This is a genomic window from Faecalibacillus sp. H12 (genome assembly GCF_013361255.1).
Classification (GTDB): Bacteria; Bacillota_I; Bacilli_A; order Erysipelotrichales; family Coprobacillaceae; genus Faecalibacillus; species Faecalibacillus intestinalis.
Window position 1 is genome coordinate 225948 of sequence record NZ_JABWDK010000001.1, and the last position, 44687, is coordinate 270634.

Annotated in this window: 47 protein-coding genes and 1 other annotated feature (1 of these 48 only partly in view); of the genes, 33 read left to right on the top strand and 14 right to left on the bottom strand. The window is 29.7% G+C overall.

The features are described from left to right. From HUU89_RS01420 to HUU89_RS01455, 9 genes are all read left to right on the top strand, one after another. Positions 1-405, top strand: the 3' portion of a protein-coding gene (locus HUU89_RS01420) for a Panacea domain-containing protein (protein ID WP_175300797.1). The gene continues 51 nt to the left of window position 1, outside the view; the window shows 405 of its 456 coding nt (coding positions 52-456); its start codon lies beyond the left edge, outside the window; the stop codon is at positions 403-405. Next, a complete protein-coding gene (locus HUU89_RS01425; RefSeq protein ID WP_175300798.1) occupies positions 405-875 on the top strand; it encodes a hypothetical protein in 471 nt (156 codons plus the stop codon). Before HUU89_RS01420 ends, HUU89_RS01425 begins: the two co-directional genes overlap by 1 nt. Before the next feature lie 434 nt (positions 876-1309). Beyond that, complete coding sequence (locus HUU89_RS01430) at positions 1310-2239, top strand: Rpn family recombination-promoting nuclease/putative transposase (RefSeq protein WP_175300799.1); 930 nt, start codon at positions 1310-1312, stop codon at positions 2237-2239. A 380-nt stretch (positions 2240-2619) separates the two neighbouring features. After that, positions 2620-3129 (top strand): nitroreductase family protein, encoded by a 510-nt coding sequence (locus tag HUU89_RS01435; RefSeq protein WP_175300800.1) that lies wholly within the window; start codon positions 2620-2622, stop codon positions 3127-3129. Positions 3130-3288: 159 nt separating this feature from the next. Beyond that, positions 3289-3411 (top strand): hypothetical protein, encoded by a 123-nt coding sequence (locus tag HUU89_RS15245; protein WP_317992314.1) that lies wholly within the window; start codon positions 3289-3291, stop codon positions 3409-3411. 273 nt (positions 3412-3684) lie between these two features. Beyond that, positions 3685-4158, top strand: a complete 474-nt coding sequence (locus HUU89_RS01440) for an LURP-one-related/scramblase family protein (RefSeq protein WP_032091335.1) — start codon at positions 3685-3687, stop codon at positions 4156-4158. Positions 4159-4277: 119 nt separating this feature from the next. Continuing rightward, a complete protein-coding gene (htpG, locus tag HUU89_RS01445) occupies positions 4278-6167 on the top strand; it encodes a molecular chaperone HtpG (protein WP_022001736.1) in 1890 nt (629 codons plus the stop codon). 53 nt (positions 6168-6220) lie between these two features. Beyond that, complete coding sequence (locus HUU89_RS01450) at positions 6221-6757, top strand: nitroreductase family protein (RefSeq protein WP_175300801.1); 537 nt, start codon at positions 6221-6223, stop codon at positions 6755-6757. Then, a complete protein-coding gene (locus HUU89_RS01455) occupies positions 6757-7023 on the top strand; it encodes a hypothetical protein (protein ID WP_032091332.1) in 267 nt (88 codons plus the stop codon). The genes HUU89_RS01450 and HUU89_RS01455 overlap by 1 nt, the downstream gene beginning before the upstream one ends. Before the next feature lie 28 nt (positions 7024-7051). On the opposite strand, the gene HUU89_RS01460 is transcribed toward HUU89_RS01455, so the two are convergent. The 3 genes from HUU89_RS01460 to HUU89_RS01470 form a co-directional block, all read right to left on the bottom strand. Beyond that, positions 7052-8056, bottom strand: coding sequence for a DUF2812 domain-containing protein (locus HUU89_RS01460; protein ID WP_175300802.1), 1005 nt, complete (start codon positions 8054-8056; stop codon positions 7052-7054). Between the two features lie 54 nt (positions 8057-8110). Beyond that, complete coding sequence (locus HUU89_RS01465) at positions 8111-9784, bottom strand: Na/Pi cotransporter family protein (RefSeq protein WP_119363229.1); 1674 nt, start codon at positions 9782-9784, stop codon at positions 8111-8113. A gap of 79 nt (positions 9785-9863) precedes the next feature. Next, entirely contained in the window at positions 9864-10811 is a 948-nt protein-coding gene (locus tag HUU89_RS01470) for a Na/Pi cotransporter family protein (RefSeq protein WP_175300803.1), read from the bottom strand. A 94-nt stretch (positions 10812-10905) separates the two neighbouring features. Here HUU89_RS01470 and HUU89_RS01475 point away from each other — a divergent pair, with 94 nt between their 5' ends. From HUU89_RS01475 to HUU89_RS01505, 7 genes are all read left to right on the top strand, one after another. Then, positions 10906-12645, top strand: a complete 1740-nt coding sequence (locus HUU89_RS01475; protein ID WP_032091329.1) for an ABC transporter ATP-binding protein — start codon at positions 10906-10908, stop codon at positions 12643-12645. A gap of 1 nt (position 12646) precedes the next feature. Then, the gene (locus HUU89_RS01480; protein ID WP_175300804.1) at positions 12647-13411 is read left to right on the top strand and encodes an HAD-IIB family hydrolase; all 765 of its coding nucleotides are present in this window, start codon (positions 12647-12649) and stop codon (positions 13409-13411) included. Positions 13412-13444: 33 nt separating this feature from the next. Further along, entirely contained in the window at positions 13445-13699 is a 255-nt protein-coding gene (locus HUU89_RS01485; protein WP_032091327.1) for a hypothetical protein, read from the top strand. Between the two features lie 50 nt (positions 13700-13749). Beyond that, positions 13750-13954 (top strand) — a binding site (T-box leader). Between the two features lie 47 nt (positions 13955-14001). Further along, on the top strand, positions 14002-14766 hold the full coding sequence (locus tag HUU89_RS01490) for a transporter substrate-binding domain-containing protein (RefSeq protein WP_119364331.1): 765 nt from the start codon (positions 14002-14004) through the stop codon (positions 14764-14766). 25 nt (positions 14767-14791) lie between these two features. Then, complete coding sequence (locus HUU89_RS01495) at positions 14792-15475, top strand: amino acid ABC transporter permease (protein WP_032091326.1); 684 nt, start codon at positions 14792-14794, stop codon at positions 15473-15475. Continuing rightward, positions 15468-16193: an amino acid ABC transporter ATP-binding protein gene (locus HUU89_RS01500; protein ID WP_022001747.1), complete on the top strand. Its 726-nt coding sequence runs from the start codon at positions 15468-15470 to the stop codon at positions 16191-16193. The genes HUU89_RS01495 and HUU89_RS01500 overlap by 8 nt, the downstream gene beginning before the upstream one ends. Then, positions 16193-17305: an aminotransferase class I/II-fold pyridoxal phosphate-dependent enzyme gene (locus tag HUU89_RS01505; protein ID WP_175300805.1), complete on the top strand. Its 1113-nt coding sequence runs from the start codon at positions 16193-16195 to the stop codon at positions 17303-17305. The genes HUU89_RS01500 and HUU89_RS01505 overlap by 1 nt, the downstream gene beginning before the upstream one ends. Here HUU89_RS01505 and HUU89_RS01510 read toward each other — a convergent pair. After that, on the bottom strand, positions 17297-18598 hold the full coding sequence (locus HUU89_RS01510; RefSeq protein WP_175300806.1) for an oligosaccharide flippase family protein: 1302 nt from the start codon (positions 18596-18598) through the stop codon (positions 17297-17299). The two genes, HUU89_RS01505 and HUU89_RS01510, sit on opposite strands and share 9 nt — an antisense overlap. Before the next feature lie 60 nt (positions 18599-18658). Here HUU89_RS01510 and HUU89_RS01515 point away from each other — a divergent pair, with 60 nt between their 5' ends. From HUU89_RS01515 to HUU89_RS01530, 4 genes are read left to right on the top strand one after another with little or no spacing between them, the layout of a single operon-like run. After that, positions 18659-18949, top strand: coding sequence for a post-transcriptional regulator (locus HUU89_RS01515; protein WP_117347017.1), 291 nt, complete (start codon positions 18659-18661; stop codon positions 18947-18949). Positions 18950-18983: 34 nt separating this feature from the next. Next, complete coding sequence (gene recJ / locus HUU89_RS01520) at positions 18984-20612, top strand: single-stranded-DNA-specific exonuclease RecJ (RefSeq protein WP_175300807.1); 1629 nt, start codon at positions 18984-18986, stop codon at positions 20610-20612. 51 nt (positions 20613-20663) lie between these two features. Then, a complete protein-coding gene (locus HUU89_RS01525; RefSeq protein ID WP_022001752.1) occupies positions 20664-21182 on the top strand; it encodes an adenine phosphoribosyltransferase in 519 nt (172 codons plus the stop codon). Between the two features lie 45 nt (positions 21183-21227). After that, on the top strand, positions 21228-23456 hold the full coding sequence (locus HUU89_RS01530) for a RelA/SpoT family protein (protein WP_032091321.1): 2229 nt from the start codon (positions 21228-21230) through the stop codon (positions 23454-23456). Between the two features lie 330 nt (positions 23457-23786). Here HUU89_RS01530 and asnA read toward each other — a convergent pair whose 3' ends face one another. Beyond that, the gene (gene asnA / locus HUU89_RS01535; RefSeq protein WP_117812241.1) at positions 23787-24794 is read right to left on the bottom strand and encodes an aspartate--ammonia ligase; all 1008 of its coding nucleotides are present in this window, start codon (positions 24792-24794) and stop codon (positions 23787-23789) included. Positions 24795-24961: 167 nt separating this feature from the next. Between asnA and proB the strand changes: the two genes are divergently transcribed. The 8 genes from proB to HUU89_RS01575 all read left to right on the top strand — a co-directional run bounded on the left by proB (position 24962) and on the right by HUU89_RS01575 (position 34333). Beyond that, entirely contained in the window at positions 24962-26083 is a 1122-nt protein-coding gene (proB, locus tag HUU89_RS01540; protein WP_032091319.1) for a glutamate 5-kinase, read from the top strand. A 4-nt stretch (positions 26084-26087) separates the two neighbouring features. Further along, complete coding sequence (locus tag HUU89_RS01545) at positions 26088-27317, top strand: glutamate-5-semialdehyde dehydrogenase (protein WP_175300808.1); 1230 nt, start codon at positions 26088-26090, stop codon at positions 27315-27317. A 107-nt stretch (positions 27318-27424) separates the two neighbouring features. Then, a complete protein-coding gene (locus HUU89_RS01550; protein ID WP_032091317.1) occupies positions 27425-27889 on the top strand; it encodes a MarR family winged helix-turn-helix transcriptional regulator in 465 nt (154 codons plus the stop codon). Next, complete coding sequence (locus HUU89_RS01555; RefSeq protein WP_175300809.1) at positions 27876-30098, top strand: ABC transporter ATP-binding protein; 2223 nt, start codon at positions 27876-27878, stop codon at positions 30096-30098. Before HUU89_RS01550 ends, HUU89_RS01555 begins: the two co-directional genes overlap by 14 nt. Continuing rightward, entirely contained in the window at positions 30091-31941 is a 1851-nt protein-coding gene (locus HUU89_RS01560; RefSeq protein ID WP_175300810.1) for an ABC transporter ATP-binding protein, read from the top strand. The genes HUU89_RS01555 and HUU89_RS01560 overlap by 8 nt, the downstream gene beginning before the upstream one ends. 76 nt (positions 31942-32017) lie before the next feature. Then, complete coding sequence (locus HUU89_RS01565; protein ID WP_022001760.1) at positions 32018-32734, top strand: GntR family transcriptional regulator; 717 nt, start codon at positions 32018-32020, stop codon at positions 32732-32734. A 60-nt stretch (positions 32735-32794) separates the two neighbouring features. After that, positions 32795-33253, top strand: a complete 459-nt coding sequence (locus tag HUU89_RS01570) for a COG2426 family protein (protein WP_022001761.1) — start codon at positions 32795-32797, stop codon at positions 33251-33253. Between the two features lie 39 nt (positions 33254-33292). After that, on the top strand, positions 33293-34333 hold the full coding sequence (locus HUU89_RS01575; RefSeq protein ID WP_175300811.1) for a molybdopterin-binding protein: 1041 nt from the start codon (positions 33293-33295) through the stop codon (positions 34331-34333). On the opposite strand, the gene HUU89_RS01580 is transcribed toward HUU89_RS01575, so the two are convergent. After that, complete coding sequence (locus HUU89_RS01580) at positions 34296-35177, bottom strand: LysR family transcriptional regulator (protein WP_175300812.1); 882 nt, start codon at positions 35175-35177, stop codon at positions 34296-34298. The two genes, HUU89_RS01575 and HUU89_RS01580, sit on opposite strands and share 38 nt — an antisense overlap. Positions 35178-35287: 110 nt before the next feature. On the opposite strand from HUU89_RS01580, the gene HUU89_RS01585 reads away from it, so the two are divergent. Both HUU89_RS01585 and guaA read left to right on the top strand, forming a co-directional pair. After that, positions 35288-36565 carry an adenylosuccinate synthase gene (locus HUU89_RS01585; protein WP_175300813.1) on the top strand — a complete coding sequence of 426 codons (1278 nt, stop codon included), beginning with the start codon at positions 35288-35290 and terminating at the stop codon, positions 36563-36565. Positions 36566-36580: 15 nt separating this feature from the next. Then, positions 36581-38128 carry a glutamine-hydrolyzing GMP synthase gene (gene guaA, locus HUU89_RS01590; protein WP_117813351.1) on the top strand — a complete coding sequence of 516 codons (1548 nt, stop codon included), beginning with the start codon at positions 36581-36583 and terminating at the stop codon, positions 38126-38128. Between the two features lie 296 nt (positions 38129-38424). Here guaA and HUU89_RS01595 read toward each other — a convergent pair whose 3' ends face one another. From HUU89_RS01595 to HUU89_RS01630, 8 genes are all read right to left on the bottom strand, one after another. Continuing rightward, positions 38425-38760 carry a plasmid mobilization protein gene (locus HUU89_RS01595; RefSeq protein WP_175300814.1) on the bottom strand — a complete coding sequence of 112 codons (336 nt, stop codon included), beginning with the start codon at positions 38758-38760 and terminating at the stop codon, positions 38425-38427. A 63-nt stretch (positions 38761-38823) separates the two neighbouring features. Then, positions 38824-39261 (bottom strand): tyrosine-type recombinase/integrase, encoded by a 438-nt coding sequence (locus HUU89_RS01600; RefSeq protein ID WP_175300815.1) that lies wholly within the window; start codon positions 39259-39261, stop codon positions 38824-38826. 4 nt (positions 39262-39265) lie between these two features. Further along, on the bottom strand, positions 39266-40336 hold the full coding sequence (locus HUU89_RS01605; RefSeq protein WP_175300816.1) for a site-specific integrase: 1071 nt from the start codon (positions 40334-40336) through the stop codon (positions 39266-39268). Then, entirely contained in the window at positions 40317-40526 is a 210-nt protein-coding gene (locus tag HUU89_RS01610) for a DNA-binding protein (RefSeq protein WP_175300817.1), read from the bottom strand. The genes HUU89_RS01605 and HUU89_RS01610 overlap by 20 nt, the downstream gene beginning before the upstream one ends. A 133-nt stretch (positions 40527-40659) precedes the next feature. Next, on the bottom strand, positions 40660-41043 hold the full coding sequence (locus tag HUU89_RS01615; protein ID WP_175300818.1) for a type II toxin-antitoxin system PemK/MazF family toxin: 384 nt from the start codon (positions 41041-41043) through the stop codon (positions 40660-40662). 418 nt (positions 41044-41461) lie between these two features. Next, positions 41462-41878, bottom strand: a complete 417-nt coding sequence (locus HUU89_RS01620; protein WP_175300819.1) for a sigma-70 family RNA polymerase sigma factor — start codon at positions 41876-41878, stop codon at positions 41462-41464. A 19-nt stretch (positions 41879-41897) separates the two neighbouring features. Further along, positions 41898-42233 carry a hypothetical protein gene (locus HUU89_RS01625; RefSeq protein ID WP_175300820.1) on the bottom strand — a complete coding sequence of 112 codons (336 nt, stop codon included), beginning with the start codon at positions 42231-42233 and terminating at the stop codon, positions 41898-41900. A 46-nt stretch (positions 42234-42279) separates the two neighbouring features. Beyond that, complete coding sequence (locus HUU89_RS01630; protein ID WP_175300821.1) at positions 42280-42684, bottom strand: RNA polymerase sigma factor; 405 nt, start codon at positions 42682-42684, stop codon at positions 42280-42282. Positions 42685-43165: 481 nt separating this feature from the next. On the opposite strand from HUU89_RS01630, the gene HUU89_RS01635 reads away from it, so the two are divergent. The 3 genes from HUU89_RS01635 to HUU89_RS01645 form a co-directional block, all read left to right on the top strand. After that, positions 43166-43672: a 4Fe-4S binding protein gene (locus HUU89_RS01635; RefSeq protein ID WP_217498391.1), complete on the top strand. Its 507-nt coding sequence runs from the start codon at positions 43166-43168 to the stop codon at positions 43670-43672. Positions 43673-43883: 211 nt separating this feature from the next. Further along, positions 43884-44243, top strand: coding sequence for an ArsR/SmtB family transcription factor (locus HUU89_RS01640; RefSeq protein ID WP_015512809.1), 360 nt, complete (start codon positions 43884-43886; stop codon positions 44241-44243). A gap of 59 nt (positions 44244-44302) precedes the next feature. Then, a partial coding sequence (locus HUU89_RS01645; RefSeq protein WP_175300822.1) for a cation transporter occupies positions 44303-44687 on the top strand: 385 nt, incomplete at its 3' end.

Below are 44687 nucleotides of genomic sequence, written 5' to 3' on the forward strand. Positions count from 1 at the left end.
AATGACAAAATCCTAGAAGAGGAAGATGCTGATTTGATATCTAATTTAAAATTGCAAAAATTATTGTATTATGCTCAAGGATGTTATTTAGCATTAAAAAACGAACCATTATTTAATGAACAAATTGTAAATTGGGCACATGGTCCTGTTGTAGAAGAAATCTACCATAAATATAAAAATAACGGATCAAATGGAATAGAATATCAAGGAGATTATGATAGTTCTATTGACAAGGATACAACCGCAATTTTAGAAGAAGTGTATGATATTTTTGGAAAGTATTCTGCATGGGGATTAAGAAACATGACACATCAAGAAGACCCTTGGTTAAAAACACAAAGAAACGAAGTAATTCCTTTACATTTAATAAAAGAATATTTTGAAGAAACATATATTACTGATTGATGGCTAAATTAAAACGAAAGCAAGAAAATAATAAATTATCTAAATTAGACGTGAAAATGAAATGTTTATTCATGAATGAACATGATACGATATTATTTTCTTTTAAGTATCTTACAAATCAAGATAATTATAATTTAAAAGGATTTAAAGGAAGCAGGAATTTTAGAGACGATATAGATGTTTTAAATGCGTTTCATGATTGTTTAAATAGAATGAGTATTGATGGGTGGGAATCCTTGAGAAGTAAGAATAAATTTCAAGGTGGAAGAGAATTGCTAGATTACTCACAAATCAATTTTAATGCACTAGATCCTCAAAATGAATTAAACCTTACTAGAGATACTAAAGTATGGGTTATTAGATTTGGAGGAAATAAATATCGCTTGATTGGATATAGAAGTAAGAAATGTAAGGCTATATTTCATATTTTTGGTATAGATCATGACTTTTCTGCTTACAAACACGGTTAATATTAATGTACATAAAACCTACTCAATTTTGAGTAGGTTCTTTTTTGTTTTTGTGGACGACAAATGGACGAATGAAGCTAAAAAACAGTAAAAAATCAATAGAAATTATATAGAATTGTATATAAATAAATGAGTATTTATAAGGGTTTATAGAAAACTATAGTATAGGGGATAATTGGTGCTGATTTAGACTAGTAATATGTATTTTAGCCTGTTGACAAAATCATTTGTTGACAGGCTTTTATTGTATAAGAAACAATTATTTTTTGGATAATCCGTCCATTAAAAGAAGAAAAAAGGAAAGATAAAATAATAAAAAAGGGAATATTTTTGAATTAAATTTGAGACAAAATAGAGAAGGATATATGATACAATTTATTTGTAACAAATCTAGATAAGTTACCTCAAATCAAAAAGAAAGCAGGTAATAATAATTGATCCTAACAAATAACTTAACACCTGATAGTGCCTGTCGTACCTTCTTAAGTAATGATATCAGTTTTGTTTCTTTTTCCAATGCCATCTTGTTTGATGGCAAACAAGTCATTCATCCTGAAAGACTTGTACGTTATGAAAATGATATGTCACTTATTATTGATGATACAAAAAGTGCAGAAGATAAAAAAAGAAGAAGGGACATTGACGTAAAAACGGATATCAATGGTGTCTATTGTCTTCTTAGTATTGAACATCAAAGTACGATTGATAAGAACATGGTGATACGATGTGGCAACTATGAAATGATGGAGTATTTAAAACAGTTAAAAAACAAAAAGATTAAAGGATTAGTTCCTCAAGTTATGATCGTTTTTTATACGGGAGATAAGAAATGGAATGCCCCAGTAAAACTAAGTAATTATTTTGATATACCAGAAGAATTAAAAGCATATATAAATGAATGGAAATTTATATTTGTTGATGTCAAAGAAATAGATACCAGTAAGATCAAAGATGAACAAACAAGATATTTTATAGAAGCCATCCAAGAGATGTATAAAGGAAACTATGAGGGATTACATCGAAGAATAAAGATGAATAGAGATAACTTTATTTATGCAGCCATCATTACAGGAAGTTTAGATTTAATTAGAGACTTACCAGAAGGAGATGAAATCGATATGTGTGAGGGAATGGAAAGAATGGCAGAAGGATTTAGAAATGAAAGATGTCTTGTTGGAAGAAGTGAAGGAAAACTCGAAGAAAAAAGAAGTACACTAAAAAAGCAATTAGAAATCAAACTAGGAACTATTTCAAATAATCTAGAATTAAAACTAACAAGTGCAACATTAGAAAAACTAAATATATTAACACGTAATATATTTAATATTACAAATGAAGAGGACGTTTTAAGAATTATTAATTAATAAGTTAATATTTAAGCAAGAAAAAGCAAGTCAAATAAAATGGCTTGCTTTGACTGTTGAAAAAATAAAAATCAACAGTTTTTTCTTTTGTTAAGTTGAAATATATACTATTATATATGTCGTGGATGACTTCGTTCCAATTACGTAAAATTTGAAGCTCCACGGCTTTTTATATAGAAATTAAATCAATAAAAAGTAAGAACATGATTAAGAAGATAAAGAAGAGAGTTTGAAAGCAAAAAAATTCTTAAAGTTATTTAATAACCTTTTTTCTATAGAAAACATCAAGTATTTGAGAATTTTTTTTACAACATTATGCTCAAATATTTAATATATTTATTAGAAAATAAAAAAATCATAAAAAAGATAGGAGATATATTATGGAATTTAAAGATGTTATTCAAAACAGATATTCATGTAAAGATTTTTCTACACAACAAATAGAAAAAGAAAAATTAATGGGAATATTGAAAGCAGGAAGAGTTGCTCCAACGGCTAAAAACTTGCAAGAACAAAAAATCTATGTTGTTCAATCAAAAGAATATTTAGATAAAATAGATGCATGTACACCTTGTCGTTATCATGCACCTACTGTTTTAGTTGTAGCTTATGATAAAAACAACGTTTTTGATTATCCAGGTAATGAAAGAAATTCAGGAATTGAAGATGCTACCATTGTAGCCACCCATTTAATGTTAGCTGCTTATAATGCAGAAATTGATAGTTGTTGGATCAATTTCTTTAATCCTCAAGAAATGAAAAAAACTTTAGATTTACCTGAAAATGAAGAAGTTGTTATGATGTTGGATTTAGGATATGGAAATCAAAAAGAACCACTTCCTAATCATCATTTAAAAAAAGAATTGGCTGAAACAGTTAAATACTTATAATTTTTATAACAAAATAATCTTTGCTTGTTTTGTTATTTTTTTGTTACAATTAGGGTAAGAGGTGAGCTAGATGAAGCTGTTATTTAAACAACAACCATCTTTTATTTTTCGCTTTTATGTAACAAATCAAAATAATGAATGGTTATATATTATAAAAAAATGGCAATTATGTATCAACTTTATATATATGATGCTCATGAAAATATTGTTGCTAAGATTGAAGAAGATCCTAAATCAGCTGTTTTTTTATTTATAAAAATGAGGAATATATTTGTGCTGTAGAAAAAGGGTTTTCTTATTTTATTCCTTATTTTTTAGTGGATTATCGAAAATGGAATGTTGGTGGAGAATATGTTGAATATAATTATGAAATAAAAGATGAAAATGATTATCTTATTGGAAGAATTGAAAAAAGATCATAAAATATTTTAGATACATATGATATTTCAGTTGATTTAAAGGAAGATATTTTAGATTTCGTCATTTTAACAACCGTAATAGATATTGAAAAAGCAAGAAGAAATAGACATTATTAAAATAATTGGAGGGAATCTTATGAAACTATTATTTAAACAGCGTATTTTTTCATGGCTAGACAGTTATGATATATATGATGAAAAGGGGGAAACTGTCTATACAGTGAAAGGACAACTCAGTTTTGGACATAAACTTTTTATTTATAATAAGTATGGTGAACATATTGGTACGATCAAAGAAGAAATATTAACGTTTTTACCACGTTTTGCTTTATATGAAAATGATGAATATATTGGTAAAATTACCAAAGAGTTTACTTTCTTTAAACCTAAATTTATTTTAGATTATAAAGATTGGCAAATAGAAGGAAATTTTTGGGAATGGGATTATCAGATCGTGGATTATTCAGGAAATATTATTGGTTTAATTAATAAAGAAATCTTTCATATGAGTGATACATATTCTTTAACAATAGAACATGACGAAGATGCCTTTTATGTTTTGATGATTGTTCTTGCGATAGATGCTCAAAAATGTAGTCAAAATAAATGATTGTAAGTCAATCATTTTATTTTCTCAAAAAATTAGCACTCTGTGCTTGACTATGCTAAAACAAAGTAATATACTATCTTTAGCATTTAAATAGCAGGAGTGCTAAAGGAGGATATATTATGGCAGAAAAAAAACAATTTAAAGCAGAATCGAAAAGATTATTAGACTTAATGATTAATTCTATATATACACATAAGGAAATCTTTTTAAGAGAATTGATTTCTAATGCAAGTGATGCAACAGATAAACTTTATTATAAAGCATTAACAGAAAATATTTCTGAAATCAATAAAAGTGATCTTACAATTGATTTAGCTTTTGATAAAGAAAATAGAACATTGACTGTTACTGATCATGGTATTGGAATGAATAAAGAAGAACTAGAAGAACATTTAGGTACGATTGCTAATAGTGGTTCTTTCAAATTTAAAAATGAAACTGAAAGTGATGATATTGATATCATCGGGCAATTTGGAGTTGGTTTCTATTCAGCATTTATGGTTGCTAAAAAAGTAGAAGTTTCTTCAAGAGCTTATGGTAGTGATCAAGGATATACATGGGTATCTGAAGCAAGTGATGGTTATGAAATCTTTGAAACAGATAACTTACCAACAGGAACAACAATTAAACTTTATTTAAAAGATAATACAGAAGAAGAAAATTATGATGATTATTTAGATCAATATCATATCGAATCTTTAGTTAAAAAATATTCTGATTATGTACATTATCCAATTAAAATGGATGTGACAACATCTAAGAAAAAAGAAGATAGTGATGAATATGAAGATGTTGTTGAAAATAAAACATTAAATTCAATGGTTCCTTTATGGAAAAGAAATAAAAAAGATATTAAAGATGAAGAATATAATGAATTCTATAAAGATAAATTCAATGATTTCTCTGATCCAATGAAAGTTATTCATACATCTGTAGAAGGAAATGTTTCTTATGATGCATTATTGTTTATTCCAAGTCAACCACCAATGAATTTCTATTCAAATGATTATGAAAAAGGATTACAACTTTATAGTCGAGGTGTCTTTATCATGGATAAAGCAAGTGATTTAATTCCAGAACACTTTAGATTTGTTAAAGGGTTAGTTGATTCACAAGATTTATCATTAAATATTTCAAGAGAAATGTTACAACATGACCGTCAATTAAAAGTCATCGCTGATCGTATTGAAAAGAAAATCCAAAGTGAACTTACAAATATGTTGAAAAAAGATCGTGAAACATATGAAAAATTCTTTAAAAACTTTGGTTTACAATTAAAATTTGGTATTTATCAAAGCTATGGAATGTTAAAAGATAAATTACAAGATTTACTTTTATTCTACTCTGGTAAAGAAGAAAAAATGATTACTTTAAAAGAATATGTTGAAAACATGAAAGAAGGACAAACAGAAATTTACTTTGCAAGTGGTGAAACAAAAGAAAAGATTTCTCATTTACCACAAGTAGAAGCTGTTAGAGATCGTGACTTTGATGTTTTATACATGATGGATAATGTTGATGAATTCATGATTCAAATGATGAGAGATTATGATTCTAAAGCTTTCAAAAACGTTGCTCAAGGTGATTTAAACTTAGATAGTGAAGAAGAAAAGAAAGAATTAGAAAAAATCAATGAAGATAATAAATCATTATTAGAATCATTAAAAGAAGCTTTAAAAGATAAAGTAGTGGATGTTAAAGTATCAAATAGATTAAAATCTCATCCAGTATGTTTAGTATCTGATCAAGGTGTATCTTTTGAAATGGAAAAAGTATTAAATGCAATGCCTGATGGTCAAGATGTTAAAGCAGGTAGAATTCTTGAAATCAATCCAAATCATGATATTTTCAAGGCAATTCAAAATGTTTATCAAAATAATGCAGATAAGATCAATGATTATGCTTCATTGTTATTCGATCAAGCATTATTGATTGAAGGATTATCTATTGAAGATCCAGTGGCTTTTTCAAATAAGATTTGTGAGCTTATGATTGAATTAAATAAGTAAGGCTATCATTCGATAGTCTTTTCTTTTATAATAAAAGCAGGAGAGTGAAAATTATGGAGTTACAAAATGTTTTACAACAAAGAAGAAGTATTCGTAAATATAAACAACAACCTGTAGAAAAAGAAAAAATTGAAGAAATGATTCAAGCAGCTATCTATTCAGAAAGTTGGAAAAATAGTCAAACCTCACGATATCATGTTATTCAATCAAAAGAAATGTTGGAACAATTTAAGAAAAAATGTTTACCTGAATTTAATCAAAAAAATATAGCTGATGCACCTGTTTTAATTGTGACAACATTTGTTAAAGATCGTGCAGGTTTTCAAAGAAACGGAAGTCCTGACAACGAATTACAAAATGGTTGGGGTGTTTATGATTGTGGACTAGCTAATCAAAACTTAATTCTTAAAGCAACTGAACTTGGTTTAGGAACACTTGTTATGGGAATTAGAGATGAAAGAGCGATTCGTGAACTTTTAGAAATACCTGTACAAGAAACGATTGTTTCTGTCATAGGTGTGGGTTATCCAAATATTGAACCAAGTATGCCAAAAAGAAAAACAATAGAAGAAGTGAGTTCGTTTTATTAATGAAGAAATTACTGTATAAAATTTGCAAACCACATCATAAATATAAAATCAATTTGGTTGATGTTTTATTGCTTATTGAACCGGTGGTGATGAATACGTCTTATTTTATGGTTGGAAGAATCTTTTTGCTTATGGCGTTAGTTCTTAACTATTTAGCACACTATCTTTGTCATGATGATTATAGCGAATTTGAAAGACGTGTCCTTGTTTCAACAATGATTATTATTGCTTTACTTCTTATCTATCTTATTATTACAGGTAAATAAAAAATCCACTTTGGGGTGGATTTTTTGTTTATTTATAAAACTCAATAATATTTTGATAATCATTTTTTAAACTAAAGTTTGCAGAAACAAAATAGAAATGATTTTCTTTTTTATACAGTAAAGTATCATACGATGTATCAAGTTTAAAGAGATAAGTGTTTTTATCGATTTTAATAACAGGAACATCATCATACGTTTTTAAATAACGTTCAAAGAAAGTGTTTGTTTTGTCAGTTGATTTAAAACAATAATCTTTACTATACATGAGATCACCTTGGTTGTTTTCTTCAAAATAAGAAGTAGATTCAACAATAAAACTTTTAGTATATTTGTAGTTTGGATATTTTTTTAAATTTGTTTCTTTATCAAATGTTTGCAAGGTTAAAATATTTTGATTTAAAGGAATATCTTTTCTATCAGTAATATCTAAAATACATCCAAGTATAGCCACTACACAAGTAACTATAGTCATAGCGTAGAAGATATGTTTAATAATCTTTCCAAAGCTTTTTTGACAGGCTAAAACAATTTTATAAAGGCAACGAATAAGAATTGTCGCAAATAGAAGAAGAGGTAAGTAATGAATTAAAATACTTCCATTTGTAAGAAATTCTTGAATCTGATTTTTTTGTAAAACAAGCTGTGCGACAAAAAAAGAAAAGAAAATCCATAAAACAAAATAAGTGGTTGCAGAGATTTTACGAGTACTTAAGTATTCATCAATTGCTTTTTGTCTTTCTTTAGGTAAAGCACGTTTATTATCTGTTGTAAAAATAATAAATTTTCCTATTTTACCATAATAATCAAACATTTGTTTTTCATATTCATTAATAAAATCATGTAATGCTTTTCTTTTAGGGGTTGCCGGTTTTTTGATTAGTAAATCTACATGGAAGTAATAGTGTTTCTCATTTTTTTCAAAACGGCTGATTTTACCTAAAGAAGTAGGATTGTAACCTTGTTTAGATAACTCATTCAAGGTGTTTTCTAATTGTTTATATTCAGTTATATCATAATCTAATAATTTATACATATGTGACTCCTTTGACTGTTACATCATAACAAAAATAGTCATGGAAATCCATGACTATTGATTAAATGCAGAATCAACTTCATAATCAGGTTTGAAGTTTTCTTCTTCTAACATATAAGATTCAGCTATGTTTTGGCAATGATCACCAATACGCTCTAAGTTGGATAAGATATCAACGTATGTAGAATTGACAATAACTGATTTTTCAGTTTTATTAGTAACACGTTGAATATGTCTTTGTTTTGCTTTTTTATTATAATAATCTAAATTACTTTCATGATCATCAACATAAATAATATCATCTAAATCATGTTTATCAAAAGCCACCATTGCATGATTCAACATTTCAATATCCATATTGATCATGGCGATAATGTCATCTTTAGCTTCTGATGAAAAATCATCTTTTTCATCATAAACAGCTTCAAAGAATTGAGTTAAGTTAATACATAAATCACCGACACGTTCTAAATCTTTAATTGATTTCATATCAGCAAAATATTCTTTTGAATCATGATCGTTTAATTGTTCATGTGAAATAAGTAATAAATATTCAGCAATCTTTTTATCTAATAAGTTGATTGCATTTTCTAATTCTTCGACTGCTTCTTTAGCAGTAGAACTTTTAGAAATAAAATATTCTCTAACATTTTCACAAGCTTCAACAGTAATAGCTCCCATTTCTAAAATCTTGTTTTTAGCGATAGCTAAAGCATGAGAAGGGAACAATTGAACCACATGAGGATCTAATTCTGATAAATCCATTTGTAATTCTTTTGAATGATTTGGAATAATTTTTTTAATAATAACAACAATCTTATTAATAAATGGAAAGAACAAGATGGTTGTTACTATGTTAAAGATACCATGAGCTACTGCAAGTTGTAATTCAGGAGACATTGTACTTACTGAATTAATATATTGAATCAACATGGTAAATGGTGATAAAACAATCATAAATAGAACAGAACCAATGACGTTAAATAAAACGTGGAAGAATGCTGCTCTTTTAGCGGGAATAGATCCACCAATAGAGGCAAGAACAGCTGTAATTGTCGTTCCAATATTTGATCCAAATAAAAATGGTAAAGCAATATTTAAACCAATAGCACCGGCACCATACATTTGTTGAACAATTGCAATCGTTGCAGCTGATGATTGAATCGCACATGTAAGAATTGTTCCACCAAGTAAACCAAGCCAAGGGCTCTTCATTAAAAATTCGGTAATTTGTGTAAATTCTGGAACTTCAGAAATCATTGATAAATTGTTTCCCATTAAATCAAGTCCATAGAATAAACAACCAAATCCAAAAATAATTTGTGATAAATATTTTGTTTTTTTGTTTTTAGAAAACATTGAAACAAACGCACCAATAATAATGAAATAAACCGCATATTTAGAAATCTTTAAACCAACTAAAACAGAAGTAATAACTGTTCCAATATTGGCCCCCATAATAATTCCTACTGCTTGATTTAAATTCATTAAACCAGAACGAATCAATCCAATTGTAAGGGCTGTTGTTCCTGAACTTGATTGAATTAAACACGTAACTAAAGCCCCAATTAAAATTCCTTTTACAGGACTTGAGGTGTATTTATCAATAATGTCCTTTAATTTATCTCCGGCATAACTTTTTAAACCATCACCCATATAATCGATACCAAATAAAAATAAACCAAGCCCTGCCAGAATTAAAGGCCAGTTGATATCTGCTAATGTCATAAAATCACACTCCTATACATCTCATTTTAAAGGAATGTTAATTTTGTGTAAAGATTATGTTAAGTTTCTTTACAAAACCTTAACAATTCTTTTTGAAACAACTTTCAATCAATGCAATTATATGCTTATAAAAAGGAAAAATAAGGAGTGTAGTAACAATATTGAAGAAGCCATGAATAAAAGCGAGTTGCAGACGAGGTGAAATAGGAATATAAAAGTGAAATGTTAAAAAAAGATGATAAAAAGGAGTCAGGAAAATCATGAAAAAAGTTGTTCCAATTACATTAAATAAAAAATGAAAGAAGGCAGCTTTTTTGGCAGAAGAATTGGTTTTAAGGGCAGAAAGAAAAGCGGTAATGGTTGTACCGATATTACAACCAAAGATATAAGGAATAGAAACATAAAGGGAAATGGCTTTTAAATGATACATTTGTTGGACAATAGCAATTATCGCACTTGATGATTGAATAAGAGCAGTGGTGATGGCTCCACCAAGCATGGCTAAAATAGGATGATTTGTAAAAAGTGTTACTAATTTCATAAATTCAGGAAGTTTAGTAATAGCTTCAAGATGCATTGACATAAGTTCTAATCCATAAAATAAACAGCCAAGCCCAAAAAGAATTTGTGCAAGGCCTTTTATTTTAGGATGATTAGAAAATAATAAACAAAAAGCACCAATAATTAAAAAGAAAGAAGCATATTGAAAAAGATCAAAACCTACAATAAAAGCGGTTATGGTTGTGCCAATATTGGCTCCCATAATAATCCCAATACTTTGTGAAAAGGTCATGAGATTTGCATTAATTAAACTGACGGTTAAAGCAGTTGTGGCAGAACTTGATTGAATAATACAAGTTATAAAACAACCAATTAGAATAGCCTTAAAAGTAGAAGAAGTACATTTAGCAAGAAGATTTTTTAAACGGGTTGGTGAAAGTTCTTGTAAAGAAAGAGAAAGATAGTCGATACCAAATAAAAAAAGTGCCAGACCGATTAGAATAGAAGTCCAAGAAACGTGGTTCATGAAAAAGCCTCCTTTTTCATATTTTAAAAATAATCATTTTTAACTAGAAAAAATAATCATTCTTTGTAAAAATATATGAAGGAGGTGTTTTAATATGAAAGGAAGATGGAAGAAATTTTTATCTTATTATACAAACTATAAGGTTTTGTTTTTTAAAGATATGTTTTGTGCGATGATTTCAGCAGCCATTACGCTCGTTTATCCTATGCTAACACGCTATATTACAGGGACGATTTTAAATCAACCAAAGATTGATTATTCTAAGATTTATTTATTAGGACTTTTTATGCTTTGTTTGATTGTTGTTGAATATTTTTGTAATTATTTTATAGGTTATCTAGGACATGTCATGGGTGTCTATATGGAAAGAGATTTACGTAATGAGTTATTTAGTCATTATCAAAAATTATCTTTTCGCTTTTATGATGAACAAAACACAGGACAATTGATGTCACGTCTAACGAATGATTTATTTTCTTTAACTGAACTTTATCATCATGGACCAGAAGATATTGTCATTTCAATTATTAAGTTTATAGGGGCCTTTATTTTACTTTCCTATATTAATGTCAAACTGACTTTAATTTTATTTGCAATCTTACCATTTATGTTTTTATTTGCTTGGTATTATAATAAAAAGATGAAAAAAGCTTTTAAAAGAAATAAAGAGAGAATTGGTGATATCAATGAACGTATTGAAGACAATTTATCTGGAATTCGTGTTGTTAAAAGTTTTGCGAATGAAGATCAAGAGTTAGAACGTTTTGATAAACAAAATGGACATTATGTAAGTGCTAAGAAAAATAGTTATTATTATATGGGAAGATACAATGCAGGACTTACTTCTTTTACAAGTTTAATTACAGTATCGGTTATCTTTTTTGGAACCTTATTTATTTCTTATGGAAGTATTAATGTTGCAGATTTAATTGCCTTTTTACTTTATGTCACGAACTTAATAGATCCTGTAAAAAAACTTTTAAACTTTACTGAACAATTTCAAGAAGGTGTTACTGGTTTTGAACGTTTTATGGAAATATTAGAAATTGAACCAGATATTCAAGATACAAAAAATGCAGTTGTATTACAACATGTTGAAGGGAATGTCATGTTTGATCATGTTTCATTTCGCTATAATGAACAAACACCTTATGTGTTAAATAATATTAACTTGGATGTAAAACCAGGAGAGTATATTGCTTTTGTTGGTTCATCAGGAGTTGGTAAAACAACGATTTGTTCTTTGATTCCTCGTTTTTACGAAGCAACGAAAGGAAATGTCTTGATTGATGGAATTAATGTCAAAGAGATAAAACAACAATCTTTAAGAGAAAATATTGGCATTGTTCAACAAGATGTTTATTTATTTACTGGAACGATTATGGATAATATTCGTTATGGAAATTTAGAAGCGAGTGATGAAGAAGTCATTGAAGCCGCTAAAAAAGCTAATGCTCATGATTTTATTATGGAATTAGAAGAAGGTTACGATACGGATTGTGGACAACGTGGGGTCAAACTTTCAGGTGGACAAAAACAACGTATCTCGATTGCACGTGTTTTCTTAAAGAATCCACCAATTCTTATTTTTGATGAAGCAACAAGTGCATTAGATAATGAAAGTGAAAGTATTGTACAAGAATCTTTAGAAAAATTATCTCAAGATCGTACAACTTTTGTTATTGCGCATCGTTTATCAACGATTAAAAATGCTAAACATATTTGTGTTTTAACGGAAAATGGCATCGAAGAACAAGGAAACCATGAAGAGTTGATGAAATTAAATGGAAATTATGCAAGATTGTATAATATGCAATTTAAAGGAGAAAAGTAACATGGAAAGAAAATATATTTTTTTTGATATTGATGGAACACTTTTAGATGATAATCCGGGAGGAAAGATTTTAGAAAGCACATATCGTACGTTAGATAAGTTAAAAGAAAATGGGCATTTTGTTGCTATTGCGACAGGAAGAGCACAATATATGGCGATGGATGCTGCTAAAGAAGCCCATATTGATTGTTTAGTAACAGATGGGGGAAATGGTATTACTTTACATAATGAACTTCAATATATTAAACCGATAGATTTTGTTCAAGCCAATCGTGTCATTGATCAATGTATTGAACATCATTTACCATTTGCAGTTGCTTTAGGAAATGAAGCTGTTTTGTATACGAATCAAAGTGATCAAAAAGATCAAAAACTTCCGGTAAAATTAGTTGTTGATGAAAGTATAGACTTTCATCAAGTAAAGGAAATTTATAAAGTATTTATTGAATGTGGTGAACAAGAAGAAAAATTATTAGATTTAGGAACTTTGGAATATATGCGTTATTTTAAAGGACAAATCATCATCGAACCAGCAGATAAATATAAAGGTATTTTAGAAATGGTTCATTTATTAAAGGGAAATGAAAAGGATATTGTGGTCTTTGGGGATGGCTTAAATGATATTTCTATGATTGACCAAGCTCCTTTAGGTATTGCTATGGGTAACGCAATCGATGAAGTCAAAGCAGTTGCAAATTTTATAACCAAAAGAAATGATGATGACGGTATTGAATATGCTTGTCGTCATTTTGGCTGGATTGATTAAACAAAATAGGCTATACTAAAGATGGGTGAGATTATGGAACTAATTAAAGATTTTTTAATCATTATTGGTATTTTTGTATGTATGTCTTTAGGTATTTTCTTTTTACTTCATAGTGGTGATGCCAAAAAGAAAACCAAACAAACAATTCAAGATACAAGAGACAGTATTCAAGAAGCAAATCAACAACTCGATGATGTTTTAGAACAATTACAAGAAATGAATGCTCCCTTAGAAAAAGCGATGAAGGCAGTACGTTCTTTCAATGATAAAGTTTTATCAAAAAAATAATCGAGGAATGTTGACAAAGCTTAAATATTATCTATAATACAGATATATAAATAAACTCAATGAAAAAGAGAGTAGTTTTATTGGATATGTTAGAGAGTCTATGTTGGTGGAAATTAGATATTGAAAATAAAATGAAGCGCACTTTGGAGAGGGTTATCTGAATACATAGGATAACAAGCTAACCAGCTTTAACGGTGAGGTGGATATGTTTATCATATCAACAAGAGTGGTACCGCGGAATCTTTCGTCTCTTAGCAATCGCTAGGAGACGTTTTTTATTGGGTAGAAAAGGGGAAAAGAATATGAAAAAAGTATTAAAATTAATGTTAGCACTTGTGATGACTTGTGCTATTGCTGGATGTTCATCAAGCAGTAAAAATGATGCCGATGTGACAATTACAATTGGGACATCACCTGATTATGCACCTTATGAATCATTAAATAAAAAAGGTGAAATCGTTGGTTTTGACGTAGATATGGCCAAATTATTTGAAGGTTATTTATCTGATATGGAAGGTAAAACTTATTCTTTAGAATTCAAACAAATGGATTTTGATAACATTGTTACTCAAATTCAAGGGGATCAAATTGATTTAGGTATTTCTGGTTTTACTTATAGTGAAGATAGAGTTGTTGAATGGTCTGATCCATATTTAGGAACTCAACAAGTTGCTGTTGTACCAAATGGTTCTTCAATTACTTCAAATGATCAATTAGTTGGTAAAAAATTAGCTGCTCAAACTGGAGCTACTGGTGAACAAGCTGCCAAAGAAGTTGAAAATGCTGATGTTGTTTCAATGAAAAACGTACAAGATATTTTCAATGGTTTAGCAAGCAATCAATATGATGCAGCAATCGTTGACTTAGGTGTTGCTAAACAATATGTATCTAGTGGAAACTTTACACAATTAAATGGTTCATTAATGGATGAAAAGAACTATGTTATCGCTAAAAAAGGTAATACAAAAATGATCAAATTAATGAATAAATGTATTAAAAAATTCGTAGCTTCAAAAGATTACGATAAATTATGTAAAAAATATGATTTATCACCATTAGAAAAATAAAAAATTATAGAAAAGGGGTATAGAAATGTTTGTAGCTTTTTCAAAAGTGTTTACTCCTGAAAACTTACTTTACTTTGCTAAGGGTGCAGTAGTATCACTTTTACTCGCTGCTGTATCCCTTTTATTTGGTATTGTTTTTGGGATTTTAGGATCTTCAGCAAAAAGATCTAAATATAAAATTTTTAGAATTATTGGAAATGTGTATGTTGAAGTCATTCGTGGAACACCAATGTTACTTCAAATCTTGATTTTATTCTCAGTTATTCCATCTATTTATACAGCGATTACAGGAAATGTTTTAAGAATTAATGTCTTTTTAATTGGTGCTGTTGCTATGTCTATTAACAGTGGGGCTTATTCGACAGAACTTATTCGTAGTGGAATCAACGGGGTTGATAAAGGACAATGGGAAGCTTGTGAAACTTTAGGGCTTTCTTATAAACAAACAATGAGACTTGTTATTTTACCACAAGCCTTCAAAAGAATTATTCCACCAATGATCAGTGAATTTATTACATTGATTAAAGATTCTTCATTGATCAGTTGTATTGGTGCCGTTGAATTATTAAAATCAGCTCAAGTAGTGGGGGCACAATATTATGATGTTATGTCACCTTATTGTATTGTTGCAGTTTATTATTTAATTATGACAATTAGTATTTCTTATTTAGGTAGATATGTAGAAAAGAGGTTAGCTGAAAGTGATTAAAGTTGAACATATATCAAAACAATTTAAAAAAGTAAAAGCAGTTGATGATGTTTCTCTTGAAGTAAAAAAAGGAGAAATTGTGTGTTTAATTGGACCTTCTGGTTCAGGTAAGAGTACAGTTTTAAGATGTATTCATGGTTTAGAAGTACCAGAAACAGGACATGTATACCTTAATGGGGAAGTTTTAGATCCAAAGAAATCTAATTATCAAGAATTAAGAAATAAAATGGGATTTGTTTTCCAACATTTCAATTTATTTCCACATATGACAGTCTTAGAAAACTTAACACTTTCACTTACAAAAGTACGTCACATGGAGGAAGAAAAAGCCAATGAAATAGCTTGTAACTATCTTACAAGAGTTGGCTTATTAGATAAAAAAGACGAATATCCAAATAAACTTTCAGGTGGACAAAAACAAAGGGTAGCGATTGCGAGAAGCTTATGTACAAGCCCTGAAATCATGCTTTTTGATGAACCAACAAGTGCCTTAGATCCAGAAATGGTTATTGAAGTATTAGAAGTTATGCAACAACTTGCTAAAGAAGGAATGACAATGATTGTTGTTACTCATGAAATGGGCTTTGCTAAAACAGTTGCTGATCGTGTTATTTTCTTAGAAAATGGTAAAATCGTTGAAGAAAATGATGCAAAAGCTTTCTATGAAAATCCTAAAACTGAACGTGCTCAAGATTTCTTAAAGAAGGTTATGCACTAGTGAAACTACAACGTTTTGAAGTAGAGTCTTATATGACTTTGCATGAAAATAACTGTCGCTATAACTTGGCAGATACAGTTGCTAAATCTTTAACTTTAAAGGAATTATTAGCGTATGATAAAAAAGATTCATTAGAAGATTTAATGAATCTTTCTTTAGATTATGGTGCTATTGAAGGTTCTCATGAATTAAAAAAAGGTATTTTAAGTTTATATCAAAGTGGTGATGATGAAGAAATTGCTATTTGCCATGGTGGTGTCAATGCCAATGAACTTGTTTTAATGACATTACTTTCAACAAATGATCATATTTTATCATTTTTACCAACGTATCAACAACTTTATAGTTTTCCTGAATCTTTAGGGGTAGAAGTTGATTTTATTCATTTAAAAGAAGAAAATGAATGGAAAATTGATTTTGAAGAATTAGAAAAAAATATTAGAGAAAACACAAAAATGATTTGTTTGAATTTACCAAACAATCCTACAGGAACAACTTTAGATCATGAAGAAATGCATCAACTGATTCAAATATGTAAAAAACATGATCTCTATGTTCTTGTTGATGAAATCTATCGAGGACTTTATCAAGAAGAATCCATTAGTGATCTTTATGAAAAAGGAATAGCAACCTCAGGACTTTCTAAAGTTTTATCAACTCCTGGACTTCGTATTGGTTGGATCAAAACAAAAGATAAAGAACTTATTCGTTTAATCAATGAAAGACGTGATTATTCAATTATTAGTAGTGGACCAATCAATGATTATTTAGGGGCACTTACTTTAAAATATAGTAAAGAGATTTTAAAAAGAAATCGTGAGATTTTAGAAGAAAATAAGTGTTACTTGAAAGAATGGTTAAAAGCTCATCCTCATCTTTCTTGTGTTATTCCAAAATATGGAACAGTTTGTTTCCTAAAATATGATTACAAAATAGATTCAAATACTTTCTGTGAAAAGTTACAAGAAGAAACAGGGGTCTTCTTTGTACCGGGATGTTGTTTTGATGTGGAAAATCATCTACGTTTTGGACTTGCAAATGATTCACAAATTGTCAAAGAAGGATTAGAAGTATTTTCAAATTGGTTAAAAAAATTAGACACTTCAAGATAAAGAAGTGTCTTTTATTATTTTAAAACAATAAATTGCACTTAAAGTTAAGGTTGTAATCAATCCTGTAAATAAACTAATCAAAATAGCATTAACATAAAGATAATGAGATAAAGTATAAGTTAAGATAATTTCTAAAGTACATTCAATCATAGAGATGATAAACATCACTTTATTTTTATTTTTAGCTTGTAAAATTGTAGAAAGGGGTGTTTGTAAATAAAATAGTAAAAAAGGAAAAGACATGTATTTTAATTGTTGATAGCCACTTGTTGTATTGTAAAGAATCATAAGGGATCGTTTTGGAAAAAAATAGAAAATTAAAGTAAAAGGAAGACCAATAAGAAAACAAATAAGTAAAGCATAAAGAAGATGTAAAAAAGTATTACTTTTATGATAATAAAGATCATCTGTAGCAATAGGCAAATAGAGGCGATAGATGATCGTACAAAAAAAGGTAGGCGTGACAAGCATCGAGACGACATAGCCAGAAAGGATGGCATATTGGTCTTGGATAAAGTTTTGAGTTAAACCAAGTCGAGTTAAAACATGAATTAAAAGAATGGGCTCTAAAAAATTCATAAAACAATGGTAAAGTCGTGAACCTGTTAAAGGCAAAGAAATGTTTAAAAGATCTTTCATAATCAAGTTTTGCTTATTTATGTTTTTTAAAGGAGTAAAAGAATATCTTTTACGACTTAAAAGAAGTAGATAGATAATTGACATCAATTCACCAAAACTCATTGATAAATAAGCGATTGTTACTAAAAAAGGTAAGGATGAACTTAAAGGAGTTTTTAAAAATAAATAGGTAAATAATAAACGTGAAGTTTCTTCGACAATTTGGCTTTTAGCAATGACATAGACATGCCCTTTGGCTAAATAATAGTTTTTAATAATACCACTGATAGCAATCAATGGGATAAAAATTAAAAAGGATAAAATGGGATAAAGAGTATAATCGTTTTTTAATAAAGAATGAGCAATGAAAGGACTTAAAATAAAAAGGGTTCCACAAATAACAATGACAGAAAAAAAGGATAGAATAATTGCAGTAATAATGACTTTGTAGTTTTTATATTTTGGATGTAATACAAGCCGAAAAACAGCAGAAGGAATCCCAACCTGTCCAAGTGTTAAACACAAAGAAAGTGTTGGCATAATGACAAGATATAATGACATGGCTTCTAAAGGAAGAAGCCTGGAAAGCAACATTCTATTTAAAATACTAAATATTTTAGAGATAGTTGAACTAGCAGAAAGAATAATGAATGAATTGATAAGTTTTCTTTTCATAAAAGACTTCCTTTATGTCGAATTTTCATCTATAATAGACGAAGTGGGAGTTGGTTTATCGTGAATGAAAAACTGGATTATAAATTTGGTAAATATGATTTAGATTTTCTAATCAAATTAAAAGCTCATGAGTTTCGTAAGCAAAAAATAGATAATATATCCGAAAAAGAAATAAGAAATTATTTATTCAATATTAAATGGAAATCTCAAAAGAGTCTACCAATGTGTGATATTATTGATGATGTAATGAATTTACAATTTTCGGAAATTTTTGATTATTTAAGTATACAAGCAGTTAAAGAAGCAAGTACACTTGATTTAGCAGCATTTCAAGAATTCATTTCAAAATAGTTGGTAACAACTATTTTTTATTTAAGGAGATTTTATGAACTGGGATATAAAAGAAATACATAACTATAATGAATATATGCAAAAGTATTCAATACATTCTTTACTTGCAAAGATTTTTGCACAAAGAAAATATAATGAACAAGATATTCAAGGACATACTTCAAAAAGATTGATTTATCATGATTTTTCATTGTTTTTAGATGCGGATTTAGTTTTAGATCGTATACAAGAAGCTTTGGAAAATGATGAAAAAATATGTATTTATGGAGATTATGATTGTGATGGAATCTTGTCAACAGCCATTCTTGTTCAAGCTTTTTTAGAATTAGGGAAAAAAGTAGGGTATCATATTCCTAATCGTTTTGAAGATGGTTATGGACTAAATAAAGAAAGAGTTCAACAAATGTATGAAAAAGGGTATTCTTTGTTAATTACAGTAGATAATGGTATTAAAGCGTATGAAGCTATTGATTTAGCTAATGAACTTGGTATTGATGTTATTGTTATTGATCATCATGATTATGACGAATTGCCGGATGCATGTGCAATCATTCATACAAAAATGTCACCGGATTATCCATTTAAAGAAATATGTGGAGGTTTTTTAGCGTATAAACTTGCCAGTAGTTTGCTTGGAAAACATGATAAATATTTATTTTCTTTAGCAGCTATTACGACGATTTCAGATATGATGCCTTTAGTTGATGAAAATAAATCGCTTGTTTCGCGAGGTCTGCAATTTATGAATGAAGGAAAGTATCTTCAATTAGAACTTTTAATTGGTGAAAATCAAAAATATAATACAACAACTTTAGGTTTTAATATTGCACCTAAAATCAATTCCTTTGGAAGACTACCAGAACTTGTTAATCCAAATCATTTAGTACGTTATTTTTTAAAGGATGTCGATCAAAAATTTGCAATCCAAATTTCTCAATACGCTAAAAAAATCAATAGTAAAAGACAATCTCTTACAAATGAACAATATAAAAATATTTTAGAAAATAGTCAAAAAGATGAATTTTTATATAGCTATAATCAAGAAGTTCATGAAGGAATTGTAGGCTTAATTGCTGGTAAGTATACTCATGAATTTCAAAAGCCAAGTTTTGTTATGAAATATGATGAAAAAAATGAAGTGTATCGAGGAAGTGCCAGAAGTATTGAAAGTATTCCTTTAAATCAAATCTTTGATGATTTAAAAGATTATTTTGTACAATATGGTGGACATGCTTTAGCGGGTGGTTTTCAAGTAGCAAAAGATGAAGTGTTAACTTTAAAAGAAGCATTGCATACCTACTTAACAACACATACTTTTTCTAATGAAAAAGTTCTTGAAGGAATTCAAATTGAATTAAATGAGCTTACTTTACCAGCTGTTAAAGAATTAGAATTGTTAGAGCCGTATGGTCAATATAATGAAGAAATGAAATTTGTTTTAAAAGATATTACGAATTTTACCAGTCGTGTATTATCTGATGGGAAACATTTACGTTTCGATATTCCTTTAAATAAAGGGAATTTACAAGCACTTTATTTTAATTGTTCGAAAGAAATTGAGCAATTACAACAAAAAAAGACAATTTCTTTAATAGGGACTTTAAAAATTAATAAATATTTAAATACAGAATCAATAAATATGATTATAGAGGATATGAAATAGTTTCCTTGATAATAAAAGTTTGTTATAATAGAAATAGGAGGAGTACATAAAATGGACTTTAAAAAATATATTGAAGATATTAAAGATTTTCCTGAAGAAGGAATTATCTTTAGAGATGTAACACCTTTATTAAAAGATAAAGAAGCTTATAAAGAATCAATTGATACATTCGCTAAATGGATCGATGGACTTGGAGTTCAAGTAGATGTTGTTGCTGGTCCTGAAGCAAGAGGCTTTTTATTTGGATGTCCTGTTGCTTACAAAGTAAATGCAGGTTTTGTACCTGTTAGAAAACCAGGAAAATTACCAAGAGAAACAGTTTCAGCAAGTTATGATTTAGAATATGGAAAAAATGAAGTTCATATTCATGCTGATAGTATCAAACCTGGTGAAAATGTTGTTATTATTGATGATTTACTTGCTACAGGTGGAACAGTTGAAGCAACTATTCAACTTGTTGAACAACTTGGTGGTAAAGTTGTAGGAATTGCCTTTTTAATTGAACTTGAAGCTCTAAAAGGTAGAGAAAAATTAAAAGACTATAATGTCTATTCAGTATTAACTTATTAAATAAAAGAGAGGAAACTCTCTTTTATCATATGAGGGGGTCATAATATGAAAGAGTTTAAAAAAGCTGGAGATAAAGTCACTATAGAAGATGTCTATGAATCATGTAGACGCTATATTACCAATGAAGATGATATGAAGCTTATTAAAAAAGCTTATGATTATATCATGGTTAAACACGAAGGACAAAAACGTAAAAGTGGAGAACCTTATACAATTCATTTGATTTGGGTTGCTTATATTTTATCAACATTACAAACAGGACCACTTACCATTACAGCGGGTCTTTTACACGATGTCATGGAAGATTGTGATGTATCACGTGAAGAAATGGTGAAAGAATTTGGAGAAGAAGTAACGACCCTTGTTGAAGGTGTTACGAAGATTTCTAAAATGCCATTTAAAGATGAAGCAGATGTATATGCTGAAAATCATCGTAAAATCTATATTGCGATGGCTAAAGATATACGTGTTATCTTGATCAAATTTGCCGATCGTTTACACAATATGCGTACATTACAATTCATGCCCCCAGAAAAACAAAAACGTATTTCTCGAGAAACTTTAGAAGTCTATACACCGATTGCTCATCGTTTAGGGTTGAGCGATATTAAAACAGAATTGGAAGATCTTTCTTTATCTTATTTAGATCCAATTGCTTATCATGATATTGCGCGACTTCTTCAAACAAAACAAGATGAGCGAAAAGAATCTGTGGCGAAGATGATGGAAGAAGTTGAAAACTTATTAAAGGAAAATCATTATCAATATCGTATTTTAGGTCGTGCGAAATCTATCTATAGTATTTATAAGAAGATGTTTAAAAAACATAAACGTTTTGATGAACTTTATGATCTTTATGCACTCCGTATTATTTTACAAAATAAACTTGATTGTTATAGTGTTTTAGGATTGATTCATGATCATTATCGTCCAATTCCAGGACGTTTTAAAGATTATATTGCTATGCCTAAACCAAATATGTATCAATCACTTCATACTTCTGTTATTGGCGAAGATGGTAATACTTTTGAAATCCAAATTCGTACTGAAGAAATGGATGAGCTTGCTGAACTTGGGGTTGCTGCTCATTGGCGTTATAAAGAAGGCAAAGGTTATTCTGCCAAAGCAGAACAAAAAGAAATTGGAGAAAAACTTCAATGGTTACGAGAATTTATTTCTTTGTCAGATGATATCAAAGATGGCGATGCCAAAGAATATTATGACTCCATTTCTCGTGATATTTTTGAAGCCAATGTTTATGTTTTAACGCCACAAGGAAAAATTGTTGAACTTCCTAACGGTTCAACACCAGTTGATTTTGCTTATCGTATTCATACAGAAGTAGGACATCATACAGTTGGTGCGATTGTCAATAATGTCATGGTGCCTATTGATACAAAATTAAATACAGGAGATGTTTGTGAAATCAAAACCAACAAACAATCCGCTGGACCAAGTGAAGATTGGTTGAAATTTGTAAGAACCGCAGGAGCTCGTAATAAAATTCGTACTTTCCTCGCTAAAAAAGAAGCTGAAACTAAGAAAGATACGATTGAAGATGGTAAGAAAATCTTAAAAGATGAAATCAAAAAACGTGGACTTGATGAAAAGAAATTCTTGGATCCAGAAACTTATAAAACATATTTAGGTGCTTTTGGAGCAAGAAGTTTAGATGATATTTTCTATTTTATTGGAAAGAAAAATCTTTCAGTAGCAACACTTTTAGAAAAAGTAAATCCAAAGAAAACAGGTTTCTTTGATAACTTATCTAAAATCTTACAAAGAAATAATGAACAAAGAGAAAAATTAGAAAAAACGACATCTAATAATGGAGTTGTTGTTAAAGGTGTTTCAGGATTAAAGATTCAACTTTCTAAATGTTGTAATCCAATTCCTGGAGATCAAATTACTGGTTATGTTTCTCAAGGACAAGGAATCAAAGTTCATCGTGTGGATTGTCCAAATATTAAACAAAAAGAAATTCAAAGCCGTTTAATTGATGTTTATTGGGATTTTGCATCACTTTCTAATTTGAAATTTGATGCTGATTTACAAATTGATGGCTTAGATCGTACAAATTTATTAAATGATATTATTACGGTTTTAGGACAAATGAAAATCAATATTTTAAATATTCATGCGGATGCATCAGATGATGGTAGAGCTTTAATTAAATTAAAGATTGGTGTTGATGATGCTGAACATTTAAATCGTGCAATTGCTAATCTAGAACGTATTCAAGGAATCTATGAAATTAAAAGAGTTATTCATTAGAATTATAGTTTCAAACTATAATTCTTTTTTTGAAGAAAAACTACGAAAGACGAAAAAAATTTAAGAATCCATAATACAATAAACAAGTTGTTGATGGTTTTAAACAAGAAATAAAAGAAGAAACAAAGAGTATATTTTCTAAAGAAAATGGTAAGAAATTTAAAAAATATTTCTTTTGGTTTATACTGTTACTGTTTTGTTGCTGACATTATTACTAAAATAGTTATTTGCTTTCTTTGTTTTAGGGTTGCTTATTTTTGTAGAAACCCTTTATTATGTATCAATTATCTATTTATACATTAAAAAAATCTATCTAAGCGATAGATTTTTTTATAATAAATGAATATTATTTTTTTCACATTCATCAATCATTTCTTGTGGCCAAATACTTGCTTGAACTTCACCGATATGAGCACGGTTTAAAAGTAACATACAAAGTCTTGATTGACCAATACCGCCACCAATTGTGTAAGGTAATTCTTTATTGATGATAGCTCGATGATATGGAAGATTTAAACGATCTTCACAGTTTTCTTTCTTTAATTGTTCTACTAAAGAATCTTCATCCACACGGATACCCATTGATGAGATTTCTAAGGCACATTGTAATGGTTCGTACCAGAATAACAAGTCACCATTTAGTTTCCAATCATCATAGTCTGGTGCACGTCCATCATGTTTTTGCCCGCTTTGTAAAACATTACCGATTTGCATAACAAAGACACATCCGAATTCTTTACAAATTTTATTTTCTCTTTCTTTAGCTGTTAAATCAGGATATTGATTTTCTAATTCTTGTGCAGTAATGAAATGGACACGATCTGGCAAACGATTAACAACATGAGGGTATTTATACCAAACTTCATGTTCCATATGTTTAATGACTTTAAAAATCTTTTTAACATGATTTTTTAATGTTGTAATATTGCGATCTTCTTTTTCGATGACACGTTCCCAATCCCATTGATCAACATAGTAAGAATGTAGGTTATCAACTTCCTCATCTTTTCTAATAGCGTTCATATTTGTATAAAGTCCTTCACGAACACCAAAACCATATTTTTTAAGTGCCATTCTTTTCCATTTAGCAAGAGAATGAACGACTTCGATATCATCATTTTCAAAACAATTAATTTGAAAAGAAACAGGTTTTTCAACACCGTTTAAGTTGTCATTTAAACCACTGCTTTTTTGCACAAAAAGAGGTGCTGAAATTCTTTCTAACATTAAAGCTCTTCCAAATTCTTTTTGAAATGTATCTCTTATGTATTTAATTGCTTCTTGTGTTTGTCTTAAAGATAACACAGGATCATAGTTTTCTGGAATAATGAGATTCATTTTAATTTTCCCCCTTAATAATATGTTCTATTTTATCATTTATCTAGATATATGAAAGATAATAATAAAAAATTATTATAGCTATAAAAGTGTTTCAAATGTATTCACTTGTTGTCAATTGCCTTTCTTTTCTGTATAATAAGAAAAAATGAAAAGTAGGTGTAAACATGAGAAATTTAGAACATGTCAAACATGTTATTATAAAAATTGGTTCGACTTCTTTGTGTAATGAAGATGGACAACTAGATAAAGAAAGAATTTTAAAACTCATCCAACAAATAGCTATTTTAAAACGTAAAGGGTTAAAAGTAACACTTGTTTCATCAGGAGCAATTTCTTCAGGAATGGGTGTTTTAAATTTAAGTGAAAAACCTAAAGAAATTTCTAAAAAACAAGCACTTGCGGCTATTGGACAAGCACATTTGATGCAAATTTATGAAGATTTATTTTCATTGTTCCATTTAAAATGTGCACAGATTTTATTAAATCATGATGATTTTGATCATCGTAAACGTTTGATGAATTTGAGCTATGCTTTATCTTCTATTTTAGATTATGATGTGATTCCTATTATTAATGAAAATGATACATTAGCGGTAGATGAAATCAAAGTAGGAGATAATGATACATTATCTGCCTTACTATTACCTATTGTGGATGCACAATTACTTGTTTTAGTTTCAGATATTGATGGACTTTATAATGATAATCCTCATACCAATTCCAATGCAAAATTATTAAGTGATATTGAACTTGTGGATGATAAAATTATGAACTTTGCGAAAGATTCAAGTAGTCAATTTGGTACAGGTGGGATGGTGACAAAATTGCGTGCTGCAAAAATCGTTAATGATTATGGAGGAGATATGGCCATCGTTAATGGCAACAATGAAACAGCTCTTATTGATTTATTAGAAGGAAAACAAATTGGCACATATTTTAGTGGAAAAGCGGGGCGTACTTTAAGTGCTAGAGATCATTGGATCATGTATCGTAGTTCTCCTAAGGGAAAAGTCATTGTTGATGATGGTGCATGTGAGGCTTTAAAAACACATACAAGTTTACTACCTAAAGGAATCAAAGAAGTTGAAGGTTCATTTATGCAAGGTAGTGTCATTGATGTTCTTTCTTTTAAAGGACACTTAATAGCAAGAGGTATTACGAATTATTCAAGTGATGAGTTAAAATTGATTAAAGATCATCATAGTAATGAAATAGAAAGTATTTTACATTATAAAGATTATGATGAAGTGATTCATGCGGATAATCTAGTCATTAATAAGGGGTGAAATTATGATTAGGGAACAACTTAAAGAAGCTAAAAAAGCATGTCGTTTTATGCAAAATGTTAAACCAGAAGTAAAAAATAAAGCTTTAAAAAATATTTCTGAGGCATTAATTCAAAAAAGTGAATTGATTATTCAAGAAAATCAAAAAGATATTGCAGAAGCTAAAAATAATGGTATTAAAGAATCAATAGTTGATCGTTTATTATTAAATAAAGAACGTATTGAAGCGATGGCAAAAGATATTTTAAAAGTAATTGATTTACAAGATCCTATTGGAACTCTTGTAAGAGAAATTAAAAGACCCAATGGTTTAGTGATTCAACAAATCAAAATTCCTTTAGGAGTGATTGGGGTAATTTATGAATCAAGACCTAATGTAACAGTAGATATTGCCAGTTTATGTATTAAAACAAACAATGTTTGTGTTTTAAAAGGTGGTAAAGAAGCCATTCATTCAAATCGCATCTTAGTTCAAATTATAAATGAGGCTATTCAAGATGTTTTACCAGCACATACGGTTACTCTTATTGAAACAAAAAAACGTGAAGAAACTTTAGATTTAATTCAAGCCCATGATTATGTAGATGTCATTATTCCTCGTGGAAGTGCAGGGCTTATTCAATATGTTGTTAAAAATGCAACTGTTCCAGTAATTGAAACAGGAGCAGGAATTTGTCATCTTTATGTTGATCAAGAAGCCAATCTTGATATGGCTTTAGAAATTGCAAAAAATGCAAAGATCCAAAGACCATCTGTATGTAATGCAATTGAAACGATTCTTGTTCATCAAAAAGTAGTACCAGAATTCTTACCAAAACTTCAAGAAATATTTAAAAATGTACAAATCTATGGTGATGAAAAAACAAGAAAAATCATAGATTGTCTAGAAGCTACTGAAAAAAATTATGCTACAGAATATGATGATTATATTTGTAATATAAAAGTTGTAGATGATATTGAAGAAGCGATTGAACATATTTATAACTATTCAACAAAACATTCAGAATCGATTATTACCGAAAATAAAGAAACAGCAAAATATTTCATGGAGTCTTTAGATTCGGCTTGTGTTTATCATAATGCTTCTACACGTTTTAGTGATGGGGGAGAGTTTGGTTTTGGGGCAGAAGTTGGTATTTCTACACAAAAACTTCATGCTAGAGGCCCACTTGGTTTACAGGAAATTACTTCTACAAAATATATGATTTATGGAAATGGTCAAGTAAGGAGCTAAGCTCCTTCTTTTTTTATAGAAAATTAATTAGTGTACTAATTATATTGACATTAGTTAGTGCACTAATTATAATATTTAGTATACTAACTAATAAAAGGAGGCGTCTTATGGATCCATTGGAATTTGAGGATATTAAAGAGATCTTTCTACAATTTAAATCTCTCCATAAAAATATTCATGAGTTCACAAGTAAAAAAAGTAATATACAAAGCTTATCAGCTGATCAATGTTATTTGTTAGGTCTGATTGATCATTTTGGTCATCCTAATCAAAAAATTCTTGCAGAACGTTTAAAAATTACACCAGCTACATTATCAGTAAGATTACAACGTTTAGAAAAGGCGGGTTTTATTGAAAAAATTGTAAGTAAGCAAGATAAAAGAAATATTACTTTGCATATTACAGAAAAAGGAAATAAAGAAATTGAAAGTTGTAAAGATGGTATTAAAATGTTTACAACACGTTTGTTTGATGGAATAAATAAAGAAGATTTAGATAGAATGAAAACGTATTGTCAAATCTTTGAAAAGAATATTCGTTTAATGAAGGAGGAGTTAGATGTTCAAGATTAAAGGATATTTAAAGAAATTCTGGTATTTAATTCTTGCTTGTATTTGTTTATTGTTTGTACAAGCACAAACAGAATTAACTTTACCAGATTATATGAGTGATATTGTTTCAGTGGGAATTCAAGCAGGGGGATTTGCTTCACCTGTTTCAGATGTTTTAACGGAAGAAACTTATCAACATTTATTATTGTTTGTTGATCAAAAGGATCAAAAAACAGTAAAAAAAGATTATAAAAAAGTTAGTAAAGTCAATCAAGATATCATTGATACATTTCCTAAGGCTAAAGGAAAAACAGTTTATCAATTGAAAGATTTATCAAGTGATGAAAAAAGTGAATTAGAAGATATTTTAATGAAACCGATGTTAATTATTACTTCGCTTGATAGTATGGATACTTCTAGTAAAGAGTATCAAGAAAAATTTGGACAATTACCTCCAAATATGAGTGTTTATGATGCGATTTCTTTTATGGATGAAAGTCAAAAATCAAAGATGTTTGAAGACATGGATACAAGAATAGATACAATGGGTGAAAGTACTTTAAAAATTGCAGCCGGTAATGGTGTTAAAGCTGAATATAAAAAATTAGGTGCTGACGTTGACAAAGTACAAACCGATTATATTTTTAAAACAGGTTTAAAGATGTTAGGAATTGCTTTACTTGGAACAGTGGCTGCAATTTCAGTTGCTTTCTTTGCGACAAAAGTTGGTGCTGGTGTAGCACGTGCTTTAAGAAAAGATGTTTTTGAAAAAGTAGAAAGCTTTTCTAACGAAGAATTTAATCATTTTTCAACAGCGTCACTTATTACACGTACAACAAATGATATTACTCAAGTACAAATGGTGACAATGATGCTTTTACGTATTGTATGTTTTGCACCAATTATTGGTATTGGGGCTTTAATTAAAGTTTTAAAAGAATCACCATCAATGACATGGATCATTGCAGTTGTTATTCTTGTTATTTTTGGTGTGATGGCGGTTGCGTTTGCAGTTGTTATGCCAAAATTCAAAATTATTCAAAATTTAATTGACTGTTTAAATCTCACAATGCGTGAAAATTTATCAGGAATGCTTGTTATTCGTGCTTTTGGTAATGAAAAACATAGTGAAGATCGTTTTGATAAAGCCAACAAAGATGTTACAAATTTAAACTTATTTGTTAATAGATCAATGGCTTCTATTATGCCAATTATGATGTTTATCTTTAATGTCGTTACTTTAGTAATTGTCTATTATGGTTCTAAACAAATCGATTTAGGTAATTTAGCAATTGGACAAATGATGGCCTTTATGCAATATGCAATGCAAATTATTATGGCCTTTTTAATGATTGCAATGATTGCTATTATGTTACCTCGAGCTAGTGTTGCTGCTAATCGTGTTTATGAAATCATTGAAACTAAGCCAACGATTCAAGATCCAACAAATCCAGTTGCTTTAGATGAAAGTAAAAAAGGACTTGTTGAATTTAATCATGTTTCATTTGCTTATCCAGGGGCGAGTGAACCGGTTTTAAAAGATATTGATTTTGTTGCTAAACCTGGACAAACAACAGCTTTTATTGGCTCTACTGGTTCAGGAAAATCAACACTTATTAATTTAGTACCTCGTTTTTATGAAGTCAGTGAAGGAAGTATCAAGGTTGCAGGGGTTGATGTTCGTGAGATGACACAACATGAATTACGTGATCGTATTGGACTTGTTCCTCAAAAAGGAAACTTATTTTCTGGAACAATTCGTTCTAATTTAAAATATGGTGCACCAGAGGCAACAGATGAAGAATTAGAAGAAGTGATTCGAGTTGCTCAAGCAAAAGAATTTATTGATCAAAAAGAAGAACGTTTTGATATGGAAATTTCACAAGGTGGAACAAACGTTTCTGGTGGTCAAAAACAAAGACTTGCGATTGCTCGTGCTATTGCAAAAAATCCAGATATTTATATTTTTGATGATAGTTTTTCAGCACTTGATTTCAAAACAGATGCTAAACTTCGTCAAGAATTAAATCAACTTGTTAAAAAGACAAAAAGTACAGTTTTATTAGTAGGACAACGTATTGCTTCTATTATGGATGCAGACCAAATCATTGTCCTTGATGAAGGAAGAATTGTTGGTAAAGGAACACATGGTGAACTAATGAAATCATGTCAGGTTTATCAAGAAATTGCCTATTCTCAATTATCTAAGGAGGAACTAAGTCATGAGTAATGAAAGAAGAAGACAAGGGCCTCGTGGACCAATGGGTCGTGGAATGAGAGGTAATGGTGAAAAAGCCAAGAATTTTAAAGGAACATTAAAGAAATTATTTGTTTATTTAAAACCTTATTATTTTAAATTAGCGGTTGTTATTATTTTTGCAGCTGGTTCAACAGTATTTACGATTGTAGGACCAAAGATCCTAGCAAAAGCAACAGATAAATTATCTGAAGGAATTATGGCCAAGGTAACAAATACCGGTGGAATTGATTTTGATTATATTGGTATGATCTGTTTGATTCTTGTTGGTTTCTATCTTGTCAGTGCACTCTTTAGTTTTATTCAAGGATTTGTTACATCTTCGATTTCACAAAAAGTTGCTTATGATTTAAGAAGCTCTTTATCTAAGAAGATGTCAAGAATGCCTTTAAGTTATTTTGATAAACATTCTAGTGGAGATACTTTAAGTAGAGTCACCAATGATATTGATACAATTGCACAATCACTCAATCAAAGTTTATCGCAAGTGATTACATCTTCTGTTACAGTTGTAGGAATCTTTATTATGATGCTTACCATCTCTGTAAAGATGACATTGATTGCGGTACTTGTTTTACCACTTTCCATGTTACTTATTATGTTTGTTATGAAACATTCTCAAAAGTATTTTAGCAGACAACAAAAAAGCTTAGGAGATGTCAATGGTCATATTGAAGAAATGTACGGTGCTCATGATGTTGTCAAAGCATTTAATGGGGAAGAAGATTCTGTTAAAACTTTTAATGAATATAATGATGCGCTTTATGATTCAGCATGGAAATCTCAATTTTTATCAGGTTTAATGCAACCATTAAGTAACTTTGTAGGAAACTTAGGATATGTAAGTGTTTGTTTATTAGGTGGTTTTTTAGCAGGGGGTAATACGATTACGATTGGTGATATTCAAGCCTTTATCCAATATGTACGCCAATTCAATCAACCAATTGCCCAACTTGCTCAAACAATGAATATGTTACAAAGTACAGCTGCCGCTGCGGAACGTGTTTTTGAATTCTTAGAGGAAGAAGAATTAGAACCTGAAACAGTTAAAATTGAAACAGATGAAGTTGAAAAATTACATGGTTCAGTTACTTTCAATCAAGTTAATTTTGGTTATCTTCCAGAAAAAACAATTATTCATGATTTCAATATGCATGTTCATGCTGGACAAACAGTCGCTATTGTTGGTCCAACAGGAGCAGGAAAAACAACGATTGTTAAATTGTTGATGCGCTTTTATGAATTAAATAAAGGTTCAATTATGATCGATGGTCATGATATTAAAGATTTTTCAAGACATGATTTAAGAAGTTTGTTTGGAATGGTTTTACAAGATACATGGCTTTTTAATGGAACAATTAAAGAAAACTTGATGTATGGTAAATTAGATGCCAGTGATGAAGAAGTAAAAAATGCCTGTGAAATGGCGTATGTAGATCATTTTGTCAATACCTTAGAAGATGGTTATGATACGGTTCTTGATGAAGAAACATCAAATATTTCACAAGGACAAAAACAATTATTAACGATTGCTAGAGCGTTTCTAAAAGATCCTAAAATTCTTATCTTAGATGAAGCAACTTCTTCAGTTGATACACGTACAGAAGTGCTTATTCAAAAAGGTATGGAAAAATTAATGGAAGGACGTACAAGCTTTGTTATTGCACACCGTCTATCAACGATTCGTGATGCTAATACAATTATTGTCATGAAAGATGGCGACATTGTAGAAATTGGTAATCATGATGAATTGTTAGAAAAAGGTGGATTCTATGCCTCACTTTATCAATCACAATTTGAAGGTAGCGAAATTTAGAAGCAAAGAAATTTGCTTCTTTTTCTTTTCAAAACATGTTTATATATGGTATAGTACAAGCCGAGGGGATGATGTTATGGTGAAAAGAAAACCACAATATGTCAAAATTAAAGAATATATTATTCAAAATATTGAAGATGAAAAATATAATGAAAATGAACAAATTGAAAGTGAACATGCTTTGTGTGAACTTTTTGGTGTTACCCGAATGACAGTGCGCCAAGCTTTAACAGATTTAATCAATGAAAACATAATCTATTCTGTTCCTAAAGTTGGCTCATTTGTTTGTAAAAAATCCAGATTTAAAAGTTTTGATGGATTAAACAGTGTTACAGAAGACTGTGCTAAGAAAAAAGAAGATTGTACAAGTCATGTTGTCTTAAATGAACTTGAAGAAGCTACAGATTTAATGAAAAAAGAAATGGCTTTAGAAGATAATAAAGTATGGCACGTTAAACGTGTAAGACTTGTAAACGGAGAGCCTTTATGTTTTGAAGATGATTACTGTAATTATGATTTAACAGGAGATATTCCTTTAGAAGTATCCAGTACATCTTTATTTAATCATTTTGAAAATGATCTCAATTTACATATTGCTTTTTCCGATCAACAAATTGATGCGGTTTTAGCGGGTGAAGAACTAGGAAAATATTTACAAGTTGATCCGGTGACACCTTTGCTTAGAGTTTTATCGATTACATGCTTACATAATGGTAAATGTATTGAATATGGGTATACTTATTATCGTGTAGACAAGTATACTTTTAACCAAGTTGCATATCGTAGAAAATAAAAGGATGTTGTCAAATCCGTTTGGTTTGTTATAATGAGAATGTTAAAAAGGAGATTTTAGATGAATTATTTATATATTGCATTAATATCAATGGTACCTTTAATTGAACTTAGAGGAGCAATTCCTGTTTCTCAAGGATTAGGATTACCAATTATTCCATCTTATATTGTTTGTATTCTTGCTAATATGGTACCTGTACCTTTTATTTACTTATTTGCTAGAAAGGTTTTAGTATGGGGTTGTGATAAACCAGTTATTGGTAAATTTTTCACTTGGTGTTTAGACAAAGGTGAAAGAGGTGGAAAGAAACTTCAAGAGAAAGTAGGAAGAAGTACTTTTGTTGCTTTATTATTATTTGTAGGAATTCCACTTCCAGGGACAGGTGCATGGACAGGAACACTTGCAGCTAGTATTTTAGATATGGATTTTAAATCAACAACGATTGCCGTTATGCTAGGAGTTTTACTTGCTGGTGTAATTATGATGGTGGTTAGCTTTTTAGGATTTTCATTAATTTAGAAGTATCTTTATACTTCTTTTTTTGTAAGGAGGACGTGTATGAACGTAGAAATTATTAATGTTGGAACAGAATTGTTACTTGGAGAAATTGTCAATACCAATGCAACCTATTTACAAAAAATGTGTAAAGAATTAGGTTTTAATGTTTTCTTTCAAACAGTGGTGGGAGATAATCCCCAAAGATTTTTAGATTGTTTAGATATCGCTTTTAATAGAGGGTGCGATTGTGTTATTACCACAGGAGGATTAGGACCTACTGAAGATGATCTTACGAAAGAATTATCAGCAAAATATTTAGGATTAGAAATGATTTTTGATGAAGATGAAGCAAAGAAAGTCAATGATAAATGTTGCTTTGTAACACAACTTGATAAAGTTAGTGATAATAACTTTAAACAAGCTTACTTTCCTAAAAATTGTTATGTGTTAGATAATCCTATTGGAACAGCCAATGGTTGTGTGATGTCTAAAGATAAAAAAATGATTGTTAATCTTCCTGGACCCCCTAAAGAGATGACTTATGTAGTTGATCATCAACTAAAACCTTATTTAGAAAAATATCGTCAAGCGAAAATTTATACGTACGATTTAGTAACACAAGGCATTGGTGAATCAGCAGCGGCTACTTTGATTGATGATATTGTTCAAAGTCAAAAAGATATTTCTATTGCTTTGTATGCTTCTGAAGAGTATGTAAGGGTAAGACTAGGGGTTAAAGCAAAACATCAAAGTGAAGCCGATGAATTTGTTAAACAAACAAAGAAAATGATTGAAGAAAAATTAAAGGATTATCTTGTAGAAAATCCTAATTTGTTTGAAGAAGTAATGAAAAAGGTTAATGGTTTTACGATTTTAAATGAATGTGATTTTTTATTAAGTGATTATTTTGTTAATAATGGAGGGCCAGTCTTTATTCATTTAACTTTGAAGGAACATCCATTAGGTGAAATTGTTCATGTGTTATTAAAATATAAAGAAAAAGAAATATCTTTCGATATTCCTTTACTTGTCAAAGCGAGTCTTTCTTTATCTAAATTAGAATCTAAATTGATTTATCAAATTGATCAATTAATTCGATAAACTTTAAAGTTGCTTGTGATAAGCTTCTTCTTTTAAGATAAGTATAGCCAATGCTTCTAGAAGGAAGGGGCTTTTTTAATTGTATTTCATAAACTTTATTTTTGTCTAAGAAATCATGGGAGAATTCTTTAACAACACACGCATTTCCTAAATTGGCATGAGTAAATTCTAAGAGTAAGTGATGGGCTCCTAATTCCATTTCAGGATTTAATAAAATTCCATGTTTAGCAAAGTATTTATCAATATAATTTCTTGAATTACTTGATTTTTCTAAAAGAATAAGATTCTTTTTCGCAATTTCTTGATAGCTGTAAAGATGATCATTTTTTTCCTTAGAGATAAAGATATCATGAATTGTTAAACATTCTTTCATCGCTAGACTTTCATCATCAAAAGGAAGATTGATAAAGGCAAGATCAATCGTTCCATTTTTTAAATGTTCAACTGTTTCAATAGAAGTTCCATTGACAACATTGATTTTGATTGTTGGATAAAGATGATGAAATTGTTTTAATAAATCAATTAAGTAATTTTCACAAATTGAATCACCAGCACCAATATTTAACTGTCCTGAAAGTAATTCGTTATAATGAGAAAGTTCATTTTCAACGCTGGTAATTAAAGCAAGGGCTTCAGTAATGTTTTTATGAAGGAGCATACCTTCTTTAGTAAGAGTAACGCCTTTGTTTAAACGAATGAAGAGTTGGGTATTGAGTTCTTTTTCTAAAGCATGGATTGTTTGAGAAACAGCGGATTGTGAAATGAATAAATTCTTTGCTGCTTTTGAAAAAGAAAGGGTAGATGCTGCTTCGTTAAATATCTTATATTGTTCTAGTTTTATCATATTAGTACTCCTTATATCAAATATATTATATATTAATTTTACTTATATTAAAATATAGCATATAATAAAAATGTATGAAAAAGCCAATGATAGAAAGGTGGAAATGAATTATGGCTGGTGTAGTTGTTGTAGGAAGTATGTGGGGAGATGAAGGTAAAGGAAAAATTACCGATTATCTTGCACAAAAAGCAGATGTTGTATGTCGTTATGCTGGAGGGAACAATGCAGGTCATACCATTGTTTATGGTGGTAAGAAATTTGCTTTAAAATTAATACCATCAGGTATTTTCTCTGGGCATGAAGTAATCATGGGAAATGGGATGGTTGTTAATCCTAAAGCATTTTTAGAAGAAGTGAAATATTTAAATGATGGTGGTATTGATACAAGCAAAATTAGAATTTCAGATCGTTGTCATGTGATTTTACCTTATCATCTTGAAATTGATGAATTACAAGAAAAGAGAAAAGGTGATAAAAGTATAGGAACTACAAAAAGAGGTATTGGACCTGCTTATGTAGACAAATATGGTCGTATTGGTATTCGTATGGGAGAATTCGTTGATGAAGAATTATTCTTAGAAAGATTAAAAGAAACTTTCCCAATGAAAGTTGCAGAATATCCTGAATTAAAAGACATGTTTACTGTAGAAGAAATTTTTGAAGAATACAAAGAATACGCTAAAATTATTAAGCCTTTAGTTTGTGATACAGGTATGTTATTAGATCAATATTTAAGAGAAGATAAAAAAGTCTTATTTGAAGGAGCTCAAGGAGCTATGTTAGATATTGATTATGGTACTTATCCATTTGTTACATCATCACATCCAGGAGCTAATGGGGTATCTGAAGGGGCTGGTATTGGACCTTTATATATCAAAGAAGCAATTGGAATTATTAAAGCTTATACAACTCGTGTTGGATCAGGACCATTCCCAACTGAATTAAATGATGCAACAGGTGATTTAATTAGAGAAAGAGGACATGAATATGGTACTGTAACTGAACGTCCAAGAAGAACTGGTTGGTTTGATGCAGTAGTTGTTAATCAATCAAGAAGAATGTCTTCTTTAACAGGTATTTCATTAATGTTATTAGATGTTATGAGTGGATTTGATACAATCAAAATCTGTAAAGCTTATAAATTAGATGGTAAAGAAATTTATGGTTTACCTGCAACTGTTAAAGATATTGAAAGATGTGAACCTGTTTATGAAGAATTACCAGGATGGAAAGAAGATATTACACATGTAAAATCTTTTGAAGAATTACCAGTAAATTGTCAAAATTATATTCGTAAAATCGAAGAACTTGTTCATTGTCCAGTAAGAATGTTCAGTGTTGGACCAGATAGAGAACAAACAGTTGTTTTAAAAGATATTAAATTTTAATAAAGGAGGTCTTTCATGAAAAGAGAATTAGTCATTGTCATGGATTTCGGTGGGCAATATAATCAATTAGTTGCTCGTCGTGTTCGTGAATGCAATGTTTATTGTGAAATCTATTCTTATAAAACACCTTTAGAAAAAATTAAAGAAATGAATCCTAAAGGAATCATTTTAACAGGTGGACCAAATAGTTGTTATTTAGAAGATTCACCAACTTATTCTAAAGAATTATTTGAATTAGGTATTCCTGTATTAGGTTTATGTTATGGTGCTCAATTAATGCAACATGTTTTAGGTGGAAAAGTTGAAAGAGCAGATGTAAGAGAATATGGTAAATCAATTTTATTAGTTGATCAACCACAATCTAAAATTTTAAAAGGTGTTCCTGAAACATCTACAGTTTGGATGTCACATTTTGATTATATTTCAAAAATTGCACCTGGTTTTGAAATTACAACACATACAAAAGATTGTCCGGTAGCATCTTGTGAAGATAAAGAAAAAGATTTATATGCGATTCAGTTCCATCCAGAAGTTTTACATAGTGAATATGGTAAAACAATGCTTTCTAACTTTGTTTTAGATGTATGTAACTGTGCTGGTGATTGGCGCATGGATTCTTTCGTTGAAGAACAAATCAAAGCAATCAAAGAAAAAGTTGGTAATGGTAAAGTATTATGTGCTTTATCAGGTGGTGTTGACTCATCTGTTGCAGCCGTTTTACTTTCTAAAGCCATTGGTAATCAATTAACTTGTGTCTTTGTAGATCATGGTTTACTTCGTAAAAACGAAGGGGATGAAGTAGAAGCTGTCTTTGGACCTGATGGAAATTATGAATTAAATTTCATTAGAGTAAATGCACAAGAAAGATATTATGAAAAGTTAAAAGGTGTTACTGAACCGGAAGCTAAACGTAAAATCATTGGTGAAGAATTTATTCGTGTTTTTGAAGAAGAAGCAAAGAAAATTGGAGCAGTTGATTTCTTAGTACAAGGAACAATTTATCCAGATGTTGTTGAAAGTGGTCTTGGTGGAGAATCTGCGGTTATCAAATCACATCATAATGTTGGTGGATTACCAGATCATGTTGATTTTAAAGAAATTATTGAACCATTACGTGATTTATTCAAAGATGAAGTACGTAAAGTTGGTTTAGAATTAGGAATTCCTGAATACTTAGTATTTAGACAACCATTCCCAGGACCAGGTCTTGGTATTCGTATCATTGGTGAAGTAACTGCTGATAAAGTGAGAATCGTTCAAGATGCAGATGCAATCTATAGAGAAGAAATCGCTAATGCAGGATTAGATCGTTCAATCGGTCAATACTTTGCAGCTCTTACAAACATGCGTTCTGTGGGAGTTATGGGTGATGAAAGAACTTACGATTATGCAATCGCCTTACGCGCGGTTAATACTATCGATTTCATGACAGCAGAAGCTGCAGAAATTCCTTATGAAGTATTAAATAAAGTTATGTCACGTATTATAAACGAAGTTCGTGGGGTAAACAGAGTAATGTATGATATTACAAGTAAACCTCCAGGAACAATTGAGTTTGAATAATCCAAACAATGAAAAATGCCCATTCTATGGGCACTTTTTTATTGCTGAAAACGTTTTGAAAACATTTCATAAAATTCAATTTTCGCTCGTTTTCACTTTTTTGAGTAAAATTTACGAAAAACTGGCAAAATTTACTGGAAATTCGTAAAAATTCTTCATTTTTTTCATAATTTTAGAGAATTACTCATTAAAATTTCAAGTGGCTTACAAGTCCGTTTTTTTACCCATTTGGCTTTTATGTGGCTTACAAGTATCTAGCGTTCTAAAGTGGCTATCAAATAAATGGGTATTTATGCTTATTTGTTGAGTGGTAACACTTTACTTTTTTCTTTCGTTCTCATTGCAAGTATCATTTCTAAAACCCAAATCATCATTTCTTCATCATCATCTTGGATAGGAGTACCATAAATATTTACAAAACGAACCAGTTCGTCTTTTAAACTCCTAAACACATAAGGGTTACCTTGTACTGTTATTTCTTTTTCAAGGATAGAACCGATTATGTAATCTTGCTTTGTTTTACCTGACAAAGCTACTTTTCTATTTAATAATTCATTTTCTTCTTCTGACATTCTAAATGCAACGACTTTATTTCTTAATCTTCCTTTATTGTCATAATTTTTTCTGCTCATTTTTAATACTGTATTGCAAAGCTAGAGATTTTGTTCTCTTCTTGCTTTTCTTTATATGTTTTTCTAAAAGTGAAAAGTGATCTGTGGAAGATTAATCTTTTTGCATTTATCATCTAGTATTCTGCTTAATTTATAACGACTTGTACTAAACACATTATTGGTATTTTTAATTTGATTGTTATTTATAAAATTTTCCATCTCATTTAATAATTTATTTGGCAATCGAATTGTTCTGTTATCATTTAATTGTTTAGTTGATGTGCTGACTGCTTTGTCATTGATATATGTCAATGATTTATTAATAGTAAGTGTGTTTTCTTTAAAATTAAAATCCATAGGAGTTAGAGCTAAAACTTCTCCAACTCTTAAACCTCCAATGTATAATAATTCAAATAATAGACATTCTTCTATGTTTGGGTCAATTGCGTTTATAAACATTAAATACTCTTCATCTTTCCAAATACAATTTTTTTCATTCATTTTTACATTTTTTTTGCTCATCTATTTAGCTCCTTATTTCGTTTAGTTTATCAGCAATTTCAGTATCTCGTGTAGGAAACATATGTGCATAACGATATGTGATTTTAACACTTTCATGACCAACACGATTAGCAATATCTACAGCATTAAATCCCATATTGATTAAAAGTGAAACATGAGAATGCCGTAAATCATGGATACGAATACGTTTCACACCTGAAATCTTACATCCTCTATCCATTTCATGATGCAACATTGATTTACTGATTGTAAATATTCTTTGATTTTCTTCTAAGTTATATAATCTTGTAAAATAATCCTTCATTTCTTCATTTAAAAAAGAAGGCATTTGAACAATACGATTACTTTTACTAGTTTTTGGATCAGTAATGACATCATGACGATCAATTCTTTGATAAGATTTATTAATTCGTAAAGTTGATTTCTCCAAATCAAAGTCACCGCGTGTTAATGCTAGTAACTCTCCAAGTCGAATACCACACCAATAAAGCATTTGAAAAGCATGATAGACTTCTTCCTTATCCATGATTGCATAAGAAAATTTTAAATATTCTTCTTTTGTCCAAAATTGCATTTCTTTTTTTTCTTCTCTTCCCATATTTCCAACTTGTCGAGCTGGATTCTTTTTTAAATCATAAAACCTAACTGCGTAATTAAAAATAGCACTCAGTTGATTATGAAGTGTTTTTAAATAATCTTGAGAAAAATTTGTATTTTTATCTGTTTCTAATTCCATCATTGCATTTTGCCAATGAATAATGTCAGTTGCCTTAATATCACACATTCTTTTATCTTTAAAGTAGGGGAGTATTTTCTTTTCAAAGATATGTTCTTTCGTTTTTAATGTATTGAGTTTGATTCTTTTAGAAATATAGGAATAGTATATTTTGTAAAATTCACCAAAACTCATTGTTAGATCTTCTGCTTTATTAAGTATAAAATTGCTTTCATAAATTTTTGCATCTCTTTTGGTTTTAAATCCTCTTTTTGTTGTTTGTCTCTTTTTGCCAGTAAAATCATTGTATCTAAGTACAACAAACCAGGTACCTTTTTTATCATCTTTGTATATTGGCATTTGTTACATCATCCTTTCCAAAAAATCTTTCATAGAAATATGAATTGATAACTTTTCCACGTACGGTTAAAAAACCTTTTCTAGTTAGTTCATCATTCAATTCTCTTATGATTTTATAAGATCCTTCTTTTGATAAACCAGTAATTTCTGCGATTTCTTTTGCATTTAAAAATCTTTTTTCTGAGCTCATATTTATTACCTCTTTTCTTTTTTTGTGATTAATCACTATTTCTTTTGGAATCCGTTTACAGTATAGATTTTGTAATTGGAATGTGCGAACGTGCAATTTTCTAATTTGTACATTTGACAAAAAAGAAAGTACGTTATTTTCGCACTTTCTTTTTAGAAGTTTTATTTTTTGGAAATATCAAACCAAAACTAATCATAAGTTTCTTATCTAATATTTTCATAAATCTTGGTGTTAATTTATCTATATATTTAATAATTCTGGTTTCATCAATAACTTTGATTTGTTCCATCATAACCATTGAATCATAATTGAGACCAAAACTTTTAGGTATAATGTAATGTGTTGGCAGATAGTGTTTTGAATGAGCCTTGCTGGTTATACAGGCAACTAACAAAGTATGTGAATGCTTATTTCCTTTGTTGTTTTGTACCACTAGAACAGGGCGGATTCCACCTTGCTCACTTCCATAGCCTTCACCTAAATCAGCTAAAAATATATCGCCTCTTTTAATTTTCATCTATTTTTGTCCTCCTATGTATGTCGAATAGACTATTAAGTCTATTCGGATGAGAAGTAATATGAATCGTTGTTTTTATTTATCCCTGAATACCCAAAACTAGGGAATACTTATCAAACGAACTTTAGCATTGGTTCTCACTGGAATTTCACCATCGCATGGTATCTCATGCAACTGACGTGCAGGTGTATCATTATTTAATAAATATCTTCGTTAATGTAATTGCCTTTTACATCTTAATTCAATAGTTGATCGCTCTCATTTTATTTAATATCTATAAAATGGTCTTGGCGTATTGATTAAAGGTAAATATTAGGAACGTGTTTGATAAGATGTTATTTATTTTTCAAGGTACTCATTTAAGCATCATTTTTATGCTTACACTATAAATGCCTTGAAAAAGTGAAATTTTCTCATTTTATCTGAAATTTCTTTTAATTTTTTCTATTTTTCTATAAATTGTACTGATTGGCATATTTATTAATTTTGATATTTCCTTTATTGAAAAACCTTGTATTTTTAATAGTACCACTGTTAATAAAACCGGTTCTTCATCTTTCAAATATTCATATAATGCTTCATCTTCTATGGAATCTAAAATATCATTGATATTTTTGAATTCTTTTTTATCATTGACGGGTATCAATGCAAAATATTGGTCGTTTGTAATGTTTTGTTTCCTAGTAAAACGTCTTTCGTCATTGAACTGTGCCCAATCAAACTCTCTTAATTCGTTGATCTTATTTTTAGGCATATTCATTTGCTTAAGAATTCTTTCTTCTTGTTCTTTCCATCTTTTCCATTTTGCATATTCTTTTCGATAATTGTATGACATAGTTCAAGATACCCTAAAACTATTTGCTAATGTAGTCCATATAAGTAAGTACTTTTACATTATATAAGCGACATATCGTTTCAAATTCTTCATATACATCTGGATAGATAGAAATTCTATAGGGACTATTGATGAGCAAAATATCAAATTTCTTTCTTCGAATTTGAATAAGTAGAGATTTAATTTCAAATCCATTGAGCCATTTTCCATCTGAGATAACTTGAGTTGTCCCAACTACTTCCATATTGCATGCTTCGGCAATTTCTTCTAACTGTTCTTTTTGAAAGGTAAGCAGCGATGTGGGAGAGTGGGGTGCCACTCTGCAAAAAATCCACGCTTTTAATTTCTTCTTCATTTTTCTTTACCTCCTTGATTTTTCCTTTCACTTAAATACGTGAAAACTAATCATCAAAGTGGCAAAAATCTTTAACAACTTTTTGCAAATGTTTTTGAATCTTATTTTTTCGATATGTAAATGTTTTTCTTGGTAAATCGAGAATTCGTGATATTTCACTAATGTTATACTCATAGATAAAAAAGAGTATTGCAATTTTCCTGTCTGTAGAATTTAATTGATCTATTTCTGAATAAATTGTAGATGTTAGATCCTTTAATAATAGTTTATTAATAGCGACTTCTTGTTTATATGTGTATCTTAATTTGTCATAACTTGATTTACATGTTTTATATACATCTTCAGTTATTTCAATATAGTCTTGATTAATCTTTATGTAATAGTTCTTCTTTCCTGAGTTATTGACTGTTTTAAAACTACTTTTTTTATAGTCGTATAAATAATCTTTCACCTTTGTTTCCTCCATATTTATTTGTTAAAAATAAATATGAGGAAGGTGGTGATCGTATTTTTTTCATAGCACTTCTCCCAAATTTTTAATCAAATCGTGCTTAATAAGTAATTTACTTATTAGTAAATTGAAAGAAATGCTGAACACAATTTAAATAGCTTTTTGAAAATAATACGATATAATCAAGAAAATTTGAATTTTAAATATAATAATTGTTATGGATTACAAGAAAAAGAGAGAAATATGTTTTATTTGTGATGAAAATGAATTTATCAATCTACATTTGAAATAAATTTTTGATTCTTAGTTTTAATTCAAGTCACATACATGATTTACAAGAAATATTACAAACGCTGATACTGAAAGGAGAGACTTTGAAATGACAAAAATGGATTATCTTAAACTTCTGGTGGATGAAATTCATTCAACAACAGTTGCAACGATAGGTTCAGATTGACATCCTCAGACAAGAATCATAGATATGATGTACTATGATGAAGAAAGTGTATATTTCCTTACAGCAAAGGGAAAAGCATTTTATGACCAGTTAATGGAGCAGCAGTATGTGGCAATATCCGCAACAAAAGACAAAATTGCGGTGTCTTTGCGTGGAAAAATAAAGAACATCGGGAAAAAGAACCTTGATATTATGTTTGAAAAAAATCCGTATATGAAGAAAATCTATCCGGGAGATACGAAAGACGCAATCGAGGTGTTTCAACTGTATGAGGCACAGGGAGAGTATTTTGATATCAGCAATCCGTCAAATATTGTGAGGGATACAATAACAATAGGAAAAGCAGAAGCTGTTCAGACGGGATATTTTGTTGGGAAAGACTGTATCGGATGTAAGTTGTGTTACTCTGTATGTCCGCAAAAATGCATTGATATATCTTCAGTTCCGGTTGTAATCAACCAGAATCACTGTCTGCATTGCGGAAGATGTGCAGAAATCTGTCCAGGACAGTGTATTGAGAAAAGAGGTTAAGCTATGATTTTTAAGAAAATCGGGATTTACAGGAAGTGTGACAAGAAAGCCAAAACGGTATACTGGGAAAAAAAGATTAAGAAAAGAATAAAGAGCTGGTTTTAATTGTAAAATTTATGAGGAACTAACATCAGCTTATTGACATAAATTTAAAAATAAGTATAGTAATAGTTGAGTAATTGTTCAACTATTATTATTTGGAGGTGAATATATGTCAAAAACGTCTTATATTTGTAATTGCGATGTAATTCATGAGGATATTGTGAATGATGTGAAATCCAAGATGCAGCCCAAAGATGATTATATCCAGTTGGCTTCTTTGTTTAAGCTATTTGGAGATGGAACTAGAGTACAAATCTTACACGCTCTAGAACAGAGTGAGATGTGTGTATGTGATCTTGCAGTGCTACTGGGGGTAACAAAATCTGCAATTTCGCATCAGTTAAAGGCATTACGCCTAGCGAATCTGGTAAAATTCCGTAAAGAAGCACAGATAGTTTACTACTCGCTGGCAGATGATCATGTGAAAGAGATTATTGACAAGGGATTTGAGCATCTTTGGCAGAAATAATATTTTTTAACATTATAGTTGAGTAATTGAACAATTAAACAAATTATAAGGAGATTATCATGAAACGCATATTTCTATTAAAAGGGTTGGACTGTCCAAATTGTTCCGCAAAAATTGAAAAAGAAGTCGGAGAGTTGGATGGAGTGCAATCCTCAGTGGTAAATCTGATGAAGCAGACGCTGACAATCAATGTTGCTCCAGCTGCCGCAAATACAATAGCCAGTCAGATTGAAACGATTGTCCACAGCCATGAGCCAGATGTGGAGGTTCAGGAAGAAACAATTATCCCCGTTACAAAGAGTTATTTGTTAAAGGGCTTGGACTGTCCAAATTGTTCCGCAAAAATTGAAAAAGAAGTCGGAGAATTGGATGAAGTACAATCCTCAGTTGTAAATCTGATGAAGCAGACGCTGACAATCAATGTTGCTCCAGCTGCCGCAAATA

What these genes read in the sequence shown, in the direction of transcription:
- HUU89_RS01425 (WP_175300798.1), top strand. Translation starts at nt 405, where the DNA reads ATGGCTAAATTAAAACGAAAGCAAGAAAATAATAAATTATCTAAATTA.
- HUU89_RS01435 (WP_175300800.1), top strand. Translation starts at nt 2,620, where the DNA reads ATGGAATTTAAAGATGTTATTCAAAACAGATATTCATGTAAAGATTTT.
- HUU89_RS15245 (WP_317992314.1), top strand. Translation starts at nt 3,289, where the DNA reads ATGGCAATTATGTATCAACTTTATATATATGATGCTCATGAAAATATT.
- HUU89_RS01440 (WP_032091335.1), top strand. Translation starts at nt 3,685, where the DNA reads ATGAAACTATTATTTAAACAGCGTATTTTTTCATGGCTAGACAGTTAT.
- htpG (WP_022001736.1), top strand. Translation starts at nt 4,278, where the DNA reads ATGGCAGAAAAAAAACAATTTAAAGCAGAATCGAAAAGATTATTAGAC.
- HUU89_RS01450 (WP_175300801.1), top strand. Translation starts at nt 6,221, where the DNA reads ATGGAGTTACAAAATGTTTTACAACAAAGAAGAAGTATTCGTAAATAT.
- HUU89_RS01455 (WP_032091332.1), top strand. Translation starts at nt 6,757, where the DNA reads ATGAAGAAATTACTGTATAAAATTTGCAAACCACATCATAAATATAAA.
- HUU89_RS01460 (WP_175300802.1), bottom strand. Translation starts at nt 8,056, where the DNA reads ATGTATAAATTATTAGATTATGATATAACTGAATATAAACAATTAGAA.
- HUU89_RS01465 (WP_119363229.1), bottom strand. Translation starts at nt 9,784, where the DNA reads ATGACATTAGCAGATATCAACTGGCCTTTAATTCTGGCAGGGCTTGGT.
- HUU89_RS01470 (WP_175300803.1), bottom strand. Translation starts at nt 10,811, where the DNA reads ATGAACCACGTTTCTTGGACTTCTATTCTAATCGGTCTGGCACTTTTT.
- HUU89_RS01475 (WP_032091329.1), top strand. Translation starts at nt 10,906, where the DNA reads ATGAAAGGAAGATGGAAGAAATTTTTATCTTATTATACAAACTATAAG.
- HUU89_RS01480 (WP_175300804.1), top strand. Translation starts at nt 12,647, where the DNA reads ATGGAAAGAAAATATATTTTTTTTGATATTGATGGAACACTTTTAGAT.
- HUU89_RS01485 (WP_032091327.1), top strand. Translation starts at nt 13,445, where the DNA reads ATGGAACTAATTAAAGATTTTTTAATCATTATTGGTATTTTTGTATGT.
- HUU89_RS01490 (WP_119364331.1), top strand. Translation starts at nt 14,002, where the DNA reads ATGAAAAAAGTATTAAAATTAATGTTAGCACTTGTGATGACTTGTGCT.
- HUU89_RS01495 (WP_032091326.1), top strand. Translation starts at nt 14,792, where the DNA reads ATGTTTGTAGCTTTTTCAAAAGTGTTTACTCCTGAAAACTTACTTTAC.
- HUU89_RS01510 (WP_175300806.1), bottom strand. Translation starts at nt 18,598, where the DNA reads ATGAAAAGAAAACTTATCAATTCATTCATTATTCTTTCTGCTAGTTCA.
- recJ (WP_175300807.1), top strand. Translation starts at nt 18,984, where the DNA reads ATGAACTGGGATATAAAAGAAATACATAACTATAATGAATATATGCAA.
- HUU89_RS01525 (WP_022001752.1), top strand. Translation starts at nt 20,664, where the DNA reads ATGGACTTTAAAAAATATATTGAAGATATTAAAGATTTTCCTGAAGAA.
- HUU89_RS01530 (WP_032091321.1), top strand. Translation starts at nt 21,228, where the DNA reads ATGAAAGAGTTTAAAAAAGCTGGAGATAAAGTCACTATAGAAGATGTC.
- asnA (WP_117812241.1), bottom strand. Translation starts at nt 24,794, where the DNA reads ATGAATCTCATTATTCCAGAAAACTATGATCCTGTGTTATCTTTAAGA.
- proB (WP_032091319.1), top strand. Translation starts at nt 24,962, where the DNA reads ATGAGAAATTTAGAACATGTCAAACATGTTATTATAAAAATTGGTTCG.
- HUU89_RS01545 (WP_175300808.1), top strand. Translation starts at nt 26,088, where the DNA reads ATGATTAGGGAACAACTTAAAGAAGCTAAAAAAGCATGTCGTTTTATG.
- HUU89_RS01550 (WP_032091317.1), top strand. Translation starts at nt 27,425, where the DNA reads ATGGATCCATTGGAATTTGAGGATATTAAAGAGATCTTTCTACAATTT.
- HUU89_RS01555 (WP_175300809.1), top strand. Translation starts at nt 27,876, where the DNA reads ATGTTCAAGATTAAAGGATATTTAAAGAAATTCTGGTATTTAATTCTT.
- HUU89_RS01560 (WP_175300810.1), top strand. Translation starts at nt 30,091, where the DNA reads ATGAGTAATGAAAGAAGAAGACAAGGGCCTCGTGGACCAATGGGTCGT.
- HUU89_RS01565 (WP_022001760.1), top strand. Translation starts at nt 32,018, where the DNA reads ATGGTGAAAAGAAAACCACAATATGTCAAAATTAAAGAATATATTATT.
- HUU89_RS01570 (WP_022001761.1), top strand. Translation starts at nt 32,795, where the DNA reads ATGAATTATTTATATATTGCATTAATATCAATGGTACCTTTAATTGAA.
- HUU89_RS01575 (WP_175300811.1), top strand. Translation starts at nt 33,293, where the DNA reads ATGAACGTAGAAATTATTAATGTTGGAACAGAATTGTTACTTGGAGAA.
- HUU89_RS01580 (WP_175300812.1), bottom strand. Translation starts at nt 35,177, where the DNA reads ATGATAAAACTAGAACAATATAAGATATTTAACGAAGCAGCATCTACC.
- HUU89_RS01585 (WP_175300813.1), top strand. Translation starts at nt 35,288, where the DNA reads ATGGCTGGTGTAGTTGTTGTAGGAAGTATGTGGGGAGATGAAGGTAAA.
- guaA (WP_117813351.1), top strand. Translation starts at nt 36,581, where the DNA reads ATGAAAAGAGAATTAGTCATTGTCATGGATTTCGGTGGGCAATATAAT.
- HUU89_RS01595 (WP_175300814.1), bottom strand. Translation starts at nt 38,760, where the DNA reads ATGAGCAGAAAAAATTATGACAATAAAGGAAGATTAAGAAATAAAGTC.
- HUU89_RS01600 (WP_175300815.1), bottom strand. Translation starts at nt 39,261, where the DNA reads ATGAGCAAAAAAAATGTAAAAATGAATGAAAAAAATTGTATTTGGAAA.
- HUU89_RS01605 (WP_175300816.1), bottom strand. Translation starts at nt 40,336, where the DNA reads ATGCCAATATACAAAGATGATAAAAAAGGTACCTGGTTTGTTGTACTT.
- HUU89_RS01610 (WP_175300817.1), bottom strand. Translation starts at nt 40,526, where the DNA reads ATGAGCTCAGAAAAAAGATTTTTAAATGCAAAAGAAATCGCAGAAATT.
- HUU89_RS01615 (WP_175300818.1), bottom strand. Translation starts at nt 41,043, where the DNA reads ATGAAAATTAAAAGAGGCGATATATTTTTAGCTGATTTAGGTGAAGGC.
- HUU89_RS01620 (WP_175300819.1), bottom strand. Translation starts at nt 41,878, where the DNA reads ATGTCATACAATTATCGAAAAGAATATGCAAAATGGAAAAGATGGAAA.
- HUU89_RS01625 (WP_175300820.1), bottom strand. Translation starts at nt 42,233, where the DNA reads ATGAAGAAGAAATTAAAAGCGTGGATTTTTTGCAGAGTGGCACCCCAC.
- HUU89_RS01635 (WP_217498391.1), top strand. Translation starts at nt 43,166, where the DNA reads ATGATGTACTATGATGAAGAAAGTGTATATTTCCTTACAGCAAAGGGA.
- HUU89_RS01640 (WP_015512809.1), top strand. Translation starts at nt 43,884, where the DNA reads ATGTCAAAAACGTCTTATATTTGTAATTGCGATGTAATTCATGAGGAT.